The sequence below is a fragment of the Desertivirga brevis genome (genome assembly GCF_017355835.1).
In genome coordinates this window covers 1,613,760-1,671,430 of sequence record NZ_JAFEWF010000001.1, presented here as the reverse complement: position 1 = coordinate 1,671,430, position 57,671 = coordinate 1,613,760, and the positions used below count along the sequence as shown (strand labels likewise).

Genomic DNA, 57,671 nt, shown 5'->3' with positions numbered 1-57,671 from the left:
GATTGAAGGATTCGGCGGGAAACGAATGGGTGCTACGTTCGGTTAACAAGTTTGTTAATGGATTTGCACCTGAAATGCTTAAAGGAAGTGTTTACGAAGATTGGCTGATAGACAATTTCTCCTCTCAGCATCCGTACTCGGCATTAGTGGTGGCTACATTAGCTGAGGCTGTTAATGTTCCTCATGCCAACCCAATCATTGGTTGGGTTGCTCCTGATAAGGCTCTGGGAGAGTTTGAGAAGAAATTTGCGGGTCAGGTGTGCCTTTTAGAAGAACGCAATCCCTATGGAGAGTCTGATAATACAAAGAAGATGCTCGAAAATCTGGAAAAGGATAATAAGTACAGCCTGGATACTGCAACCTTTTTTAGAGCACGATTACTGGATATCCTTTTGGCAGATTGGGACAGGCATCAGGACCAGTGGCGATGGCTTCCTCAAAAAAAGGAGGATGGCGCAGTTGAGTACCTTCCTATTCCCCGCGACAGGGACCAGGTATTTTTTGTAAATGAGGGTAAACTACCCCAGAGGGCTTCAAAAACATCCTTCCTTTCTTTTTTAAAGGGCTTTAGTGCTGAGATTAAGGATCCTAACCACTTCTTCTTTCATGGCGCAAGCTTCAACCAACAATTTCTTAATCAATTCACCTATGAGGAATGGATGCAACAAACGAAGGAATTCGTTGCGGCCCTACCTGATGCTGTATTAATAAAAGCGATAGATCAGCTTCCGGCAAGTGCAAAAGCTTTAAGAAAAGATGTTTTATTAACTAAACTTAAAGGAAGAAGGGACAGTTTGCCTGGTGCTATGGATGAATATTATCGCTTTCTTTATAGTATAGTTGATGTTCGCCTAGCCGATTCTGATGAGGCCTTAAAGATCAGCAGTGCAAACGATCAGGGAATTAAGTTGACAATTCGAAAAAAGGGCAGCAATGCTGTGATCTTTGATAATACCTATGACCCCTTAATCACTAAGGAGATAAGGATCTATACAGGAAAGGGTAGTGATAGTGTTGAAATCAATACACCTGATAGTAAAATTACCTTAAGGATTGTTGGAGATAAGGGAGAAAAGGTCTACTCAACAACTGCTGCAGGTAATAAGATCCATGTTTACGAGGATGGAAAAAATGATCAGTTTGTTGGGGACGGAGGCAGTTTGAGGAAACATATACGCTCGGACTCCTTAAACAGAGCAAAGGTCTTTACTAATTTATATACAAAGTCAGGTTTTGGCCCTGCCGTAGGCTATCGGTCTAATGATGGAGTCTTACTAGGTTTGTCTTATAAATCACAAGGTGAAGGTTTTAGAAGACTTCCATATGGGAATCAACAAAAAATTTCCCTGGTGCATAGTCTCATTACTAAAACAATGCTTGTCAAATATGTTGGAGAGTGGAGGGGTATTTCAGGAAAGACAGACTTCCTGATCAATGCAAGCGCAGATATACCAAATAACCGTTTTTTCTTTTTCGGTTATGGAAACGAAACAGCATTTAATAAGGATGATGACTTCAGGAATTATAACCGGGTGTCGTTTAGTTTGTACCGTATCGAACCGTTCTTTAGGTTCAACTTCAGTAAAAACCTTAGAATTAATTTAGGACCGTCTTTGCAATATACAAACCTGAAAAATAGCGAAAACAGGGAACGTTTTGTGGGGCTTCCTAACTCTCCTTTTGCAAATGCCGAGGAGTTTACTAAAGGTAAAGCACATATAGGTGCCTTTGCTGAGATAGAGTTCGATACCCGTGATAATATTGTTCTTGCTCAGAAAGGGGTAAATTTCCATGTGCGGGTGCAGGGATATGAAGGTGTGAAGCAGTTTTCAAATCAGTTTGCCCAGATCATCCCGGAGCTTTCCGTATACCTTCCATTTAATAAGAGTAAAACGTTTGTATTGGCTAATAGGATAGGGGGAATGTTTACCCGGGGGGAGCAAACCTTTAATCAAACAGCATTTCTCGGATCGCACGATAATTTGTTTGGATATACAAGGTTCAGGTTTGCCGGTGATCATAGTCTTTATAATAATCTTGAAACTCGTATCAATCTTCCAAATTTCTTAAGGTATTTAATCCCGGGGAAAATAGGGCTGGTGGGATTCTATGATGTGGGCCGGGTTTGGCTTGAAGAAAATGACAATTCCTCCAAATGGCACCAAGGTGTTGGAGGCGGAATTTATATTACACCTTTCAATAAGTTTATTTTCCGGGGAGTGGTTGGATTTTCTGAAGAGGGAATGTTTCCGAATGTGTTGATAGGACGAAGATTTTAGCAGAGATTTATTTCTACCACTTTTATTTATCTGCGATGTTTTTTTAAAAAGTCACGGAGGCGCAATGAAGGGTGACAAAAGCCACGAGCACTTGCGCCTCTGTGAACTTTTATTTTAGTTACCTTGCCTCCTTATAGTGCTATCCTCCTGCAACTTCTATATTGAGCTTCGATTGGACCCATTCCTTATGTAGTTTTCAGGTACAGGTCGAGATGTACGGCTTGATCTTTTGTACTGTGGAGATTTTTTCCTTTTCATCAAAAAACACGTACTGACCGTTCTCCCGGTACCATTGTAGCCCAAACATTTTGCTTTTTGAAATTTGAGAAGCCAAATTTTATTACAGTAAGAATTCCAATATTTTGTAAATGCTTAGGGTAAATACCGCACAGTACAAAAGAAATATGCTTCTTTTGTTAATTTAATATGAAGAAATTGTGTTATCCAAGTGTCGCATACCAACGGTTTCAATAGCGTATATATAAAAACAAGATCGGGAACGGCTTGAAATGCAGTTTATTGCATGAAAAATAAAATTTGTTGCAACTCTTAATTCAACCTTTCGTATAAACCCTTACGAAATTCTAAATACGCTTTAAAATGAAACAATTCTACTCCCAATTAAAAGGCATCCTTCTGGCATGTTTTCTAGGTGCTTCTTTTGTGAGTTCAGCTCAAAATGTTGGTATTAATGGTACTGGTGCAGCTCCAGCAGCGTCGGCAGGTTTAGATGTGAATTTTAGTAATAAGGGTGTGCTTATTCCTAATGTTAACCTGCAAAGTTTAACAGATGTTGTGACAATCGCATCACCTGCGACATCCCTTTTAGTTTATAATACAAATCAAACTTTAGGTACTGGCTATTATTACTGGACTGGGACAGCTTGGACTAGACTAGCAAATGGGAACATAAGTGTATCTGGATGGGGTTTGACGGGAACAGCTGGAACTACTCCATCTACTAATTATCTTGGAACATCAGATGCCCAAGATTTGGTCATAAAAACTGGGGCCGCTGAGCGTATGAGAATTGGTGGTTCAAGTGGCAATATTGGAATAGGAACGGAGCCCTACAATGAATCTCTATTAGCATTAGATGCAGGAACTCTGCCTACTACCAGTGGTTATGGAACTGTTGTTACTGTTTCTGCAAACCGTAATCAATTTATCGAATTCAATATAGAAAATACTAGTGCCGGCAACTTAGCAAGTGCTGACATTGTTGCCACTAACGATTCCGGCTCAGATTCTACTCACTATATAGATATGGGGATTAACAGCTCCAAATATAGTAGTAATAAGCAAAATATTCTAAATAAGCCTAATTTGGCTTATTTATACTCAAATTCTCCTGCAAACTTCAAGATAGGGAATGGTGGAATAGGTCAAAATCTAATATTTTTTACAAATCCCTCTACTGGTACTTCAGGAACATTAACGGCCAACGGAGTAGAAAGAATGCGTATAACAGGAGACGGAAATGTAGGTATTGGTGAATTTCTTACGGCTAGTGGAGGTGACGATGTTGTTGCGCAAAAATTAACTGTTGATGGAAATGTTGCTCCTAAAACTACGGGAACTAGGACTCTCGGTACAATCGATTTAAAGTGGAGTAATATTTTTGCTGATGCAGCTACATTTAGTGGAGCGGTAGTTCCTGCAACAAATACTGTAGATTTAGGCACTACAACTTCTAGGTGGAGGAATATTTATTCTCAAAATCCATTAAGTAACTCGTCCGACAGAAGGTTAAAAACAAATATTGCAGAGCTGGCATATGGCCTAAACGAAGTAATGGCAATAAAGCCTGTAAGTTATAATTGGAAATCCACCCCAAATACTGATAAAAAACTCGGATTGATTGCGCAGGACCTCCGTCCAATTGTTCCTGAGGTCGTTCATGGAGATGAGTCTAAAGAAAATCTAAGCGTCAGTTATACAGACCTTATCCCCGTTCTTATCAACGCTATAAAAGAGCAACAAAAACAAATTGAGGAACTGAAACAAAAAGTGACGGTTCTTGAGAAAAAATAATTGTAACTAAAAGGAAAGCAAGTCGTATCCTTAATTCGATTTGGTTGACTTAGAACCTTCTATGAGTAAACAGATAACATCAAAAAGCGTAAATGTATTTATGAGCCTGGATAAGCAGGTCGTAGATAGCTACTTTAACAAGCATGACCCGGCTCCAATCTATAAACGTCAGCTAAGTCATCAGTTTGAGCAGTACATTATGGCTTCGGTATCTAATGCAAAAAGATATGATGCTATTTTTTACAAGTTGAAATGCGTGTCTGACATGGATAAGCAGTATGCGGAGCCTTTGATGTACGCTATCCGCAGACACTTTTCAGAAAAGCATGCGGAGAAGGAAAAGGAGTTTGCGAAGTTTAAAAAACGCAACTGGACCGTACTTGCCGTTGGTATCTTGGTAGTACTGATCTACCAGGGATTCCTTCCTATTGTTCTTGACGAAGAACATAATTTGCACTCTGGCTTAATCAACAGTTTAGACGTATTTGCCTGGGTTTTACTCTGGCACCCGATAGATGAACTAATTTTTCACTGGAATCCTCACCTGAAGGATATATGTCTTTTAAATAAACTTGCAACGGCAGAGTCAATTGTGATAGAAAATGAAAAGAGAAGTACCTCCCATAACACGTCAACTTCATCGGTTGCTGTGGATAATCTCCGTGTTGTGGCTTAATAATGTTGTTGCTCAACCTACGGCGAGCGTTCAGCAATATTATTACTATTACAAGGGTAGTCCTGTCACATTTGCGCCAATTGTAAGTTACCAGTCCGACAATAAGCTATACTTTGAAGGAAGGTTTAATTATGAAGATATCAATACGGCCTCTTTTTATGTGGGAAGAACGTTTGATGCTGGTTCAGACCTTTCTGTATCCTTCACTCCGATTGCCGGGGCTGTTTTTGGCTTCTACAAAGGAGCTTCTTTGGGAGCAAACGTATATGTCAACTATAAACGCTTGAATTTGTACCACCAGCCGCAGTACACGGTTTCGATAGATTCAAGGGAAAATAATTTTTTATATAGTTGGTCTGATCTGTCCATTGACATTACCGACCATTTTGCTGTTGGATTGTCTGCCCAGCACACCAAGATGTATTTTGAGAAAGGAATGCTTGAAAAAGGGGTGATGGTACAGTTTGCTTTTAAAAATTGGAGTTTGCCAATCTACTCGTATAACCCTGCCTCAGCTGACCGGTATTTCCTAATAGGACTTACCTATGAATGGGAAGGGAAAAGGCGTAAGAAGCAAGAGGAGAGCGTTCAATAGGTTGGGCAGTCATGGATTGGAATGAGGTTGGAATTTCTTAAGAGAAGTTTTAGGTAACTTTTCTAGCAGAAGCAGCGTAATTTATGCTGATCGCGCCGGCCTGTTAAGATAGGTTTAGTAGAGAAGCTAAGTAGTTTCAAGAGGCGGTGATCAGAAGCTATAAAAAGGGGGAATATGAGTACGAGTTTTTTAATAGGTATGGATTTAAATAATATTTTGGTAATGTCTGAGCAACCTTTGTGGTTGCAGGGTGCTATCCTTTTGTTTGTTCTAACCGTATCCTATTTTATTCATCGTGCCAAGGTGAATGCCTTATTGCATCAAAAGGCGGAAATGGAACGTCACCTGCTTGAGAAAACGGAGCTGCTGTCGTATTCCCGCCTAAGTGAACAGCGAGCAAGGGAAGAAGCTGAAGATGCATCAAGAAATAAAAGCCAATTATTGACCAGGATCAGTCACGATATTCGTACTCCAATGAATACCATTATTGGTATGGCAAGTTTGCTTAACGAAACTGTTATTAGTCAGGAACAACAGGAGTATGTTTCCACTATCCACTATTCAGGGGAGAAATTGATGTCGCAGATCAACGACATCCTAATGAATGATATTCTTGAGTATTCGAAGGTTGAATCAGGTCGCGACCTCGAATTAAGGGATTTCGATCTAAGAAATAATATAGAGGAAGTGCTCGACATATTTGCAGCGAAATCTGCACAAACTGATGTCGACCTTTTATACAAAATTGATAAAAATGTACCGCTCCAAATTGTAGGGGATAATCTGCGTTTGGGACAGATCATGATGAATATCATCGAGTTTTCGTTCAGCATGATCAAAAAGGGGCAAATTGCTATCGGGGTACATTTATTAGAGACGAACGAAGACAATCAAATCAAGCTGGAATTTGAAGTAAAGGATTCCGGACCGGGATTGTCTCCCAATAAACTAAAAAACCTTTCTTACGAGCTCCTTCCGTCTAATACCTCTGTTGATGCAAATACGGCGACTGATGTTGGTTTAATAATTTGTAAGAAACTAGTTTCCTTAATGGGTGGAAATATCCAGGTGTTTAGCAGGGAAAATGAAGGTATAACCTTTAAGTTCACTGTTCTTACGAGAAGGAGTGCTCAGGCAAGTAAACCTCTTACTGAAGAAGACAAACCTGTATTTGAAAACAAGAAAGTTTTGGTGGTGGATGAAAACCAGGTTGCTTGCGACTTAATCGTGGAGGAAGTTTCAGACCTAGGTACTGGTTTGAGTGCAGAGTCAATTAAATCAGCACGCCAGGCACTGGAGCTTCTTAGACAAGGAGCCAAATTCGATCTTATCCTTTCTGATTCGAAGTTTGGAAGTATGACCGGGGTGGAGTTTGCGCAGGAAGTTAAGAAGATCAATGCCGACCTTCCGTTAATTCTTATGAGCGCTGGAGCAGAGGAAGTTCTTAGGAAAAATCAGGGCTTGTTCTATGCCTCGATCACTAAGCCGTTCAAACAACAGCTATTTGCAGAAACAATAATTTCAGGTGTTAAGCAGAAAGGCGCTGCTTTGGATAAAAACAAGCAAAAGTTATCTACTGATTTTGCGAAGCAATATCCGCTTCGTATTTTGGTTGCAGAGGATGATGCGATGAACCAGAAGGTGGTGACCAGGGTGCTCAATAAGCTTGGTTACGAGCCACACCTGGCTTCAAATGGAAAAGAAGTACTAGACATAGTAAGTCACAAGGACTATGACGTAATACTAATGGATGTTCAGATGCCAGAAATGGATGGTCTGGAAGCTACAAGAATGATTCGCGTGTGTTTAAGCACACAGCCAGTGATCATTGCAATGACAGCCAACACGTTGCAGGGCGATAAAGATGAGTGTTTGAGAGCAGGGATGGATGACTACGCCAGCAAGCCTGTGAGGTTGGAAGAATTAATGAATGTCCTCGAGAAATGGGCATTAAAATCCAGAGAAAAATCTCATTAAAGTTTAATATACGCTTTCAAATATGCTTAAGCACTATAAATTACTTATTGCTCTATTTGTCCCCGGGGTGGGTCTTGCCCAGACAACTCCAACTGGCCCCGTTGGGCTAGTCAACAATGGAGCAAATATCGTTATCGGATCAAGTTCTAATATTTATATAGACGGTACTACTGGTGATTTTACTAACCAGAACGGTGGGGTGATCAAGAATACCTCGACTGGTGGTCAGATAAAGCTTACCGGGAACTGGGCAAATAATGCTGCTAATACTGTATTTAGTGGGGAAGGAGCAACAATTATTTTAGGAGGTTCTGGAGCCCAAACGGTGGGTGGAACTAATGGTACCAGTTTTTACAAGCTCACCGCTAATGGCGGCGGTACAAAAACTGTAAATACTGCGGCAACAATATCAAGGCTTTTAACAATGGAGGGAACTGCCATATTAAACGCAAACGATAATTTAACATTACTTGCCACACCCACTACGAACGCAAATGTTGCTGCTATACCTACAGGGGCTTCTGTTACTGGAAATGTAAAAGTACAAACCTATTTCACTGGTGGAAATCTTACAATGAGGGGTAATAGGCTTGTATCAACTCCCATAAACGATGCGGCCCTGGCAAAGAAAAGTTATGCACAATTGAAAGATTACGTAATTATTTCTGGTCCGGCTGGTGGTGGTTTCGATTTAGGAGGAGCAAGGGCTCCGGAAGCAGTAACACTACAAAAATATTACGAGCCAGGAACTGCTACTTCCTCTTACACTAATATAGCAAATATTAATGAATCTCTATCTCCAGCAAGTGGCGTAATTTTGCATTATAGAGGTGATAGGTCTGGATATACACAGGCTACAGCAAGCACCTCTGCAAAAACAAATGCGCCTTTTGCTATTCCAGAGACTACATTAATGCAATGGAACGGCCCCATTAATCAGGGAAATTATACGGTAAATCTTTCTTTTACCGCGAATCCGGGAGAAACTCTGGTAAACGGTTTAAATCTTGTCGGCAACCCTTATCCTGCTTATATCAATTGGAATTCATTAATAAAGACTAATGTTGCCGACTATGTTCGCTTTATTAAGCCAGGAGGTGGTTTTGCTATATATGATAATCGTAAGTCTCCAACTTTAACGGTTAATGCCCCAGAGGGAACAGATCTTCGTATCATTGCTCCAGGGCAGGGGTTCTATGTTTTTGCAACAGGTACCGGTGCTTCGATAACTTTTACAGAGGGTGCAAAATCTGTAGAATCTACTCCTATAGCTCGTCTTTTGTATAGCCGTAGTCAGGAAAAGCTATCGTTAAACGGAGCAGCAATATCCGCTACATCTGGTTCTTCCAAAGTTTCTGCTGTAGCATATAAGCTTTTAAGAATGAACCTGCAGGATACTTGGAACAAGGAAGAAACCGTTGCAGTTTTTGCAGATGGAGAATCAGCAACAGCAACTACAGACGATGCAACTTTCTTAGGAGGAAGTAGTATTTCATTAGCAAGCTTGTCTTCGGATGATAAAAGATTAACGATTAACCGGATGCCACCGGTAAATGAAGTGGCATCAATGAAGTTGTATGTTTATTCTCCAACAGCCGGACCGGTTAAACTTAACTTTACCGACCTTTCTGCTGTTCAGGGTTACAATCTTTATCTAAAAGATGCCTATACAAATAAAACAATTGATGTAAAAGCCAATCCATCTTACGAGTTTAGTATAGACCCAACTATAGCTGATTCGTATGGTAACAACCGAATGAGTCTGCTATTTAGTCAGGCTACTACATTGCCTGTAGCGCTTGCTGTTTTCAAGGCAGAGAAGGTTGCGAATGGTGCGAAGGTGATATGGAATGTTAAATCAGAAGAGAATGTAGTACGTTACGAGGTTGAGCGTTCAATAGATGGAGTAAGTTTTGCGAAAATCAAAGAGGTGAGTGATCTGGGTAAAGCAACCTATTCTGTGATTGACGAATCTCCAATATTAAGTCAGAATTATTATCGTCTTAAATCCGTTGATGCGGACGGAAGAACTGATTTTAGCAATGTTATCTCTTTAGATTACACGTTGTCAAATGAAGTAAATGTAAACGTGTTCCCTAATCCGGCTTCTGATGTTGTAAAGGTAAAATTACCTTCTTCAAAAGCTGTTAGTCTGTCTATATTCGACCTAAGTGGTAAGAAATTGAAGTCGGCTAAGTTTGCTGCTTCCTCACAAGTTCAGGAAAACATTGCCGATCTACAGGAAGGGGTTTACCTAATAGAGGTGAGAGACAAAGCTACAGATGCAGTGCTTTTATCTTCTAAATTCATCGTGAAGAAGTAGGAAAACTAACTATAAAAAACAAAGGGAGCCTCTTTTACAAGGACTCCCTTTTTCTATTTACCTTACCCTTGGAAAATAAAGAAGGTTTTCTGTTGAGAAAATAGAAGTATTATCTAAGCAATATTAAGATTATATTTTACCTTGTTTCTTTATATTGCATTTATTGTAAAAATCAGTATCTGAGTTGTAACAGGTTGATATTCTGTAGTTTAATTTTTAATATTGTAAAATCAAATTTCAATTGACTTACCAAAGCTATTTTATAAGTGAACAACTTGATGTTCTAATTTCATATAGTTGTAACCTGAAGTTTGCCAAGGCGTATACGATATTAAAACTGATTGTTATGTACATTATATCATCACCTGTGTTAATGTGGCTTCTATTTGCTCTGTTATTAAGCTTAGCCTATATGGCATACACTGTACTAGTTGCAGAGCCTGTAGAAAACGATGACGAGAACTTTTAATAAGCTTCTTTTTCTCCTTTTAACATGTTAAAAATGGTTAAAAAGACTATTTTAACATCAAGCATCGCTGACCAGTTTTCAAGGTACCAGATGTCGTGCTCAACCCTTTTTTCCATTTGTTCCAGGTTAGAAGTTTCACCTCTGAATCCATTAACCTGTGCCCATCCTGTAATACCCGGTTTCAGATAGTGCCTTACCATGTATTTATCGATAATGGCACGGTATTGTTCTGTATGCTTCAGCATGTGTGGACGAGGACCTACAATCGTCATATCACCAAGTAACACGTTGAAGAACTGAGGGAATTCATCCAGACTGCTCTTTCTTAAGAATCTACCAATGGGAGTAACCCGGTCATCATTCTTGGTAGCCTGTTTGTTGTCGCTGTCTTTATTCATTTTCATGCTACGGAATTTGTAGCACCAGAACATTTCGTTATTGCGGCCGCTTCTTAATTGCTTGAAAAGAACCGGGCCCGGACTCTGTATCTTGATAATGATAGCTAAAATGGGATACAGCCAGCTCATTACAAAAAGGATCACAGCAGAACTGAATAGAATGTCTGCAAGACGCTTTCTAAAGCGATTGTGCATTTCTTCCAATGGCTCTTTTCTCAAGCTGATCACAGGAAATTCTCCCATGTAGTTGATTGAGAACGGAGAGGCCAGTGATTGACTGAAGTCAGGTACAAACTTTAAGCGTACACATTGTCTTTCAGCCTCCTGAAGCAGGCTGCCCGCCTCTGACATCTTATCAGCTGTTAAAGAAACATAAACTTCCTTTATACCCTTATCTGCAGCTTTTTTAATTTGAGCACAGGCTGCGGGTAGTAATTCTCCCTGGTCGTCTACGAACATGTAGTCGTCTTGATCAAGGAAGCCTTCAAAGTCGTAGTGATTGTTTTTCTCAAAGAATGCAGCCAGTCTTAGACTCGTTTTGTTTTTTCCCATTACAGCCACTGGCTTTCTGATCTTAAAGTGCTTGATCAGCACATTTTCAATTAGTGCCAGAAAAAAGCGGCTCACGAAAAGTCCACTGAAGAAAAATCCGTAGAACAATCCGAGAAATGCACGGGATATGTTTTGATCTTTAGAAAAGAACAAGTAAAGTGACCAAAACACCAGGTGAGCGAAAAATGCCTTCCAGGTAGCACGGTAAACTTTTTCAACGCTTGTTACCGTATTCTTTGCGTATAGAGTAAGCATGTTTGAGCTAAGTGCCCAAAGAATATTGATGTTAATTAGATATGAACGATATTGATCGAAGTGTAAAGACTTATCCAGATGGTTTCCAAAAAAGAAAGCAGCCAGAAATGCCACGTTAATTAATATCAAGTCACAGCCTGCTAACAGCAGACGTAATGAGTAGAGATATCTGCTTTGCATAGTGTTCCAGATTAAATTATAAATAAAAGACTGATTCTTGGGCCTGTTAAAACCTGAGACCGGCAAGAGAAATATGTCGTTCTAAATCAATTAATCGGGAACCTCCGCAGAGTTTTTGTTGGGTAAAAATTTGTTTTTCATAGTTGTAGTTGTAAATAGATGTACAAAGTAGATAGATAACTAAAGTACAGGTAGATATACTTTTTGTTTTCTGTTATTGCAAATTTATAACTAAAAGTGATACTTTCTTAATTCTTTTGTTAAATTTTAGTGAAATTGTTGAATTTTTTTGTTTATCAGTTCATAAACAAACTTAGGCCCATAGTAAAGATACCTTTTCCACATTCTTTTGGGCTCATTTATCAATCTGATGAACCATTCTAATCCCAGGTTAATCCAGATCTGCTTAGGCCTGTTCACTGTACCTGCATAGAAGTCAAACACCGCACCGATTGAACAGATGGTTTTTGCATTCAACTTTTCTTTATGAGCATGTGCCCATTTTTCCTGCTTTGGTGCAGTCATTCCAACAAAAAGGACATCCGGATTAAAATTGTTCACTGCCTCAATCATCCGCTGGTTGTCTTCCTCATCAAATTCAGGCTTGTATGGTGGAGAGTAAGTCTCAACCTTAACTGAAGGGAATTCCTCACTAAGATGCTCCTTGATCTTACTAAGTGTTGTCTCTGATGATCCCAGGTAAAAGCATTTGCCTCCTTTAGCATCTAGTTTCTCAAGAAGATATTTATGAATATCTGCTCCTGCTATTTTTTTTATTTTTTGTCCTGTAAGGAGCTGTGAAGCAAATACAATTCCTACTCCGTCGGGCAGAAGAACATCCGACTCCATTAAAGCCTTCTTAAATGCGAGATCTTTCTGCGTAACGATGTATGAGTATTGATTGATGGTATTGATGAGCGTTTTCCGGCTCAGATCCAATTGTTCCAGTCCCATGTTGTAGACTGGAAACTCAAGGACTTGAGTATTTCCATAGGTCAAAGTATCATAATTCATAGTTGTAGATGTAGATATTGATGTAGATGTTAAAGCAAACAAGCTATTTTAGTGCCAATTGCTTTATATTATTACAATTATTTAAATTATAGGTTTGATCTATTGTTTTTTTGTAAATAGAAAGTATGGAATTAAGGTTGCGTTCTGGGGTATAATGTTGTTCAAACGTCCTTCTTGCGTTAAGCCTGTAACTTTCTTTCTCACCTTGATCTAGTCGTTGCCATTTTTCTAATGCTAGTTTTAACGAAGGGTCACTTCCTGCATCAAATAGTAGTCCATTGTAGCAATCTGTGATCAGGCTCTTCATTGCTCCAAGGTCACTTGCGATTACAGGAGTTGCGGAAGAGAACGCTTCCAGAATAGTCATGGGCATTCCTTCATACCATACGGAAGGGAAAATAAGGGCCGTCGCTCTTTTCATTTCCACACTGATCTCGGAATGCTTTTTAAGTCCTTCGTACTTTATCCTTGGATTATCCTTTACGGCAGCCAAAACCTTTTCTTTCAAAGGTCCGTCTCCTATGATCTTCAAGTGAGCATCTACTTTAGAAAAAGCTTCAAGGAGTACCTCTATGCCTTTATCCTTCGTCAGACGGCCGACGTATAGAAAATGTTTTTCGCGACCCTCCAGAGCATAGCCATTATCCGAAACAAAGTTTCCCTTTGTAACCACCTGATCCTGGTTAAGCCGCAGTGGAGAGTTCAGGAAAAGACCTTTTCCAAAATCGGTTAGCGCAATATACTGGTCAACCTTTCGCCAGGTGCCAATACTTCTGTGCAGTTGCAGAACAAAGGAAAGCCAAAATGTTTGTACTGCAGAGTTTCTATAAACCTTTTTGAACACTGCTTTCCATGGAAAGCCCTTCTTCAAGCTATCTGTGAAGATTTGTCCGTTGAAAAACAAATTAGCAGATGGACATAGGAGGCGATAGTTATGTAAAGTCATAACCACAGGTATGTTCATTCCCTTAGCTGCCCGGATAATCGCAGGAGATGCTGCGAAATGCCAGTTATGAATATGTATCACATCAGGCTTAAATTCCTTTACCTTCTTTCTAAGTCTTGCGCTTGCCTCGAAATTCCAGGGAGCAAGGAGGAATTTTTTTATAACGTTCAGGGTAGAACCCGTATTAGTGAACGTTAAAGTGTCTACCTCAGCTACTTCAGAGAGTAGGTCCACTTCATTTGAGAAAACAGAATCTTCTCCTCCTCTTTCTGCATATGAGGTGTGTATAAGTAGTATTTTCAATTTTTAATTACAGTTACAGTTAAAAATCCTATTTATAATTATGCACTCATTTCAATTGATTTTAGGGTCTGATTGAAAATGACAGGGCCAGGAGAGAGCAAATTCAATTTTTTGAGAATCCGGTCAGATTGACGTTTCAGGTAGTGATTATAATTTCCTTTGTCGAATTTCCTTATCAATGCCGGTGTGACTTCGCCATCAAAAGGAACGAAGCTGAACGGTGTGAAGATAACCGACTTGCTTGTAAATACCTTTTGCGTTGAAACCTGGAGCTTTCTTTTCTGGAAATGAATATAGGCAAGCTCGCGGTGATGTAACTCTCCATCTTTAAGATAGTACTGTTTTACAAGTCCGTCTTCCCAGATAAAGAGCTGCTTCTTATAATTCTCGATCTTAGTACAAACAAACCTGGCTGCGTTAGCTTCAATATCCGCAATGCATTCATTATGATATTGTTCTATACCGTATTCTTTGAATACTTTGTGAATGCCATGCCATTCATCAAACATGTAATACTCAGGCGACTCGAAGATCATCTTATAATCAATGTTCTTTGATGAACGGTAGAGACTATTTACAGATGCCTCGTTTCGAAAAAGGGTAAGGTGTCCTCTGTTAAACACTTTCCTGTTCAATAGTAATATATCCCTTGTTATAAAGTTCTCGAGCTTGCCGAACATCAAGTCGATATCACAGTGGCCCCAGAATTCGTAGTCTTTTAATTCCTCAGCAAAAATTTCACCGTATGCAGGTCTGAAGTCGCATAGTTTGTAAGGTGCATCAGCTGCTGCCTTCAGGCCTAAAGTTTTCGATATATGGTTCTTGAGTTCAGTGAATGTAATGCTATGTACCTTTAAGTTTGCAGGTAAATTGTTTAAGCTTACAATTTGATCTGTATAGAGGAGGAAGTCAAAATTTTCATTAGCCTTCAATGAGCGTACCCATAAAGGAAAGTAGGCAGGAAGTTTACCAAACCAAATAGTAATGATTGCCGCTTGTTTCATAGGTGTGTGTTATTTAAATATATATCCCATCGCCTTGTATTTAAGGCGAGTTAAAACGCTGTATCTGTTTATGAATTGCTTAATGATGTCGGGCTGTAACGTTACCTTGTCATTAAAGCTGAAATTAGTTTTACCCGAGGTATCCAGCACGGTTGCAAATCTTGATTGCATCACTGCGCTTGTATGAGTAGCGGCAGATCCAAAGCCGATGTTCTGAATTTTAGAAACTGTTGGAAAAACGGTATATGTGCTCGTTTTGAATTGATGGTAACACCATCTGATGGCCCAGGAGCTAATCTTTCCCTCCATCTGTTTAGCCAGCATGCCTGAAAGATCACTACCCATTCTGTTGAATTCCCTTTGTGCTGCTTTGTCGTTAGAAAACTCTTTCCAGTCGCTCACATCCCAGTCGACTGTCTCCCAGCGGTTTTTCCAGGTGCCCCAACCCCATGAGGAGCCACGCAGGGTAAAGTAATTATCGTATTGGAAATCATCAGTTGTGCGGATAGGGAAGGTGTATCCTGCAACCGAAAATACCTTTAAATTATTTTGATAATGAACCAGGCTTTGGTTCATAAAATTCAGGAAGTTTTTGCTTGTTAAAAGATCATCTTCCAAAACGATAGCGGCATCGTGCAGGTTGAGCACTTCTGTAACTCCGCTGATGATTGATTTTGCAAGTCCTTTGTTTTTAGGCGCCTCTTTAATCGTGACGCTTTTAAAACCTGTTACCGATCTTAAATATTTCCGCACGTTATCAACTTCCTGGTATTCTTCGTGATACCGTGCTGCATCCGAAAAAATATATAGATCAGTCTCGGGAGCTAGATAATTCTCCTTTAAACATTCAATTGTTTGTTTAAGATGGTCAAGTCTTTTAAAGCAAAATATTATTACAGGGTAAGTAGAGGTCATATTGCTTTATTTTTTAAAAGTGCTCCATATTAAAGGGAAGAATGTTTTTAACCAAAGCTTGCAGAATGTTCCCGGGTAGGATAAAGGGAAATGATCCTTTATAAAGGCTAAATACTCATGGTAAGCCAATCCTTTAGGACTCATAAGGTACTGTATTCTTTCCTTGAGAGGCACATTCGCAGATTTCCAATTATTTCCATGGTCATGAATGCATACGCCAAGGAATCCGGGAGCAGTAAGGACCTTGAATCCAGCCCTTTTAGCTTTTAACGTATAGTCATAATCGGCTATGCCGTGGGTAAAGGTGTCTGATAGAATGCCAATAGCATTTACCACTTCTTTCGGAACAAGCATGATATTGGCATTACCAAGATCACATTCAACAAATTCATTCTGACTGTGCACTGGCTGGCTTTTCAGAAAAAACTTAGACTTGAGCTTTTTTCCTCCATAGGTAAGTTTACCTTCCTCATTGCAGGTAGCTCCTACGCAAATTGCTTTCGCTTCGCTTTTTGCTTCTGCACTTAAGTTGTATTTTAACAATTGCTCCAAGGCATTGTCTTTAAGTGCAGTATCATCATTTAATAAGAGATAGTAGTCGTAATCTCCTGCCAGCGCCTTTCTCCAGGAGTTACGCATCCCGCCAGCCCAGAAAAGATTTCCCGAGCCATAGTACACGTTTACTTCCGGATAGTAGAACTCAACGGCAGCGCCTGTACGATCTGATGAGCCATCATCAGTAAGATGAACTTCTATAGAAGTATTTTCAGGAAGCTTTTGACTATACAGGCTTTTTAAGCAGTTGAGTGTTTTTTGCTTTCTGTTGAAAGTTGTTAATAGAACAGCAATTCGTTTTTTCATCGTATTGTTTCATTTGGTGGATCAACTCAGGCAGATCCGGTTAACTAATAGCGACGAAACAAACATGTGCGGAATTTCTGCCGCACATGTTGTTCATAGGCAGATATAGGGTGTAGATGGATTATGCCGGATTCGGCAACGTTCGAAGCCTTACGTTCTTAAGGTTAAAATTTCTTACCTTTTTCATGAATGCTTTATAACAGCTGATAGTGTAGTAATTGAATTTACGCACCACCGGCAGGTATGGAACCGTCATTGCCTCCTGCACAATCTCCTGGTACTCGTAATTGAAAATGGAGCGGCCGTAGTTGTCTGATCTTAAAACGAACAGCTCATATAGTTTTGCAAAACCAAAGGTCTTCTCAGCTGGAAGGTGCCAGATCGTTAAGTTAACATCTGTAGTACTTACATTTCGGTAGAACAATGGATTCGTCCAGATCCGTTTAATGAAAATATTGTTTTTGCTTGGATGCAAGTTGTTTTTGTAATAAAGGTAGCTTAAGGTGTGAGCCTCCTCATTCAACTTATCTAAGCCTAAAGCATGTCTTTGTAAAAGTTTTGGCCATAGTTCCAGAAAATCCTGATAAATCTTTTTAATATTTCCAACACTGCACAGCAGGAACTCTCCAAGGTGATATGAAGGTACCTCTGGCACTTCTTCTTCTAAAAGCTCGCTGAATACCTTCTGCATTTGCCTTCTGCTTAATCCGTTGATAACGTAGTCGGCAGGACTATCTATTTCAAATGAGATAAATCCATTTTTTTCTGCTTCCTGGAACAAACGAAAAGCAGGTTTGATAAATAAGCAATCCGAATCCAGTATAAGATATTTGTCCTCAGGATTATTATTAGTTTGAGCAATATGCTCCAAGATAGAAAATTCGTAGAACTGATTCTGGAAACACCCGTGGTACCCCTTAGGAGTTTTATATTTAAAGTCCGTATATACGATTTCGACCTCCAGGTCACGCAATATATCACTAACTTGCTTCCCATCAATTTCAGGGAGATGACTTACGTTAGTAAAGAGAACATGTTTTTCTCTTTTATTAAAACGTTTACTTGTGATAAAAAATACGATCAGGCATCTCCAGTAAATGTTTTGATGGCCTTGACTGGATGATTTTTGACCGGACTGAGGGAATACACTTTCCTCGCCTTTTTTATCCGCACATAGCCAGGTACAGATGTGGTTCATAATTAATAATTTTACAGTTAATATTCTTTTTAATTACAGTCAATAGGAATACTTAATCTTCTTTCAGAATCAATTCATCGCTCTCTTCCACATAATAATATAGCGGTAACTTCTCCAGGTAATACAGGCACATCCCTACATGGCCCCAAAAAACCAGAGGCAATGTGTAGTTGAAGGAGAAAAGAAAACCGCTGATGCAGAAAGGAACCAGAATGATTGATTCTTTATTTAATTTCTTGCTAAATGCCTTATACAAAATGTACACCAAAAACGAGTATTTGAGCAATAGACCCACAATTCCGTGGTAGAACAAGATCTCGATATAGCCATGGTGGAAGTGGTGACCAGTACCGCTTTCCCACCAGTCGACATAAGGGTTATCCAGCTCGAAGCCTTCAAATCCCCATCCGAAAAATGGTTTTTCAAGTATGTAGGCCATATAGATGGCCGCTTGTTCAAGACGGAATCCACCTGTACTTCCCTCTTTTCCAGGATTTAATATTTCGCTAAAACGATCTGCAAAGTTTCCAAGGATCTCGGGAGCAACACTTGATACTATGGTTAGAGAAAATAGTGTCAGAGATATAATGATTGCGAAAAATGTAGTAACTCCACCCATCGAACTCTTACTATTCCTGATCAATACCATAAAGTAAATTAGTACTGCGAAAATTGCTGAGCTCCATACAGAACGGTGGTTGTGTATTAGAATGATGACAAAGCAAAGTAGGAACAGAAAGAAGTCGCCTCCTTTTTTGGTCGTAATAAACTTATTCAGATACCACAGAAAAGGGATGATCATCATATATACCGACTGCGCATGAAGTACACGGGTGTCGCCTGAAAAAGGACCAGTGGTATTCGCTGTTTCATTAAGGCTGAATGAAAAGTCATGCCCAAATAGAGCCATGAATACAAAGTATATCAGGAGGTAAAATCCTGCTGCAAATTCAAGGATGTTTGCCTGCCATTTCCTTAAAATATGTTTGATGAAAATGGTATAAACTACCGGAAAGATCACATAAAAGATCTGGAAGTGTACAAATACAGACCGGTATTGTAAAAGCGACTCTGATATAAGCTTTATGATCAGAACTGTGAATATTCCCACGAATAGTTTCTCACTTGTCTTAAGCTCCTTAATCTGAGTTAAGATATAAGCAAAGATTCCTATGCTGATACCTTTCACTGTAACATTATTAAGCTGAGCATTTTGAGTAAATATCCAGGAAAGGCTTTGCTCAAAGAAAAAGTAACAGAAGAATATCGTTAAAAATTCTTTGAGATATATTTTATAATTAAAAAGTTTTACTGACGCTCTCAAGGGTAAATAGTTTAGAGATATATCTTATAATCAATTAATTAAATCGTTTGTTTTTACCAGTAACACCCGCCTTCAACTTTTTGAATCCCTTCCGGGGTTTCTGAACTGAGTGGACGGATCCAGTGTTCGTTCATCATCTGGGCAACTATTTGATGCTCTTTTTGCTCTTCCCAACGTTTGCCTTTAACGCCGAATAATGTCTGGGTGGCTCCGCCTAAATGCACTGCCTTTTTTCCCATTCTCTTTACATGTGCAGCGAGTGGGAAACCATAGGCTCCACATCCAATTATAGCAACATCGAACTCTGTATTAGAGATCTGATCTTTCATGTAATTCAGCGCTTCGAACCAATCTTTAAAGCCAGTGTAGTTATTGGCAATAGATTGGATAGCTCTTATCGTTTTCAGCTCAAAGTGAGGTAATACTTTAGGATTGGGGAAAAGCAGCTCACGCCTGGTATATTGTTGTCTGATACTGTCTACAAAGGGATGAACCACTAAAACTGTACGTCCTTCAAGAGCATAGCTCCAAGGATTGGTATGATTATATGGTTCAAGATCGAACAGACTTATTTTTTTAGCATGCGACAGATAGTTATCGAAAAGCTTTTCCTGCCATAACCAGGATCCCAGGATATCCAGCTGGGACATATCATCAAGCATCAGTTTCGCAAATTTTTCCAGGTTCTGAGGAGTAGAGGGGAAGAAACCTGCATTATTGCTCATGTTCTGCAAGGTGTTATTATCCCACCAGAAAGCCTCTGAATCGCCTTTTATATAGCCCAGGAAGTTATTCCTGTGGTTCTTTACGCTGTAGTAATTAGCTATGCTTGAAAGTTCTACCGCTCCGAGGCGGCCTACCATAAACGGCTTATCGCCCCGTAAGCCTTCTTCTATAAGAGTACTAGCGTACTGATCAGGTGAAAAACTTTTTACGTTAGTAAATTTTGCGCCATCGAAAAGCTTGCCATAAGCCTTTCTGGCTATTTTTAAAGCATATATTGCTGGTACATTTAATGAGCTCATGTTAATCCTTCTTTCAACGTTATTGCTCTGCCAGTTCAAACTTAAAGCCGTCGGACATCGCTTTGGCGATTGCCGAAACATTTTTAGGGAAATCGGAAAACGTCTTTTTTTTTACAGATAGCTTAACTACGGCCAGAACTCTTTTTACATTACTTACAATTGCTCTTGACACGGTGATGTAAGGTGAACCGTGTTTCCTGTCCAGGATGATCTGGTTGCGGATCTGGTAGTATAGTTTCCAGTCTACATTAATACCCATGGCAGGGTTATTAATCTTTTTGATCATTACGGCATTACGGGCAAATCCGACTTTAAATCCAGCTTTAAAAACCCTTGCCGAATAATCCGTATCGTCGTATAGAATGAAGTAGCGCTTGTCTGCAAAGCCAACTTTTTCAATAACTTGCCTTGAGAACATTGGGCCCTCAAAAGGGAAGGAAACAATTTTTCTAATCCGTTCATTTTTAAAGTCAGACGATTTGATCGGCTTAATTGCTTCTGGCTTGAAAGGATTGCTGAAGTTGAATTCAGAACCATATCTCCACTCTGAATCAGAATTGAAGAATTTTCTGTCGGGTTGCAGAACGTCGTATACATTTCCTGCTTCTGCATTAGCTTCAAGCATTTCTGCAAGACAAGTAGTTAATGGCTCAACGTCATCGTCCATCATCCAGATCCAATCGAAGCCTTTATTGTAGGCTTCCTTCATGCCGCGATAGAACCCTAATGCACCTCCTCCGTTTTCCTGATGTACTACATGAAGATCAGTTTGAGTGTCAAGCCAATCTTTAGTACCGTCAGTACTGCTATTATTTATTACAAAAATGGCGTCTAATTTTTTTGTTTGGCGTCTTAATGATTCAATACAATCTTTAAGTAATGCTAAACGATTATAAGTTACAACAACAGCTGCAATAGTTTTCATAGGTAGTCCGATATAAGTTAAACAGTATCCTTATGTTGTGCCTTTATATACTTTTTGTTTCAGTACGTAATAAAACGGCCTTACTACTTCCATCAGATACTTGTATTTGAAGTAGTTGATATCAATCAGGTAAATTTCTTTAAAGTACAGGTACACCCCCATGGTTGTGGTGATAAAAATCTCTGTGAGCAGCCATGCATAGGAGGTACCTTCAGCTCCCATCTGTTTTGATAGGGAGTAATTCAGGATCAAACCGATCACAGAACCAAAAAGGGTTATCCTAAAGAATGCCTTATCCATCTTCAAATTGATCATCGTTTGGATACCAAACAGATCACCCAAAGCCAGGATCATTGGAACAAAGCAAAGGATACGTAGTACAATTGTAGCCTGCCTGAATTCTGAGCCATAAAGTAATTCAATTAACCATGGTGCCAGTACCCAGATCCCGATTCCTGCAACGGTAGTGAAAATCGTTATGAAAGGTGTTATTTGCTTTACCTTGGCGACTCCTTCTGTTTGGCTGCGACCAAAACTTTCCCCTATAAAGGGAAATAGCGACAGGCGCAAGGGAAGAGATACAAAGGTTTGAATGATCATAATCAACTTCCAGCCCGCGGTATAAAAGGCTACGTCTTTATTAGTTTGAACGAAACCCAGGATGATGGTATTTGTAGTTGTATACAGTGTTACAACGATCATCGAAAAGAAGATCATCTTCTCTTTCCAAAGCAGATCGAAAACTTTGCCTAGACTAACCGGATGTATCTTAATCTGGTATTTTCTTACAGCCCAAATGAATGATCCAACTCCAACCACTATTTGCGACAAGCTGGTAAGCAGTGGCTGAAGAATGTAATCTTCGCGCTGCTTGATAAAAACAAGCAGGGAAATGGTGAATATTAACTTTGAAATAAAGTTGAATATGGCCATTTGATGCAATTCCTGCATCCCCTGGTAGAGCCAGTTAGGCGTGATAACCAGAGAGAAACAAGCGATGTAAGTAAAGATGAACAGCTTTTTATCTGCTGCCATCTGAGGCACCGTATATAGTGTTACAATAAATATAATCAGAGAAAGTCCCAGCAGGAACATCTTTGCAAAGAGGATGTTGCTGAAAATTCGGCTTCTTTCTTCTGCATTATCACGGCTTTGAGCGATAGCGCGGGTTGCGGTAAGGTCGAAGCCGTAGTTGATTAACAAGCTGAAGTATGTTACTATTGCTGCCGAAAAATTTATCACCCCAAACTTATCTGGGCCGATAATCCGGGCAATAACAGGCATTGTTAGTAGCGGAAGGAAGTTGTTAGCAAATTGTACCAGACTTAATGAGAAAAAATTCTTCATCAAGCTCGTTACAGGCTTTGTATTCGTTGAGGACATTGGAAGATGTTTTTAGTAAAGCAAGTGACCAGCTTAAGCAGGCAGATCTTTGAGTATCTGCCTGCCGGTCTCTTACAATTGTAAGGCTGATCTTAAAACTTCAACTAATTAGTTACTTATAGCTAAGCGACGGGACATGTCTTTCATTACAGATTTCAATGAGTTTTTCTGTCCATCTACGTAGTAGCCATAACCATATCTGTGCTCGCCTTTCATCTGAACACCGTTGAATACGATTTTCATCTTAGGCATTTTGTTATCTTTATGCAATTGCTCAATGAATTCCAAATGCACCTTGTAAGTATAATTCTGTCTAACCAGGTAAAGGGCTGCATCGGTCAATCTTGAAAGTACTAAAGCATCTGTTACCAAGTAAATTGGAGGAGTATCTATAAGGATGTCATCATATTCCGTCCTTAACCAGCTAATCAGTTCATCCAGTTCTACTTGTTCTAATAATTCTGATGGATTATCAGGGATGCTACCTGTAGGGATAATTGAAAGACCTGCATGGAACTCAGAGGGCTTAATAATCTCTTGCTTGCTCGCACGACCTTGTAGGAAGTCGCTCAATCCTTTTTGCTGATCCATGCTAAAGTTTTGAGAGATCTTAGGCTTACGCATATCAAGCTCAAGAATTATTGTTTTTCTACCTGAAGCAGCAAGTGTTACACCCAGGTTACTGGTTACAAAGCTTTTTCCTTCGCTTGCGATACTTGAAGTGATCAAGGTAACACGACCGCGGTCTTTCTTATTATGCAGGTACTGGAGATCAGTTCGCAGTGATCTGAATTGTTCTCCTACAATATATCCGCTCTTAGGTTGGATAACGATCGGAGAATCGGATTCTTCGTAGAAGAGTTCTGTTGATACCGGTACATTTGTAAGCATCTCGATATCTTTTACTGAGGTAACACGGTTGTTCAGCAATCTGCGGCCAAATAGTAATCCTGTAGGTACAAGAAGACCTGCAAGAAGAGCGAAGGTATAAGCTAATGGTCTCTCAGTTCCATCTACATACGCTTCGTCAACTGTTTTGCTGAATGCTAGTTTTGAACTTGAACCAAGCGCAGCTTCTTCTCTTTTTTGTAAAAGGTAAACATATAGATTTTCTTTGATACTCTGCTGACGCTTTATGCTAACTAACTGGCGCTCATCACTAGGTAACTCTTTTATGCTCGACATAAATCTACTATTGTTTGCCTGCAATTGATTACGTGTAGAAGCTAATGAGTTTTTCATTGTTCTAACATTTTCTCTGATTGCAGCCTTAGTGCTAGAGATTTGGTTATCAATAGTAGCGAATACAGGGTTTCCTTCAGGCGTGGTAGCAAGTAATTGCTGGCGCTTTAATTGAAGCTCTGCGAGACTATTTATCAATGAAGTTAGATTAGGATCAGAAACACCTATAGTAGAAGGAGCTCCATTAGGATTATTCGTAGCCAAATAACGCTCTATACCGCTGATGATATTCAACTGAACGTTTACCTCACTTAAATTGGCGTCGTTATCTTTAACGCTTTCCAGATATAATTTTGATTCAGAAGAAATATCCGTTAATCCTTTACTGCTTCTAAAGCCTTCTACATCTTTCTCAACAGAGTAGAGTTCCTTCTTTAAGGATGCAAGACGATCGTCAATAAACTTAAGTTCATCAGCAGACATCTGTTTCTTCTCATCCTGAGCAGAGTTGTTATATGCTGTTATTAAGTTATTAAGAATATCTTTTCCTCTCTTCACATCCTTATCTTTCATGCTTAGCTCCACCACGGAAGCTTTTTTATTCATTTGGAATGTAGATACAGCCGCCAGGTATCTGCTGGTTACAATTTCAGGATCTTCAACAGTGATTCTGATCGTTTTACCTATGTAATCATCAAAATCTGGTGTTTTTTGTAGTCTCCATGATCCAAAGTTGTTCCTCAATGTGTTGTTGAAGGAGAAGGTTTTGGAGTTACCGTCATCGCCTACAAGTTCAAACTGGTTCTGATCCTTAATCAAAATCTCGAAAGTTGATTTTGTAAGCAAACCTGTTGGTTTCACGATGTTAAACTTAACTGGCGTAGTAGAATAGATCTCATCGTCGAACAGTTTGCCAGGTACCTGATAATTAGCCCACAGCTGCAATTTGTCAACCACCTGACTCATCAGCTCACGCGACTCTATGATCTCTATTTCATCTTCGACGTTTTTTCCGCTCTGATAAGGCATCAACATATCTTTCAATGCCGTTTGAGAATTGCCGTTCTCTTTTTCGTCTTTAATAAGCAGTTTAGCTTTTACAGTGTACTTTGGCTGGTTGTATTGCAAGTATAAATATGCCGCTGTTATAGACAGCACAAGACATAATAGGAATAACGGCCAATGGTACACGTATTTGGCAACTGCATCTTTTAAACTCCACGAATCATTTTCATCATGGCGACCACTTACAGGAGAAAGTAAGATTTTTTCAGTTTTCATAGGGGTAAGATAAATTTTGTGTTTCGTTAGTTTCGAGTTAATACTATAACTGCGATCGATAACGCTGAAAGCAATAGACTTAATGTCCGGTAACTGTTGTCAACACTCGCGTATTTGTTTTTTCCAGGTTGTACGTAAATTACGTCGTTGCTTTTTAAGTAGTAATATGGTGAATTAAATAAGTCTTTTGAGGTCAAATCAACCGGAAGGAATTCCCGGGTTCCGTTTGTTTCACGGATCAGGGTGATATTGTTCCTAAGAGCAGTGATATTTAAATCTCCTGCCATACTTATTGCTTCGGGAAGGGTAAGGCGTTCATTTTGTACCTGATAAACTCCAGGGCGGGCAACATCACCCATTACTGATACTTTGAAGTTGATAAGCCGGATGTTGACTACTGGTTCCTTTAAGTATTTCAATAGTTCTTTTCGCAGATTATCTCTCACCTGGGAAGTTGTTAGACCAGATACTTTAAAGTTGCCTACCAGTGGCAACTGTATTTCGCCCTTGCGGTCAACCAAATAACCTATTACAGGATTGTTAGGGTTATTTTGATTAGTTCCCGTTACAGTATTTAAATTGTAATTGAAGATTGCAGAAGCTTCAGGATTTAAACTGCTAACATTAATTCCAAGGATGTCTTCTGGTTGAATAATAATAGGAGTGAAATTGGTGATCGATTCCTTGCTGGCTTTGTTCTGCAAATCCTGGAAGTAAGCAGTTTTTCTGTACGAACCGCAAGAGCTCAAGATCATCAATAAAACAATGAAGTTTAATAATAGTACGTTTTTTTTCATTTTCCAATTTGTTTTTCAGGTAAAGCCCGGATAAGCAGGGGTAAGGACTGCGTTACCGAGTTTTTCATAGTAAATAGTGGCCACAAAGCCTGTTTTTTGTTATTATTTATAAAAATTCATTTTAATATTATTTTTTTTGATATTATTAATACTAAAACGAACTCTTGGATATATAATTCCTAATCGAAGGAATTGTTTTATGAAAAAATAAAAAAGCCTTCCAGATCATATTTAACCTATCAATTTTTTAATTTTTCAAATTTTTGATGATGAATAAATGTTCAAACAGGCTTAATTGTTTTCCAATGTTGGTGACTTTTTCTACAGTTTTTCTAAACATCATACAGTGAAAAGGCTTTAAAGGGCTTAAATTAAGGCTTTTGTGTAACCTTTTAAAATTTTGGCACGATATTATTTTCATTTTTAACTGAGTTTAGAAATTATTTCCTCCTTTAACAAAGTTGTAACCTCCACTGAATCAATTCGTAAAGGAGTGCAAGTGTGAATGAGTTTTTATGAAAAGGTTTTATCGCGGGCTTTTAGTCTTTACCGCCCTGAGCTTCTTTGCTTGTAAGAAAGACAATATCAATCCTATTGAGGAACAAGAGTTTGAAATACCAGGAAAAGTAGGTGTTGTTTCTGTGAACGGTATATCATTAGATGGGGATGGCTTAACCGATTCCAGAACGCAACTTCAGAGCCTTGTGAATGCTGCAGCTTCGAAAAATGAAGTGCTGATTTTGCCGCAAGGAAAATTCCGTATCTCAGACGAGATCATTTTACCCTCCAATACCTCTATTGAAGGAGCCGGGGATGGAACAGAGATTGTTCTAACAGGTGGCTCAACTTCAAATAGAAATGTTTTCAGAGTTCCTACCAGAACCTCTAATATTAAGATCAAGAATATTCGCTTAAATGCCAATCAGGGTCAAAATACAGGATCAAGACTAGCGGCACTGTATGTTACAGATAATACAAGCGGAATTTATGCCGAGGGCGTAACTTTTATTGGTAGCCGCGATGGCGGGTCTGCAGAGGTAAAGGGAATGAATGCGTATCCTGTAGTTGGACTTTCTTTTATTAACTGTTGGTTTGCCCAGGGAGGTCGTTCCGATCTTGAGATCCGGGGAGCTAAAGATGTTGTTATTAAAGGTAACTACTTCGAGAACTGGGCGGGACAGGGCGCTTTGTCTCCTGCAATTGCGCTGACAAGTCAGGATAATAGCAATGTTAGTATTTCAGGCAATACATTTATCAACAGCATTGGTAGTCTGGGTGCCATCCAGTCAACAGCTGCGGTAGTGACAGGGGCTAAAATTGAAGGAAATATCTTCAACGACGCTAAAAATATTGGAGGAAATGGTGTTATCGGAGCCTTTAATTCATCAACCGTTATCAACAATAATTTTGGAGGTAGCTTGAATGTTAAAAATGGTGGTATCAATTTAACCGGAACTGATAATATAATTACCCCAAATAATTTTTCTGTAAGTATTTATCCATATACTGAAAAGGTAAGTGCAGGTTCAACAGGAGGCACAACTACCACTCCAGCAACAACTACTCCGATTGTTCCGGCACCTGTAGAGGCGCCTGCACCAGTTGTTCCTGATGCAACTACTGTTACAGGTACGTTAGCACCAAATGCATTTGGTTTGAATGGTGACGGATCAACTAATAATCGTACTGTTCTCCAAAACCTGATCAATTCATTTGCTTCAAAGGGACAAACCTTAGTATTACCTGCAGGTAAATTCCTAATCTCTGATGAGATAATCATTCCTTCAAATGCATCAATAGAAGGACAGGGTGAAAGTACTGAGATCTTTTTAAGTAATGGTACAGCGTCTGGTAGAAGAGTTTTCAGGGTTCCTACTCAGAAGAGTAATATTAAGATTAAGAATATTAAGTTAAACGCAAATTTTGCTGGAAATACTGGTGGGCAGTTAGTTGCAATGTTCGTAACAGACAATGTAAAGACAGTATACTTTGAAAACGTATCTTTCTCAGGAAGCCGTGATGCCGGTACATTAACAGTAAAGGGCTTAAACGCTTACCAGGTAACTAATCTTAGCTTGATCAATTGTAAATTCACTGATGCTGGTCGTAGTGCAGTTGAGTTAAGAGGTACAAAAGAGGTAACTGCTACAGGCAATCAATTTACACGCTGGGGATTGCAAAACAATAATTCTCCCGCCTTCCAGTTACAGAGCCAGGACAATATCAATGTAAACATTTCGGGAAATACGTTCAATAATACGCATGGTATTCAGTTTGCGATTGAATGTGCTGCTGCCTATGTTAGAAATGCAACTATTGCCAATAACACTTTCAATGATCCTAATAACCTTGGAGGAAACGGAATCTCTGGATATTTCAGATATACGACGATCACCAAGAATGTTATGAACGGAGGTGTTGGTAATCACAGAAGTGGATTAGAGATTTTTGGTCCTTATAATACAATGACCTATAATACGATCTCAGCTGGTAGTATTGCCATCTCAGGAGGTATAGGTGAAGATGCAACAATGGTGACAATAGCCAATAACACGGTTAAAACTAAAGGAGCAAATACCGGAGGTATTCAATTGGGCGGCGGAGGCTATAATCTTAACAATGTTAAGATCACTGATAATATAGTGGATACAAGATTGTCTACAGGTAACTCCTCAGCGATCGTTCTTGGTACTTACAATGCAACCCGTGTAGTTTCCGACATTACTGTTTCTGGTAATACAGTTTATACTAATGCTCACTGCGTACGTGCACAAGCTCTGGCAGGTAGTAAGAATATCTATATCAGTAACAATAACTGGAAAGCAGGATATACTTGGTTAGGTATGATCACTAATACCTTCTCAAATATTGTTGTCAATGGAAACATAAATGAGCTTGCAAATAAAATAGTAAGCTACAGTGTTTCAATGACTCCAATTGCAGTAAATTAAGCTATTATCAATTGAAATAAGAAAAGCCGTGCAGAAATTCTGTACGGCTTTTCTTGTGAAATGTAGTTTACGCCTTGAATAATTTAAATAGCAAACCTTAAAAAGGCAGCAAGAGGGCTTTGAGCCGGCATTTTTTCTCTGTCGAGCATATGTACCTCTCCGCCATTGATGATCGTTTTGAAAATTGCCTTATTAATCAAACATTCATCATTCTCCTGTTTCTGGGGATGGATAACAAGTTTGTTGTCTTTTTCATCAAAAGTACCCCAGATGTGTTGGCCTTTCTCCACAAACAGATCGGATATCTGCGCGTAAAATGCTGCTGGTATGATATCTTCAGGTGTTGTGAAAGAAAGCCGGGTAGTAGTATTATCGTAAAAGTTTTTCAGCGCCTTATTACAGTACTCTCTGAAATAGGGAGCCATTTTTTCTCTTACTTTTAAATACAGGCTATGACGTTCTTCGTGCTGGTAGTTGCCCTGCATGGCCACATCCGAAATATGTTTGTAATTAGTAATTTGTTTATACAGCCCGATTTCGTAATCGACTGCAGCAATAACCAAAGGAACATGTTGGTTGTGCAGCACTTCTGTCCAAAGCGTGTTATCGACCTCTTTCAAGTATTGGATCAAGTATTCGTCTTCATCGGAAAGGCCGGTACCGTGACCATGAAAATTTGCTCCAACAACGGCACGTTCTCCCGCTCCTGCTCCCGCCCTGCGATGGGTTTGTCGTCTCTCTTTTAGTTCAAAGGGTACAACATCGTCCATGCCATAGGGCAGTCCTTCTACTTCCAGCTTTTTCATTTCAAACTGGTCGGCTTCGTAAAACTTACAGTCCTGTTTGCTTAATACAAGCAGATAGAAACGATGTCTGCGTTCCATCACCGGCAGTAACTGGTTTAATAGGAATGAGCTGTTTACCAATAGTTCTTCCTTCACCGACAGAGGTAACTGGTAGACTTTAAAATATCCATCGGCTAAAAAGACCGCTAAACCTTCTGACTGGAAATTCCAGAACTCTTCGTTCTTCAGAAGTTCAAATCCAGGGGTAAGGATGGCATCAACCTGCCTGTTGTCAAGTCCTTTAGCTGTGAGCTCTACTTTAGCTCGCTGTAAGTTATTTTTAAAAACGATCTGGTCGTATCGTTCGTTCACTGCAATTCCGGAACTGTGTGTCGGAATGTATATGCTTACACAATTATCAGCCTGATAATTGCCGAGCGTCGTAAATTCCTCTTTAGTTATTATCTCCATAAATTGACTTCTAATCTTGTCTGTTCACATCATTATCTTCGCCTTTATCCGTATGTCTGTTAATATGACGGACATTTACATTTGCAGCCGGCTCGTCTGGACCATCAAGGTACTTTTCAGCCAGTTCATTGTCTTTCTCTAAATCAGTAACAGCAAATGCATCTCTTAAACCTGTGCTTTCTTTCGGAGAACCAGTTGGCCTGCCTTTGGCCGGATGGAATGATCCGTTCTTATCTTTTCCCATAATATTAGATGTGATTTGTTTAATTATTTTGATTTATCTTCTTCCATATATTTTCGTGCCATTTTTGTAACAGCCTCATTGGGCATTACAGTACTCATGGCAGCCTGAACACCTACCATAGCTGTTGCAGCTACATGGTGTTCACCTTTTAAAAAGCCTTCGTATCCTTCTTTTGCTACTTTGGCCGCATCGTCTGCGTTGTGAGCGGCAACAGTATGTTCTGCGTCGGCTTTGTTGAAGAAATCTGTTTCTGTAGGTCCTGGTATTAAGGATGTTACAGTGATGTTTGTGTCTTTTAGTTCGTTGATCAGCGCATCGCCGAAAGAAAGCACAAAGGCCTTGCTAGCTGCGTATACCGCTAACAGGGGAGTAGGTTGATAGGCAGCAATCGAGGCAAGCTGAAGGATCTTTCCTTCGTTTCTCGCTACCATATCTTTTAAATATAGTTTTGTAAGGTGTACTAAAGAAATAATGTTGAGATGAATAATTTCTTTGTCTTTTTCAAAATCTGTTTCCCAGAATAACCCACGCTGTCCTATTCCTGCGTCATTCACCAGATAATTGACTTCTATGCCTAAATTCCGGGTTTCATTATATACGTCCTCAGCAGCTCCATCGATAGACAGGTCTTTCGCAATAACATGCACCTTTAAGCTGGCATACTTGTTTTGGATCTCACGTGCTACCTCATTTAGCCTTGCTTCATTGCGCGCAACCAGAACCAGGTTGTTCCCATCTCCTGCAAAAAGCTTTGTCAACTCATAACCAATACCATTAGAAGCGCCGGTTATAAGAGCTGTTTTGTTGGTTGATTTCATAGATAGTAATTATAAAAAATTAATTCAGGTAGAAATCTTACTTCATAAGTAGCTTGAATAAGAGGTCGTTATTATTTTTTTAACTCGGGAATTATTAAAGAGTTTTTTAAAATGTGAGATAATTGAAGCCCCTTGACTTTAAAGAAAAGCGCATTCATTAGGTTAAAGAGTGAGGGGGATGGTTTTAAAAGCCTTCAGGAACAATTACGGGTAGAGCATTAGGCTGAATCTCAATATCAAAATCCTTCAGTTTGCCTATAACTTCACCATCGATTTGAAGGGTCGTGCGCTTTGCGGTTCGGATTTTTGCTTTTTTACAGGTTAATACTTCTGCATACTCTGAGGTGTTCAGTTTGCCGCTGAACATCTTCCATGCTATAGAAAGTAATTTTATACGCGGGAAGGGTTTTATTATGACAAGTTCAAATTGTCCGTCATCAACTTTGCCTAAAGGGTTAATCACTGCCCCGGTACCATATTTAGAGGCATTAGCAAAAGTTACGGAGACGGCTTTCCTTATTATATCCTTTTCATCATCCAAAGAGATATAAAACCGGTATTTTTTAATCAGGAAGATTTCATTGAAAAGATGGCGTGCATAAGTCATGATCCCCCGTCGGCTATCATTCTCAAAACGTTTTACTACCCGCGCATTTAAACCCACGTCTGCCAGATGAATGCAAAGTTTCTGGTTGATACTCAGGATATCTATACTTCGCTTGATTCCTTTATTTATAAGGTTTAATGAAAAATCAACGTTTGGTATCCCAAGCTCTTTAGCCATTCCATTTGCAGAGCCAAGGGGAACAATCAAAAGTGGAATGGGCTGATTTATCAGGAGCTTAGCCAAGAAGTTCACTGTACCATCCCCTCCAGCTGCAGCTATAATATCCGGTTGATATTCATTTACTTCGTCTAATATCTCTTGCTCATTAATATCCTGATGTAGGCGATGGATAAGAAATTGAAAGTTCATTTGCCGTGATTTTTCTGAAATTACAGCCTCAAAACTTCCCCCTTCTTTTTTCCCTGATTTCGGATTAATGACAAAGAGTACTTTCACTTTTGATTGATTACAGCTGTTCCTTCACCTCAAGAAGGAACTGTTTCAGGCGTTCCAACGAATCAATGATCTTTTGGTTTTCTTTTACTTCAGATTTATTATTTTTCAAATAGTCTTTGGCCCCCTGCAATGTAAACCCCCTATCTTTTACAAGGTTGAAGATTATTTTAAGATTCTCTACGTCTTCTGGTGAAAAAAGCCGGTTGCCTTTTTTGTTTTTCTTAGGTTGAATGATGTCGAACTCCCGTTCGTAAAAACGTATTTGTGAAGCGTTTACATTAAACATTTCAGTTACTTCACCCATGGTGTAGTAGAGCTTGTTGATTTCACGTTCTTTATACGGCATATGCAAAGATAATCAGTTTTAGCTTATTCAGATTAGTTGTGTTGCAGCTTCTGAATTTTGGCCATGTTTAGGTTCTTAACTGGCAGGTATTATAAAGTTTGCTAGCTTTACCATTTGTCAGCTTCTGCATAAAATGAACCGTATTGACCGTATTTCTGCAATTTTAATCCAACTTCAAACCCGCCGAGTAGTGAAAGCTCAGGATATAGCCGATCGCTTCAGCATTAGTCTTCGTACAGTGTACAGGGATATAAAAACCCTTGAAGAGGCAGGTATTCCAATAATCGGGGAGGCTGGTGTGGGATATTCTTTGGTAGATGGATTCAGGTTGCCTCCAGTAATGTTTACGCGAGAGGAAGCAACGGCATTTCTTACTGCAGAGAAGTTGGTTGAGCAATTAACAGATTCTTCTTTAAAAGCTGATTTTACCTCTGCCATGTACAAAGTCAGAGCGGTGTTAAAGTCGACAGAAAAAGATCTTCTTGAGGAGATCGACTCAAGCATCACAGTACTAAACTCAAGAAGAAAGCCTGATAATCCTCTCGAACTCAACTTGCTTCAAAATACCTTGAAAAGTATTGCCGAGAAAAAAGCGTTACATATTCACTATTTTACTGCTTACCGTCAAGAGGCAACAGAGCGTATTGTAGAACCGGTTGGCGTGTTTTTTCTGGATAACTACTGGCATTTGATCGCTTGGTGCAGGATGAGACAGGATTACCGTGACTTCAGGCTTGACCGTGTATCTGATATATGTCTTACGGGATCTGCTTTTGAGAAGGAACATATGTCGCTACAGGAATATCTGAGTTGCAGGCCAAGGGAGGAAAACGTAAGAGAAGTTGTGGTTTTAGTAAATAAACGGGTATATCACTTTTTGGAAGGTCAGAAATATTATAGCGGATTTATTTCAGAAGTTGAGAAAGGCGATAAGGTGGAGATGCATTTCCTTACTTCGCACCTTACAGGTTTTGCCAGATGGTTCCTTATGTTTGCTGATGAGGCAATTATAATCGGACCCGAAGAATTGAAAGAGCAGGTAAAAAGAATAGCGACTGGTGTACTAACAGCTTTATGAGATGATGAAGTTTGGATCCAATCTGTCTTTCTATGTAAACTATCATTTTGGTTTACCATTCAGCCGAGGCGGAAGATGGAAACTTCATTGTGAACCAGAGTTCTAAATTTCTTTCTTATTCAGATTGAGGTACTACCTTTGCCCTATGTATCTTTTCAATGTTCGTGTTTATGGATTGCTGATTAATGAGGATGGAAAAATTCTCATTAGTGATGAGGAAGAGTATGGAGTCCGTTTTAGCAAATTTCCAGGTGGAGGCCTGGAATATGGCGAGGGCCTTATCGACGGACTTAAAAGAGAGTTTATGGAGGAGTGTGAAGCGGAGGTGGAGGTACTCGAACACTTCTACACGACTGATTTTTTCTGCAAATCGGCATTTAATGATAGCCAAATCATTAGCGTCTATTACCTCGTCAGACCTGTATATCCATTGCTGCTGCGGTTTAAAGAGGTTATTTTTGACTTTGATTCTGATGGAGATATTAAGCAAGCTTTTCGTTGGAAGTCTGTTACGGACCTAGATTTGGATGATGTTACCTTTCCCACAGACAAGCGCGTTGTTGAGCTTTTGAAAGAAAGATTAGAGAAAAGTGATAATTAATGTTGCTAACTGAGGTTGCTTTTCGTTATAATAGCAGCGCTACAAAAAAATTATGGGTGCTGCATCAGCTACCGCGCTCTTCAAAGGCCGCTCTTAAGAAACTCTTTTATTAGCGGAACCGTCAAATAGAGGAAGAATAGCCTGAAGGTTGTTTTTGGCTATTGAAGAACGAGTTATACTTTCAGAAAATTGTCAACAAAAAATACACCTGCCCCCATCTCACTAGTCGTACTTGCTTTTGCCATAGTATATATAGTCTGGGGTTCTACCTATTTCTTCATTCAAAAAGCAATCCATGGCTTTCCTCCTTTTATCCTTGGTGCATTGCGTTTTGCTGTAGCTGCCTTGATCATGCTACTTTGGTGTTTGTATAAAGGAGAGAAGGTGTTTAACTGGCAGCAGGTAAAGCACGCGCTGGTAAGCGGGTTGTTATTACTTTTTGTAGGTAACGGGGCTGTAATTTGGGTGGAGCAATTTCTGCCCAGTGCCCTTGTGGCTATTTTAGTATCATCTGCTCCGCTATGGTTCGTTTTACTCGATAGGCCTATGTGGAAGAGTAATTTAAACAGCAAGGCGACGATTCTTGGTTTGTTTATCGGATTTATTGGTGTTATTATACTGTTTTATAAAAATGTGATCAGCGCTTTTTCTGATGAAGATAGTATGTTGGAAATGGGTGGGATGTTTTTACTTGTATTGGGAGCAATGTCATGGGCAGGAGGTTCCCTGTATTCCAAATACTATTCTTCAGGTACAGCAATTGTGAATTCCACCTGGCAAATGTTTATAGCGAGTGTCGCTTTTACTACTTGTAGTTTTTTAAAAAATGAACCTGCCGGTTTCGATTGGACTACCGTTCCAACTGATGCATGGCTTTCTTTAGGGTATCTTATTGTTTTTGGTTCCATTGCCGGTTTCAGTGCTTACGTATGGCTGCTTGAGGTAAGGCCCGCGACACAGGTTAGTACATATGCTTATGTCAATCCCGTTGTGGCCGTGCTCTTAGGAGTATTTTTTGCTAATGAAACAATTACCGTATTGCAGGTGGTGGGACTTGGTGTAATTCTTGCCAGTGTGCTGATGATCAACCTTGCAAAATATCGTAAACAAGTTGCTGCAGGTTAATTAGCAGCTTTATATTTTCCTTATTTATTCTATGCCTTCTGAAAAGCCTTCTATATATACGCTTCAATTTGCTCTTCTTTGCCTAAGTTCACTGCTTTTCTCAGCCAGTTTTAATATGCTCATCCCTGAGCTACCGGCTTACTTGAGCAGTTTAGGAGGTGCAGAGCACAAAGGTTTGATTATTGCGCTTTTTACTATCACTGCTGGAATTTCCAGGCCTTTTAGTGGTAGGTTAACCGACACTATTGGGCGAGTACCAGTAATGGCTGTTGGTTCTATTGTTTGTTTCATTTGCGGCTTTCTTTACCCGGTTTTGAGTTCTGTTGCTGGTTTTCTTTTCCTGAGATTAATGCATGGATTCTCTACGGGCTTCAAGCCCACCGCAACCGCTGCTTATGTTGCAGATGTGGTGCCTGTAAATAGAAGGGGAGAAGCTCTCGGAATACACGGCCTGTGCTTTTCTACAGGGATGGCTCTTGGTCCGGCCATAGGTGGGGCAATCTCTCTTTACTTTTCCATTAATGTCCTTTTTTATTGTTCCTCTGCTTTTGCCTTGCTATCTATTCTAATTATAATGAATATGCAGGAGACCGTGAAAGATAAGCAGGCCTTCAGATTTGGGCTACTGCGGATGCAGAGGAATGAGATAGTGGAATGGAAAGTTTTTCCTGCCGCATTTGTTACTTTTCTTTCCTACCTGAGTTATGGAGCTATGTTAACTGTAGTGCCTGACTGGAGTCAGCACCTAGGTATAGCAAATAAAGGTTTATTTTTCATGACCTTTACTATTTCCTCGGTACTTATACGATTTGTGTCAGGAAAAGCATCTGATAGGTACGGAAGGGTTCGTGTTCTTAAGATTGCATCAATAGTACTAATAGTGTCCTTGGTTATGATCGGAATTGCTGATTCAACTTCGTCATTACTCATTGCCTCGGCAATATATGGAGTTGCGACTGGTGTCCTTTCCCCTGCCTATAATGCCTGGACTATTGACTTAAGTCACCCTGAACGAAGAGGGATGGCTGTAGCGACGATGTATATTGCCCTTGAAGCCGGAATTGGTTTAGGAGCTTTCCTTGCCGGATTGTTTTACCAGGATTCCATTGAACGGATTCCTTTGGTCTTTTATGCTTCGGCTGGTTTTGTATTGGTTAGTTTGGTTTATCTGTTGTTTTATAAGAAAGAGAGTTGAGTGGGGAAAGATTAGGCACAATAAAAAAACCGGCGAAGTTTTTAATCCTCTACCGGTCTTTGTTAAATATCGATTTAGATAAAATTATCTAAAAAAATTGAAATGTAAAATATTTACAGCGCTTCTGATACAACTTCCTGAACTTCTGGTACCATTCTTTTCAGAAGGTTTTCGATACCAGCTTTTAAAGTAAATGTAGAGGAAGGACACCCACTGCATGATCCTCTAAGTTCTACTGTTACAACTCCATTTTCAAATGATTTGTAAGAGATAGCTCCACCGTCTTGCTCGACTGCCGGACGTACGTAATCATGCAGGATCTGCTGGATCTTAATTTCTTGTTCTGTGCCTTCAAATGCAGGAGCTTCCTCCTGAGGGTTTTCCTGAACTTTCAGTTCAGATTCTACCGCACCTTTCACAAATTCCTTTAATATCTGTTCAATATCTGCCCAGTCAGCATCCTCCGCTTTGGTAATTGTAACGAAGTTACTCGCGAAGAATACACCATTCACGAAATTGAATTTGAAAAGTTCTTTTGCAAACGGAGATGTTTCAGCACTTTCTTTTGTGGCAAAATCCACACTTCCGTTAATAAGAAGCTTGTTTACCAAAAACTTCCTCGTAGCTGGATTAGGAGTAGATTCTGTATATACATTAATATTGATAGCCATAATTCCTTTTTCTTGACATAACAAAATTACCAGTTAAGAGGTTTCGAATTGCCGGATGAGGAAGTTTTGACAGGTTTGTGATAATGTTGCCTGATTAACCTCTCGAAGGGCGGTGCAGTAAGGAGCTTAGCACCTGAGCGCTTCTATGCTCAATGACAGGAGAAGTTGTGGAAAGTCAAACTTCAGTAAATTGATCAGGACCTAGTGGAGGTTTGTGGTTAGGAGTAGATATGGACCTAAGTGTTCTGCTTGGAAGCTAATAAATAAAAAACGTTCAGAGCTGTCTCCTCTGAACGTTTTATGACTAATGCTCAAAAACTCCGCAGTTATAGAGCAAGGCTTAAATACCTGTATATGTTTGAGGACTAATTTTTCTGATCTCTTCTTTTACAGCTTCGCTTATGTTTAAGGTTTGCACAAATTCGGCGATTGTTTGTGCGTTTACCTTAGTATTTGTGCGCGTAAGTTCTTTCAACGCTTCGTATGGGTTCGGGTATGCTTCTCTTCTAAGAATGGTTTGGATCGCTTCGGCAACAACTGCCCAATTGTCTTCAAGATCTTGCTGGATAGCACTTTCATTAAGAAGAAGTTTGTTTAAACCTCTGATGGTGGATTTGATAGCAATAAGAGTGTGAGCAACAGGAACGCCAATGTTCCTTAGAACAGTTGAGTCTGTTAAATCACGCTGCAGTCTTGATATCGGAAGCTTAGCTGCAAGATGTTCAAACAGAGCGTTAGCGATTCCAAGGTTTCCTTCAGAATTCTCGAAATCAATAGGATTCACCTTATGTGGCATTGCCGATGAGCCTACTTCTCCAGCTTTGATTTTTTGCTTGAAATAGTTCATGGAGATATAGGTCCACATATCTCTGTCGAGGTCCATAATGATATTGTTTATTCGCTTAAGGGCATCACAATGAGCAGCGAAATTATCATAATGCTCTATTTGTGTGGTATGTTGAGACCGGGATAAGCCTAGTCGCACATTTACGAAATCATTACCAAAGCCTCTCCAGTCAATTTCAGGATAAGCAATGAAATGAGCGTTAAAGTTTCCGGTAGCCCCACCAAATTTAGCTGAGTAAGGAACTTGTAACAATAGCTCAAGCTGTTTCTCCAGGCGTTCTACAAATACCATGATCTCTTTTCCAAGGCGGGTAGGAGAAGCTGGCTGGCCATGGGTATGAGCTAGAAGGGGAATGTTCTTCCACTCTTCAGCCAGTTTCTTTAAATGGTTGATCAATTCATTAATTGCAGGGAGATAAGATTTTTCTACCGCCAACTTAAATGAATGGGGAATGGATGTATTGTTAATATCCTGCGATGTCAAACCAAAGTGAATAAATTCTTTGTGCTCGCTTAATCCCAGAGCGTCGAATTGCTCTTTTATAAAGTACTCTACTGCTTTGACGTCGTGATTGGTAACACTTTCAATCTCTTTAATCCTTTGAGCGTCATCTTCTTTAAAATTCCTGTAGATATCTCTTAAAGCTTCAAATTTTCCAGCTGGGAAATTCTTTAACTGAGGAAGAGGTAATTCTACAAGAGCAATAAAGTATTCAATCTCTACATAAACTCTGAATTCGATTAAGGCAGCTTCGGAAAAAAAGGAAGCCAAATCCTGTGTAGTTTTTCTATAACGGCCGTCAACGGGCGAAATAGCATATAAAGGCGACAAACTCATACAAAAAATTAATTTCCAAAGTTACATTTTTCAGGCAGAAGGCGTAGTATAATTAAATGCCCCTAATCTATTCCCGTAATTTTCCTGCTTGTAAAAAGATTTACTAAAAAAGTGAGATTTTTTACAAGGAAACTTTGGATAAGAAAAAAGTTTCCATAGTTTTGACGAGTGATTGGGAAAAAGGAAGTATGGATCTTAAACAAAGAATTTTAAGCGAGGCAGAGATTTTGTTCTGCCAATATGGAATAAAGCGGATAACCATGGATGATATTGCGAAGCATCTGGGGATGTCCAAGAAGACTATTTATCAGCATTTCAGGGATAAGGATGAATTGGTGCATGTGCTTATTACCGAGATGCTTAACAGACAAACCTGCACCATGGATGTTAGTTCGGAGCAAGCACCAGATGCTGTGAAAGAGATTCTAATGGTTGTAACACATTTACAGGAGTTGTTGTCTAAGATCAACCCTATGATCTTTTATGATATGCAAAAATATCACCCCGAAACCTGGAAAGTATTTACAACACACAGGAATGAGTATATGCAAACCTGTATAGTTAAAAATATAGAAAGGGGAATCAAGGAGGGTTTGTTCAGGAAAGAAATTAACTCGGAGATAATTTCGATCATGAGAATGGATCAGGTGGATGCTGTTTTTAATCAGGTTTCTTATGCACCAGGCAAATTCAACTTGTCTGAGGTGATGACAGAGATAACAGAACATTTTTTATATGGCTTATGTACGCTGGAAGGTCATAAACAAGTGGAACATTACAAACAATTACAAAGCGAACAATTATAGGATTATGAGAAATACCCTACTTATCACCCTCATTTTTCTGAGTAGTATTGCGATACGTGCTCAGGAAAACCCGCAGGGTAGAACATTTAATTTCAATTTGCAGGAGTGTCTGCAATATGCTTATGAGAATCAGGATTCGCTAAAGAATGCGCGACTTGATATAGAGAGCGCTAAGTATAAGGTTAAGGAGACAATAGGGATCGGGCTACCACAGGTGAGTGGAAGTGCACAGTTCCAAGACTATTTAAAGATTCCAACCACATTAATTCCTGCGGAATTTTTTGGAGGAGCTCCTGGAACTTTTGCACCTGTACAGTTTGGGGTGAAGTACCAGGGAAACGCAGGTCTTTCCGCTAGCCAGCTAATATTCAACGGTACTTACCTGGTGGGATTACAGGCTTCCAAAACTTATAAGGAGCTAAGTGAGAGAAATTACAATAGAACGAAAGTTGCAACAACAGTAGCTGTAACAAAAGCGTATTACCAGGTTTTGGTGAGCAATGAGCAGATCAGGCTTTTAGACGCGAATGTTGCTCAATTGTCGCAGCAGCTTAAAGAGACAACGGAGTTGAACAAGCAAGGCTTTGTTGAGAAAATCGACTTAGACAGGTTAAGTGTTATATACAATAATTTGTTAACAGCAAGAGATAATACCATAAGGTATTTAGAGCTTTCTAAGCAGCTTCTGAAGTTTCAAATAGGAATGCCAGTAATCGAGAACCTCGAGGTTAAAGAAAAAATCGTCAACATCAATCTGGATGTCAATTCATCTTTGGCTGTTGATACCACAGCTTATAGGAGTAGAATAGAGTACGGGTTGTTAGAAACCCAACAGAAACTTAATGATCTGAATATCCGCAGGCTGAAGTCGGAGTATTTGCCTTCTCTCGCAGCATTTGGAAGCACTTCTTATTTATTTCAAAGTAACCGTTTCTCTGATTTATTTGATGCTAAATACCCCACCACTGTTGTAGGCTTACAATTAAATGTTCCACTATTCAGTGGCTTTCAAAAGAAGTACCAAATTAAGCAAGCTCAAATTGAGTATAAAAAGACTTCGAACTTTTTGAATGTGGCTAAAAATGGTATTCTTTTACAACAGCAAAATGCTCGAATTACTTATCAAAATAGCATTCAGTCTTTGAATAACCAAAAGGCGAACATGAACCTGGCTCAAGAAGTACTTCGAGTGTCAAAGATCAAATACCAGGAAGGTGTAGGCTCAAGTATTGAAGTTACTCAAGCTCAAACAGAGTTGGAAACTGCTGAGAATAATTACATCCAGGCTTTATATAATGCCTTAGTAAGTAAGGTAGACCTGGATAACGCTTACGGACGAATTCAATAACCATTACAATTAATATAACTCATGAAAAGATTTACATATTTAATAGCAATAGCAATATTCGCAGCTTGCGGACAATCAAAAGATCCGAAGGCGGAATTAGCGGAACTTAAAAAAGAGCGAGCATCATTAGATAGCAAAATAGCAAGCCTGGAAAAAGAAGTTGGAGGAGGTAAACCAGCGCTACAGGTTACTGAAGTTTCTGTTGTAGAAGTTCAACCAGTGATCTTCAAAAGCTTTGTAGAGGTTCAGGGCAAAGTTGATGCACAGGAGAATGTTCAGGTGAGTGCCGAAGCTCCGGGAGTTATCACTGCTATCAACGTTAGACCAGGACAACAAGTTAGCAGGGGGCAAGTCTTGGTTCAGTTGGATGATAAAGTGATACGCCAAAATATTTCGCAGTTACAAACTCAGTTGGAGCTTCAAACCAGCTTATTTAATCGTCAGAAAAAGCTTTGGGACCAGAAAATTGGAACTGAAGTACAGTATATTACTGCGAAAACTCAAAAAGAGGCGGTGGAGAAACAGATAGCCGTTTTACGCTCTCAATTGGCCATGTATCGTGTTAAATCTCCAATCTCGGGTACTGTCGACCAGATGGATTGGAAATTAGGCCAGGCTTTAAATCCTGGTATGCCTGGTCTGACTGTGGTTAATGCAAATAATCTCAAGGTAAAAGCTGAGGTTGCAGAATCGTATGCAGGAAGGGTTAATACAGGTGACGAAGTAATGGTAATCCTTCCCGATGCTCAAGACAGTCTAAGTACTAGGGTGACATTTGCTTCCAGGGTGATCGATCCTGCTTCAAGAAGCTTTGAAGTGAATGTAAAACTACCAGCAAAAGGGAAATACAGACCGAATATGTTAGCGATATTGAAAATCGTTGACTTCAGATCTAATGGCGCACTTACAGTACCTATCAACGCTGTACAGAAATCTGAGAGTGGAGAATTTGTTTATGTTGCTGAAGGCGGAAAGGCAAAGCGTGTAATCATTACCACTGATAAAGTTTCAGAAGGTCAGGCTTTAGTAGCGAGCGGCTTAAAAGCTGGCGATAAAGTAATCACCCTTGGGTTTCAAAATTTGAACGAAGGGGATCCTGTTAAAATATAAGGCAGAATTAGTATAAAACTAATATCTCATCTCTCAAATCTCTTATAAGATGAAAGACGTATTTAAAGAATTTAAGCCCTCAAGTTGGGCGATTGATAACAAGATGGCTATCTACGTCATCACTGTTATCATCTCCATAATGGGTATAATCGCATATAATAATATGCCGAAGGAGAACTTTCCGGAGGTTATTATTCCGAAAATATTTGTAACGACGATCTACCCGGGAACCTCTCCAGGCAATATGGAGAGCCTTGTTACTAAACAGATCGAGAAGGAGTTACGGGGACTGAAAGGATTGAAGAAAATTACTTCAAACTCTTACCAGGACTTCTCTATGATCACCGCGGAGTTTAATGCCGATGTTGAAACGAAGGAAGCAAAGCAGCTGGTAAAGGATGCGGTGGATAAGGTAAAAGGTGATTTGCCGAACGATTTACCAAATGATCCTTCTGTTTCTGATATTAACCTCGCAGATCTTCCAATTGTTTATGTGAACATTTCTGGTGACTATGACTTAAAGACGCTGAAAAAGTATGCAGATGACCTTGAAGATCAAATTGAAGGGTTAAAAGAAATTTCTGGGGTAGATATCGTAGGAGCGCTTGAACCCGAAATTCAGGTGAATGTAGACATGAATAAAATGGCTGCAGCCCAGGTTTCTTTTACAGATATTGAAAACGCGATCAGATACGAGAATATGACCATCTCAGGAGGAACGGTTCCGATGGATGGTGTAAGACGTACCTTAAATGTTAAAAAGGACTTTAAATCTGCTGAGGAAATTGGTGACATGATTATTAAAGGTCCTACCGGTGCCTCTATTTATCTCAAAGATATCGCAGAGGTAAAGGATTCCTTCAAGGAGCAGAAAAGTTATGCAAGATTATACGGTAAGAACGTAATCACACTAAACGTTAAAAAACGCAGTGGGGAAAACCTTATCGAGGCATCTGATAAGATCAATGCTCTTATTAAAGAAATGAAGGAAACTTCCCTTCCCAAGAATCTTCAGATTACTTTGACAGGGGACCAATCCGATCAGACTCGGGTTACCTTGCATGACTTGATCAATACAATCATCATTGGTTTTATACTGGTAACCGTGATCCTAATGTTCTTTATGGGAGTGACCAATGCCCTGTTCGTTGCACTTTCAGTCCCATTGTCGATGTTCGTAGCATTTTTGACCATGCCAGCCTTGGGTTCTATTGCAGGATTTAGTTTCACTATGAACATGGTGGTATTATTCTCCTTCCTGCTTGGTTTAGGTATTGTTGTGGACGACGCCATTGTGGTAATTGAGAATACCCACCGTATTTTTGATAATGGAAAAGTTCCTATTGTTAAAGCGGCAAAGATGGCTGCTGGTGAAGTTTTCTTACCAGTACTTTCAGGTACACTTACCACATTAGCTCCCTTTGTTCCTCTATTATTCTGGCCGGGTATTATCGGGAAGTTTATGTTCTTCCTACCCACAACCTTGATCATAACCTTGCTGGCCTCGTTAGTGGTAGCATATATAATAAACCCTGTCTTTGCAGTCGACTTTATGCAACCGCACCATGAAGGGGAACATAAAAAACCGACTTTCGACAAAACCGTTAAGAAAGTTCTTATTATCCTGGGTGTTATTGCTATTATCGGATATGTAATCTCCTTCGGACTTGGAAACTTTGTAGTGTTCCTTGCATTACTGTATCTATTGAATCATTTTTATTTGACTGGATTAGTTAAACGTTTCCAGGAAAATGCATGGCCAAGGTTTCAGGATCGATACGCAAACTTACTGGTATGGGCTGTTGCGCGTCCAAGGACAATGATCTTCGGTACATTGGGCTTATTTGTTTTCACTATTGTACTTATTGGAATTTTTCCACCTAAAGTTGTATTCTTCCCCGAATCTGATCCTAACTTCATCTATGCCTATGTTCAACTTCCTGTCGGAACCGACCAGGCTTATACCAATGAGGTAGTTAAAAAGGTAGAAGACAGAGTAACTAAAGTGGTTGGCCGTGATAATAAAATTGTCTCCTCTATTATTTCTAATGTTACCGTAGGTGTAACGGACCCCCAGGATGAGGATCAGGGTGAATACACTAACAAAGGGAAGGTGACAGTTGCCTTTGTTGAGTTCGGAAAGCGCGATGGCGAAAGTACCGCAATCTATCTGGATAAGATTAGAAATGCAGTGAAAGGTATTCCTGGTGCCCAGATTTCGGTAACAAAAGAGCAGTCCGGGCCTCCAACAGCAAAACCAATTTCAATAGAAATCACTAGTGATAATCTGGACTCGATTGTAAAAACTGCAGATCGCTTAAAGAAGTATCTTGATGCGAAGCAGATAGCGGGAGTGGAGGAATTAAGATCTGACTTCCAGAATAACAAGCCAGAGATCTTGTTTGATATTAACCGTGAAAGAGCTAACAGAGAAGGGATTTCTACGGGACAGATCGGTAAAGATCTTCGTACTGCAATTTATGGAATGGAAGCTTCTAAATTCCGTGATGATGACGAAGATTATGAGATCAATGTTCGAGCGCAGGAAGATCAGCGTAATAACCTTCAGGCTATTCGCAATATGAAAGTCACTTACCGGGATATGGCAATGGGAGGAATGATCCGTCAGGTGCCGATGTCGTCATTTGCAGATATTGATTATGTAAATACTTATGGTGGTATTAAACGCAAGCAACAAAAAAGGATAATTATCCTTTCCTCCAACGTATTGGGTGACTATAACCCTAATGAAGTTGTAGCATCTGTTCAATCGGAGATAGATCAGTTCAAGGCTCCTGATGGAGTAATGATCAAGATGGCCGGAGAACAGGAAGAGCAAATGGAGACCGCTAATTTCCTTGGTGGAGCGTTAATGACAGCCTTCGGGTTGATCCTTGTTATCCTTGTGCTCCAATTTAACTCAATCAGTAAACCGCTTATTATTCTGAGTGAGGTATTATTCAGTGTTATTGGGGTATTTCTTGGTATTATTATTTTCCGGATGGAAATGTCGATCGTAATGTCGGGAGTTGGTATTATAGCCCTTGCTGGTATCGTTGTCCGTAATGGTATCTTGTTGGTAGAATTTACGGATCTGATGGTCCAACAGGGAATGTCTGTAAAGGATGCGGTGATTGAAGCTGGACGAACACGTATGACACCAGTGTTGCTGACAGCAACTGCGACAATACTTGGTTTGATTCCTTTGGCTGTAGGGCTAAATATGGACTTCGCGAAGCTCTTCAGCGAGTTTAATCCGCACCTGTATTTTGGGGGCGACAACGTGGCCTTCTGGGGACCGCTATCCTGGACAATGATATTTGGTCTAGTGTTTGGTACATTCCTAACCTTAGTGTTAGTTCCATGTATGTACCTTATTGCGGATACGAATTCAAAAAGGGTTAAAAGGTTCTTTGGCAAGAAACCAGTTATCGAGCATCATAAAGAAGTGATGGTAGTAGAAAAACATTAATCCATTACCGAAATAAAAGAAGAGGGCCTGCAAATTTTATTGCAGGCCCTCTTCTTTTATTTCGGTGTAAAATAAAAAAGCTGCCCGAGATCCTCGGACAGCTTTTTTATTTTCCTTTTAATCTCGGATTAGTGAGCAGGAGCAGCAGTAGCTGAATCAGTAGCTGTACCAGCAGCAGCTGAATCTGTAGTAAGACCAGCACCAGCAGCAGCAGTATCAGTAGTTAATGAAGTATCAACTGCAGCTGAATCAACAGTAGTTGAATCACCTTCGCCACCTGATTTGTTAGAAGAACAAGCAGCAACTGATAAAGAGATAGCTAAAGCAAGGAATCCGAATTTGAATAAATTTTTCATTTTTTTGAGGTTAAGCTTAACGATTAAACAAATAATATTTAACCTTAATACCGGAATCTTAAAAAGGTAACCTGGTGGATTTAAAAATTTTTAAAAAATATTTACAGGACATGAATTAGCTGCTTTAAGGCCTTACTGCAGGTTGAAGTATATGAACGAAGACAATTTATTGATAACAATTGAAATGGCGTGGGTTTGAAGAGGATAACAATTAAGGGGGAAGCTATTATTCTTACCGAAGATAGGTTTGGGAATGACAATTAATGTAGGATAGATTCTTTGAAAAACCAGGGCACAAAAAAAGGCTGCCGATACAATCTGGCAGCCTTTATTCCTTTTATCGGATCTTAGTGAGCAGCTGGAGCAGCAGCAGTAGTGTCAGCAGCAGCAGCAGTAGTGTCAGCAGCAGTATCAGCAGATGCAGTGTCAGTAGCTAGTGAAGTATCAACAGCAGCAGAATCAACAGCAGTTGAATCAGAAGCACCTTCTGACTTGTTAGAAGAACAAGCAGCAACTGATAAAGAGATAGCTAAAGCAACAAATCCGAATTTGAATAAATTTTTCATTTTTTGGGGTCAAGTATAATAATTAAACAACTAATATTTAACGTTAATACCAGGTCGGCAAAAAAGTAACCCAACTTTTAATAAATTAATTATTTTTTTTTTTACTTATCATTGGGTTACAATTAACACAATAGCGTATTAAATAGTGAGCAAAGAGATAAAAAGGTCAGTACCAACGGATAGTGAAGTAATATTGGGTATCCTTAATGGCTCAAAAGATGTTCTTGAAAAAGTTTATAAGGCATATTTCCCGATGATATTGCAGATGATTGTAATGAATAACGGAAATGAAGATGATGCTAAAGACATATTTCAGGAATCAGTATTAGTTCTTTATGATAAGGTAAAAAGCGGAAACTTTGAACTGAACAGCAAGCTTAAAACGTTTATCTATTCAGTATGCCGCAGATTATGGTTGAAGCGTCTGAGTCAGCTTAGTCGCAATGCTGGAAACGTTAGGGATTTTGAAGACGTTTTGCCAGTTGAGCATGATCTCGAAAGGCATGAAGAAAAGGATAAACAGTTCAAACAAATGGAAAAAGCGCTCGTTCATCTCGGGGAACCGTGTAAGACGATCATTGAAGACTTCTACATTCATAATAAATCAATGCAGGAGATTTGTGAGAAGTTTGGTTACACAAACGCAGATAATGCAAAGAACCAAAAATACAAGTGTCTGCAACGTTTGAAGAAGATATTCTTTCAAGCATGATTAACGCTATTTAAAGATGAAAATGACAGAACAAATTGAGGCTTACTTAAGGGGAGAGATGACGGAGAGTGAGAAAGCCGAGTTTGAAAAGCTAAGAGCAAGAGATCCGTTAGTGGACCAGCAAGTAGTGGCCCATCAAACATTTATTGAACAGCTGAAGGATTACGGCAATAAGCATACGCTGATCTCGGAGATGAATGCGATACATGAGACCCTGGATATGCACGCTATTAAAGGTGAAGTTCTTCCAAAATCTCTTATTGTTCGAAAGCTATGGGATAAATACAGGATGAACGCGGCAGTAGCAGCATCGGTTGCTTTGCTTGCAGTTTTTGGTACTTTGTTCTCTACCGGATATTTTTCTAAACGTAATGCGCTGGTTTCGGGCTACAATGCTCTTCGCAGAGAGATGAGTAAGGAGGTTGACAGAAAGATCCAGCGTTCTAAGAAGGAGCTTATGCAAAATATTAAAGCTCATTCTATGCAGGGGCCTGTTAATCCCGGTGAGTACAGCGGAACTGGTTTCGCTTTAACTGCCAGTGGTTATATTGTAACAAATAATCATGTGATCGAAGGCGCTGATTCTATCTATATACAGGACAATAGTGGCAATTCTTATAAGGCAAGGAAAGTTTATGCCCAGCCCCAGTATGATATTGCCGTTCTGCAGATCATCGATAAGAATTTCTCATCTTTAAAGGCTCTTCCTTATACTTTCAAAAAGTCTACAGCTGATTTAGGAGAAAATGTATATACTCTCGGCTTTCCAAGAGAGGATTATGTTCTTGGAACCGGATACGTAAGTTCAAGGAATGGTTATAAAGGCGATACAGTGCAGTACCAAATAGACATACCTGTAAATAGCGGTAACAGCGGAAGCCCCGTATTGGATACAAAAGGAAATATCTTAGGTATAGTAAGTGGAAAAGAAAATAATGTCGATGGAGCTTCTTTCGCTGTGAAATCCAAGTATTTGATAGAGGCACTGGATGCGGCACCAGAAGATGTTAGAAACAATCTGGTGTTGAACAAAAAGAATGCTCTTTCCGGATTAAGTCGTAAGGATCAGATCAAGAAAATCCAGGACTATGTTTTTATGGTGAAAGTATATTAATAGAAATACAAGGTGGTTATATATCTGAAAGCCTTTCTGTGATTACAGAAAGGCTTTCTCTATTTTAAATTCATTGTTATAAGCACACTGTGTTAAACTGTTTATCTGTCAAGTTCCCCTAACACAATATCGATAGAGCCGATAATGGCAATTAAATCGGCAATAAGAATACCTCTTGAAATTTCAGAAATAACATGAAGGTTGTTGAAGCTTGGTGCTCTCGCTTTAACCCTTTTGGGGATCTCTGATTTACCATCCGTAATGAAATAATAACCCAGCTCGCCTCGTGGGCTTTCGGCACGCAGGTAGTAATCCTGAGCTTTAGGGATTATCTTTTTAGGAAGCTTAGCCCTTGGATCAAAATCAGAAGTCCTTTTAAGGTCTTTCATTAAGCGTTCAAGGCACTGTTCAATCATCTTAACAGACTCTTCAATCTCATCTACCCTTACTTTAAACCTGTCCCAGCAGTCGCCGGTTGTGCCCATTTCTCCTTTTCCGATAGGAATATCAAACTCCAGTTCCGGGTAGGCGGAGTATTCGTCAACCCTTCTTAAATCCCATTTTAAGCCGGAAGCTCTAAGCATAGGACCAGAACAACCATAGTTGATAGCAACGTCGAGAGGAAGTATACCTACATTTGCCGTACGTGAAATAAATATCTGATTGTCGGTAAGAAGTTCATTCAACTCTTTCATTTTCGGCTTAAAGTAATCGACGAACTCTTTACAGCGTTCCTCAAAACCTACAGGCAGATCATAATACAATCCGCCTACCCAAATATAGTTGTACAGCATCCGGGACCCTGAAGCCCATTCAAGCATATTCATGATGTGCTCGCGATCGCGGAAACACCATAGAAAGGGAGTGAAAGCGCCTATGTCAATGCCGTAAGTTCCTAATGCTATCAAGTGGGAGCCGATCCTGTTTAGTTCACATACAAGGACACGGATATATTCAATTCGCTTTGGTATCTCCTTGTCTATTCCCAACATACGTTCAACACCCATCACCCATGCATGACTATTGTTCATCGATGCCAGGTAATCCATTCGATCGGCAAAAGGGATTGTTTGCTGGTAGGTCAGGTTTTCTGCATGCTTTTCGAAGCAGCGGTGCAAATAGCCCACATGAGGAATAACCTCTTTAACAATTTCTCCGTCAGTGATCAGCTCTAATCGTAGTACCCCATGTGTAGAAGGGTGCTGGGGTCCCATATTTAAGATCATTTCGGTCGACTGTGCTTCCGCGATCAGCTTCTCGTAGTGAGTTCTATAAGGAGTGTTTGATTTCGTTTCCAATAGATTTCCCTCTTTATCAGACTTTAATTCCATGATAATATTCCTGCGCCTTGTAGTCCTTTCTTAAAGGATAACCTTCCCAGTCATCCGGCAAGAGGATACGACGAAGATCGGGGTGGTTTTCAAAATGAATCCCTACAAGATCATAAGCTTCCCGCTCATGCCAGTCGGCCGTTCTCCACACATGATTTACAGATGGAAAGGAGGGAAGCTCCTCGCGGCTGCGATCGTGGTATTTCTTTACCTTAAGGGTGAGCTGAGTTTTATAAGGAAAAGAGCTAAGATTATAAACAACGCCAAACATATTCTCTTCAACTCCATAATCTACCCCTGAAAGACATGCAAGAAAGTCGAAATAAGTGTTTTCGTTGTCGCGTAGCTCAAGACAAACTTCGGCAATGCGGTCATGATGAATGATTAAAGCCGGTTGTAATCCGGTTCGTTCTTCTCCCACAATAACCTCTTCTCCGAACTTACTAACGAGAAGTGCTTTTATTTCATCAAACTGCATAAATTAAGGTGCTAGTCGTACGATCTTCCAGTTATTTTTATCTGATTTTTTGTAAACGATCCTATCATGTAAGCGGGCCGCTCCACCTTGCCAGAATTCAACTATTTGAGGTTTCAGGATATAGCCTCCCCAGTGAGATGGTTTGGGAACTTCCTTGCCTTCATACTCTTTCTCGAGTTTCTGAAGTTTTTCCAGTAAGAGTTGCTTGCTTTGTATCTCCTGACTTTGTTGCGAAACAATAGCTCCGAGCTGACTTTGTTTAGGACGAACATGGAAATACTGTTCAGATTCTTCTTTACTTACCTTTTCCAGTACTCCTTCAATGCGCACCTGTCTTTCCAGTTCTCCCCAGAAGAATAGTATAGATGCATTAGGATTTTTGGCGATTTCTTTCCCCTTACGACTTAGGTAATTGGTGTAGAAGGTAAAGCCGTTAGCGTCGAAACCTTTCAGCAACATTATCCGGATTGATGGTTTTCCATCAGGAGAGGCCGTAGCCAGGGTCATTGCATTTGGTTCAAAAATTCCTGCGTCCATTGCTTCCGCAAACCAGTTGGAAAACTGACTAATAGGATCGGGTGCGACTGATTTTTCAGACAGGGTAGCAGCCTTGTATTCCTGCCGCAAATTCTGGATAGTTTCTTTACTTAAAGCCATGTTATTGCAAACTTACACAATGCAAATTTTTTAACACTATATCCGTCTCAAATCATTGTAAAAACATATATTGGAAAGGCATTGTTATCTAAATATGATAAACTCAGTAGCACCACAATCAGGCAGTTTGCTGCTTTCTGAACCCTTTATGTTAGATCCCAACTTCAAAAGATCTGTAGTTTTAATTGCAGAGCATAACGATGATGGGACTGTTGGCTATGTGATGAATCAGAAAAGTGGGTATTACCTTCAGGATCTAATTCCCGAGCTTCCAAATGCCTCATTTCCTGTTTATGTTGGCGGTCCAGTGGGCAACGATACGCTTCATTTTATTCACCGCTGTAATGACAGGATGCTTAGCGGCGCTGAAATTGCAAAGGGAATATTCTGGGGTGGGAATTTTGAAACCTTGAAGCTTCTTATCCAAAACAATGAAGTTGACGAGGCGGAAGTGAGATTCTTCCTGGGTTATTCAGGATGGGACCTGGGGCAGCTGGATAAGGAACTTCAGCAGAATTCCTGGCTGGTTACCAATAATTATGACTCAGGATTTTTATTTGATGACGAGCATGACAACCTATGGAGAAACGTAATTCTTGGTTTAGGCCCAAAGTACGCCCATATTGTTAACTTTCCTGAAAATCCGCAATGGAATTAGGAGAAGATATGTGAATTGCTTGTACAATTCACATATCGAACGGTCTTTTTATCCTTCGAGATCTTTCTTGTTAAATTCCGAAGTTTTATGGAATTCAACGTCAGGAAAATCCCGTATAGCAGTATTGATAGCCCAATCGTTATCTGCCAGGAACACTGTATTGCCGTCTTTATCATAAGCGATATTCGATGCCCGTCTATAGACGATCTCCTCCAACTGCTTCTTATTTGTGGAAGTGATCCAGCTCGAACGCTTGTAGTTAAGCGGTCTAAATGCACACTTTGCACCGTACTCGTGTTCTAACCTGAAGCTGATCACCTCGAATTGAAGTTCACCCACAGTTCCGATGATCTTCCTGTTGCCAGGCTGTTGAATAAATAACTGGGCTACGCCCTCCTCGGTAAGTTGCTGTATACCTTTTTCCAATTGTTTAGTCTTCATTGGATCCCGGTTTTCCACTTCTTTAAAGATTTCTGGTGAGAAGCTCGGAATTCCTTTGAACTGAAGTTTTTCACCTTCCGTTAAGGTATCTCCAATTTTAAAGTTTCCGCTATCATAAAGACCTACAACGTCTCCGGGCCATGCCTGTTCAACTAGGCTTTTTTCGTTCGCCATGAAGTCCATCGGATTGGCAAATTTCAATTTCTTATCAAGGCGGGTATGGTAGTAGAATTTGTTACGCTCAAATTTGCCTGAAGATATTCTTAAAAAAGCAATCCTATCGCGGTGGTTAGGATCAAGGTTTGCGTGTATTTTAAAGATAAAACCACTAAAATTCTTTTCGGTAGCCGTTACCACTCTTTGCTCAGCTTCACGGCTGGTAGGACTAGGGGCTATATCTATAAAGGTATCAAGGATCTCACGAATACCGAAATTATTGATAGCACTACCAAAGAAAACCGGGGCCAATAATCCGTCCAGGTAAAGACTTTTTTCCAGAGGTCCATAAATGCCTTCTACAAGTTCAAGGTCTTCTTTAAGCTTAGCCAATGCTTTTTCCTGTAAATGTTCTTTCAGTACTTCGTCTTCAAGATCCCTGACCTGAATTACAGGCTCGGTAACCTTGCTTTTATCCAGCTCAAAAAGGTTTAGTTGATTGTCGAAAATATTGTATACACCCTTAAATGTATACCCCTGACCAATAGGCCATGATTGAGGACAAACACTAATTTTCAGGGTGCTTTCGAGTTCATCCAGAAGATCGAAGGGATCTTTACCCTCACGGTCTAATTTATTAATGAATATAATTACGGGAGTACTTCGCATGCGGCAAACCTCCATTAACTTTTTGGTTTGCTCCTCAACCCCTTTTACACTATCCACAACGAGAATAACACTGTCAACAGCAGAAAGCGTACGGTAAGTATCTTCTGCAAAGTCTTTGTGCCCCGGGGTGTCAAGGATATTAATGCGTTTCCCTTTGTACTCGAAACCCATAACAGAGGTTGCAACCGAGATACCTCTCTGCTTCTCGATCTCCATAAAGTCGGAAGTAGTATTTTGGTTAGCCTTGTTCCTTTTAATTGCGCCCGCAGTATTGATGGCGCCACCAAATAACAGGAATTTTTCTGTCAGGGTAGTTTTGCCGGCATCGGGGTGACTGATGATCGCAAAGGTTTTTCTTTTTTCTATTTCGGGATGAGTACTCATAATATTTCTTAATACGCCAAAAGCGCAATGGTATTATCAATAAAATTTAAGGCTTTAGAAGAAAAGTATTGAAATTAGGTATGTAAGCGGACATTTCTTCATCGTGACTGCAAATGTAAGAATAAAGTGGAATTTGGAGACTTTATCTTTTTAATCTCTTGTGTTGGAGATGTATAGGGCTACGAATGAAGTGTCGTCAGACATAGAATAACAGTCTTAGTTAATGCAGTATTGCGCGTAAATACTATTTTTTAAAATCGTAGAAGCCGATCAATTCATCCCATCTGCCGCCCGGTCTGCGATAGTAAAAGAAGAACTGGTAGCTATTTCCTGTTTGAAAATAGGACCCTTCGAAAATGGTGTGATCAATGCTTGCTTGCGCGCCTGAGCGTTCTACCCAGACGTATTGATAGTCATAAACGCCTTGCTTTAAATACATTTCTCCGTAAAAGAGCTCCTTTGCAGGATCGTAGGTCAGACGATTTTCTTCTTTAAAACTATAATCGTTAAACTTACCTATTACATAGGCTTCGCCCGATGAGGATGGGGCGGGTGATGCCAGGGTAAAGCCAACTCGCGCGTAATCAGCGTCAGTGCGGTTATCCCGGCCATCGGTATTACGAATGAAGAAATTGCCGTTGGAGTCGAACAGGAAAGCATAGCTAGAATTGCCCAAGTTGGGGTCCGGCAGAAGCTGCACCACATTCACTGAATCTCTTATAATTCTTGCCACACGTTCTGTTTTAAACCTCAGGCTCCTGATGTCAAACCGCCTGAATTCACCTCCTCCAGCGAAGTCGAACGACCGCACATCGTTGTAGATCAGCTGACCTGGGCGTACAAATGTTGGTTTATCAGCGAGGATGGAAATATCGAATCTTCCGTTCTGCATGACCAGGGTCTTTACATCAAGGTAAGGATTTTGGATATTGAGAGCACCGTGATTGACAATGAAGTTTATCTTTTGGTTCCTCTGTCGCGCTTCGATCTGGTTGGACGCCAGTAGCTCTGCACTAATACTAACTATAGGGTTGACTACAAAAAAACGGCGTGTGATGATCAGCTTTCTTTGATCTCCGTTCTCATATATCTTCAGCAGGTAGTTGCCCGATATTTTCGGCTTAATAGTGTAGGTGGGGAAAATTAGTTCGTAATGGGTGTACTTCTGATAGGTATTGAAGGAATAGCGATAATCGTTGATCCTGTCTTCCGTAAAGTTTTCAAGGTAGTCGATGGGAGAGAGGCGGCTACTGTTCCAATTGACATCGCAGTGTTCAATAGTGTAATTGAAGTTTCTGGTACCTCCCCTTAAGTCATCAAATGCTAATAGCAGTTCATCAGATGAACCTAAAGTCAGTACGGGCAACGATTGCTCTTTGTTCCTGTTGTAAAACTCTATTGTTTTTATCTGCGGGATGTACACCCAGTCCCGGTAAAGTAATTTCTGGTCGGGTATATCCTCATTGACAGACCTTTGCTTATTCTTCTTCTGAGCGAAACAAGCCAGGTTAATCAGCAGGATAAAAACAATAGAGAAATATTTCATTCAATTATAACGATCTGGAGATCTAAGCGTTTTCCAGCTCTAAAATTTGTTCAGCGAGGCTCTCCCAATCCGCCTGGACGGTTTGCAACTCAGTTTTAGATTTTTGATAACGTTCGTTCACTTCATCAAGCTTGGGTTTGTTGGCATAAATGCTTTGATCCCCAAGTTCTAATTCTGCGCGCTGCACTTCTTTTTCCAGGATTCCCATTTTTTCTTCCAGTTGCTGAAGGGTCTGATTCAGCTTTTTGAGCTGTTTACCTTTATCTTCAGAAACCGGAGGCTTTTGCTTAGGTTTTTCCTCTTTTTTAGGTGCAGGAGCAGGAGTTGCTTTTGCCGTAGTAACCGGGCGTTTTGCTGCCCACTCTTCGTATTCCTGATAAGTTCCCGGATATTCTTTGATCTGTTGATCTTCAATGTACCAGATCTTGTTTGCAACATTATCCAGGAAATACCTGTCGTGGGATACTACAATAAAGGTACCTTCAAACTGTTGTAATGCTTGGATAAGGATGTTAACCGACTGGATGTCCAAGTGGTTGGTAGGCTCATCCAGGATCAGGAAGTTAGCGTCAGCTGTTAGTGCTTTTGCAAGGGCTACACGCGATTTCTCGCCTCCGGATAGAACTTTGATCTTTTTGAAAGCATCGTCTCCTGTAAAAAGAAAACAACCTAGAATTGAACGCAGTTCAGTCTCGGTATGTTTAGGAGCGAATGCTTGTAATTCCCTTAAAATTTCATTTTCCAGATGAAGAGATTCTAATTGATGCTGTGCAAAAAAGGTAACGCTAACGTTATGCCCCATTTCAGCTAGTCCCGTATACTCTTTATCGGTTTTAGCAATAATTCTTAAGAGTGTTGATTTTCCCCGGCCATTAGCTCCTATCAACGCGATCTTGTCGCCTTTTTCTATAACTGCGTTTGCATGATTTAAAATTTGAAGTCCCGGATATTCTTTAGAGACATCTTCAATTCGCATTACATGCCTTCCGGACTGCTTGCTGAATTTAAAGCTAAAGTTAACCTCGGGGTTATCATCATCCACGTCATCCACGCGCTCCATTCTTTCCAGTGCTTTTATTCGCGACTGGGCCATTTTAGCTTTACTCGCTTTGGCGCGGAAACGCTCGATAAGGCGCTCTTCCTGGCGTATCTTAGCCTGCTGGTTTTTAAACTGATTACCTTGAATTTCTTCCCTTAAGGATTTTTCCTCCAGATAGAAACTATAGTTCCCGGCATAAGGAATGAGTTTGCCTTTACGGGATTCAACGATCCGGTTAACAACGCGATCAAGGAAATATCTATCGTGAGAGACAATTACAATCGCACCTTCAAAAGCCTGGAGATAAGACTCGAGCCATTTGATAGAGGGTAAGTCAAGGTGGTTGGTAGGCTCATCAAGCAGAAGGATATCCGGAGCCTGAAGCAGTATTCTTGCCAGCATAACTCGCATTCTCCATCCTCCGGAAAACGTTGCTAATGGACGATTTTGATCCTCTTCGCTAAATCCAAGTCCCGCAAGAATTTCGTGCGCTCTAAACTCAATACTATAGCCATCAAGAGCTTCAAACTCATGCTGCTTGTCACTTAGCTTATTCAGTATTTCTTCTGAGTAGTCGGTCTCTAATTTCTTAAGGAGGCTTTCGATCTCGGTGTGAAGCTGATTCTGTCGTTCAAAGGCTTCCATGGCAACATGCAAGATGCTTTTTTCCGAATGATAAGAAAGCAGGTCCTGATTGAGATACCCGATCTTCAAATCTTTGGCCATTGAAATGGTACCGCTTGTAGGGCTGTAAGCGCCAACGATAAGCTTTAATAAAGTAGTTTTGCCGGTACCATTAGCACCGATCAATCCAGTTTTGTCTCCTGGTTTAATATGCCAGTTAGCTTCATCATACAGAGCCCTTGCACCAATCTCGAACGTAAGGTTATTAATTGCAATCACTTTGCGAAATTACGATTTTAAAAAATAAGATTAATACGCTGATTTTAAGGGTTAGAAAAAGGAACGGAGAAAAATGTTAGTTATTATTGACTAACTTTATATGAATGTCGATGTTAAGTACGAAACACTAGTACCTATGAGAAACGTCAAAGTTTTAGCTATAGCTAACACAGTTTTTTATGTTATTGCGAATGTGATTTCTTATTTGTCAAATACTGGCATCTTCGGTGGTAGAACTATAGGTGACGTTTCTAATAAGTACGAAGCTCTATTTGTTCCGGCGGGATTCACTTTTGCCATTTGGGGAGTGATCTACGCTTCACTTTATGCTTTTGTTATTTATCACCTGGTTAAGGCCTTTAAGGAGGATGAACTACATGAAGCTAATAAGGATTTGAAAAAACTTGGCTGGTTATTTACCATTAACAATATTGCCACGGCTGGGTGGGTGATAGTGTGGGTATATGAGGGATTGATTTTCTCTGTGATACTTATGCTTATTCAACTGGTCACTCTCATCATGATGAATGTAAGGCTTCACATCTATAATCCGCATCGCTCTGTTGCTTCCAGGATCTTTACACAATTTCCTCTCGCAATTTATTTTGCATGGATCTGCATCGCCACCATCGCGAATATCAGCTCCTCCTTATTAGGGTTGGGCTTCGATGGGGGAGTGCTTTCCCCGCAGACCTGGACTGTTATCCTGATTGCTGTTGCAACCCTGATCTCAATTTTTATTATTCTTGGCTGTAAAGATATCTTCTTTGGTATGGTGGTTATTTGGGCTCTATACGGAATAATAAGTAAGAGAAAACTAGACGGAGCGGAAAGCTATCCTGTCATTGTATTCTCAGCACAGGTTGCTATTGCTCTCATTGGCCTGGCTGTTGTGTTTCAACTAGCCAGGAATGTTAAGGCGGGAAAGTACATGCTAAACGGTAATGTTTAATTCCTTACCGGTTAAGAATAGGTACCCGTTTTGAAGATCATGCAC

Annotated in this window: 49 protein-coding genes (2 of these 49 cut by a window edge); 20 read left to right on the top strand and 29 right to left on the bottom strand. The window is 39.9% G+C overall.

Features of this window, described 5'->3' with window-relative positions:
* The 7 genes from J4N25_RS07360 to J4N25_RS26910 form a co-directional block, all read left to right on the top strand.
* Positions 1-2,279 carry the 3' portion of a BamA/TamA family outer membrane protein gene (locus J4N25_RS07360; RefSeq protein WP_207421492.1) on the top strand. It extends 262 nt beyond the left edge of the window, so only the last 2,279 of its 2,541 coding nucleotides appear in the window; its start codon lies off the left edge, out of view; its stop codon occupies positions 2,277-2,279.
* 600 nt (positions 2,280-2,879) lie between these two features.
* On the top strand, positions 2,880-4,313 hold the full coding sequence (locus tag J4N25_RS07355; protein ID WP_207421491.1) for a tail fiber domain-containing protein: 1,434 nt from the start codon (positions 2,880-2,882) through the stop codon (positions 4,311-4,313).
* A 61-nt stretch (positions 4,314-4,374) separates the two neighbouring features.
* Positions 4,375-4,989: a hypothetical protein gene (locus J4N25_RS07350; protein WP_207421490.1), complete on the top strand. Its 615-nt coding sequence runs from the start codon at positions 4,375-4,377 to the stop codon at positions 4,987-4,989.
* A complete protein-coding gene (locus J4N25_RS07345) occupies positions 4,916-5,584 on the top strand; it encodes a hypothetical protein (protein ID WP_207421489.1) in 669 nt (222 codons plus the stop codon). Before J4N25_RS07350 ends, J4N25_RS07345 begins: the two co-directional genes overlap by 74 nt.
* A 174-nt stretch (positions 5,585-5,758) precedes the next feature.
* Positions 5,759-7,561: a response regulator gene (locus tag J4N25_RS07340; RefSeq protein ID WP_207421488.1), complete on the top strand. Its 1,803-nt coding sequence runs from the start codon at positions 5,759-5,761 to the stop codon at positions 7,559-7,561.
* Positions 7,562-7,583: 22 nt separating this feature from the next.
* Complete coding sequence (locus tag J4N25_RS07335) at positions 7,584-9,884, top strand: T9SS type A sorting domain-containing protein (RefSeq protein WP_207421487.1); 2,301 nt, start codon at positions 7,584-7,586, stop codon at positions 9,882-9,884.
* 346 nt (positions 9,885-10,230) lie between these two features.
* The gene (locus J4N25_RS26910; protein ID WP_255537083.1) at positions 10,231-10,353 is read left to right on the top strand and encodes a hypothetical protein; all 123 of its coding nucleotides are present in this window, start codon (positions 10,231-10,233) and stop codon (positions 10,351-10,353) included.
* Here J4N25_RS26910 and J4N25_RS07330 read toward each other — a convergent pair.
* The 13 genes from J4N25_RS07330 to J4N25_RS07270 form a co-directional block, all read right to left on the bottom strand.
* Positions 10,350-11,738, bottom strand: coding sequence for an undecaprenyl-phosphate glucose phosphotransferase (locus J4N25_RS07330; RefSeq protein ID WP_207421486.1), 1,389 nt, complete (start codon positions 11,736-11,738; stop codon positions 10,350-10,352). The genes J4N25_RS26910 and J4N25_RS07330 overlap by 4 nt on opposite strands.
* Before the next feature lie 267 nt (positions 11,739-12,005).
* On the bottom strand, positions 12,006-12,752 hold the full coding sequence (locus J4N25_RS07325) for a WecB/TagA/CpsF family glycosyltransferase (protein ID WP_242695795.1): 747 nt from the start codon (positions 12,750-12,752) through the stop codon (positions 12,006-12,008).
* A 43-nt stretch (positions 12,753-12,795) separates the two neighbouring features.
* Positions 12,796-14,001 (bottom strand): glycosyltransferase, encoded by a 1,206-nt coding sequence (locus tag J4N25_RS07320; RefSeq protein ID WP_207421485.1) that lies wholly within the window; start codon positions 13,999-14,001, stop codon positions 12,796-12,798.
* Positions 14,002-14,039: 38 nt separating this feature from the next.
* The gene (locus tag J4N25_RS07315) at positions 14,040-15,005 is read right to left on the bottom strand and encodes a DUF6625 family protein (protein WP_207421484.1); all 966 of its coding nucleotides are present in this window, start codon (positions 15,003-15,005) and stop codon (positions 14,040-14,042) included.
* Positions 15,006-15,014: 9 nt separating this feature from the next.
* Complete coding sequence (locus tag J4N25_RS07310; protein ID WP_207421483.1) at positions 15,015-15,920, bottom strand: glycosyltransferase family protein; 906 nt, start codon at positions 15,918-15,920, stop codon at positions 15,015-15,017.
* Positions 15,921-15,926: 6 nt separating this feature from the next.
* Complete coding sequence (locus J4N25_RS07305; RefSeq protein WP_207421482.1) at positions 15,927-16,781, bottom strand: glycosyltransferase family 2 protein; 855 nt, start codon at positions 16,779-16,781, stop codon at positions 15,927-15,929.
* Between the two features lie 121 nt (positions 16,782-16,902).
* Complete coding sequence (locus tag J4N25_RS07300; protein ID WP_207421481.1) at positions 16,903-17,979, bottom strand: hypothetical protein; 1,077 nt, start codon at positions 17,977-17,979, stop codon at positions 16,903-16,905.
* A gap of 52 nt (positions 17,980-18,031) precedes the next feature.
* A complete protein-coding gene (locus J4N25_RS07295) occupies positions 18,032-19,303 on the bottom strand; it encodes an O-antigen ligase family protein (protein ID WP_207421480.1) in 1,272 nt (423 codons plus the stop codon).
* A 53-nt stretch (positions 19,304-19,356) separates the two neighbouring features.
* Positions 19,357-20,328: a hypothetical protein gene (locus J4N25_RS07290; protein WP_207421479.1), complete on the bottom strand. Its 972-nt coding sequence runs from the start codon at positions 20,326-20,328 to the stop codon at positions 19,357-19,359.
* A gap of 19 nt (positions 20,329-20,347) precedes the next feature.
* Positions 20,348-21,253, bottom strand: coding sequence for a glycosyltransferase family 2 protein (locus J4N25_RS07285; protein WP_207421478.1), 906 nt, complete (start codon positions 21,251-21,253; stop codon positions 20,348-20,350).
* A gap of 30 nt (positions 21,254-21,283) precedes the next feature.
* The gene (locus tag J4N25_RS07280; protein WP_207421477.1) at positions 21,284-22,636 is read right to left on the bottom strand and encodes a flippase; all 1,353 of its coding nucleotides are present in this window, start codon (positions 22,634-22,636) and stop codon (positions 21,284-21,286) included.
* Positions 22,637-22,744: 108 nt separating this feature from the next.
* Positions 22,745-25,099, bottom strand: coding sequence for a GumC family protein (locus J4N25_RS07275; RefSeq protein WP_207421476.1), 2,355 nt, complete (start codon positions 25,097-25,099; stop codon positions 22,745-22,747).
* Positions 25,100-25,125: 26 nt separating this feature from the next.
* Positions 25,126-25,896, bottom strand: coding sequence for a polysaccharide biosynthesis/export family protein (locus J4N25_RS07270; protein ID WP_207421475.1), 771 nt, complete (start codon positions 25,894-25,896; stop codon positions 25,126-25,128).
* Between the two features lie 515 nt (positions 25,897-26,411).
* On the opposite strand from J4N25_RS07270, the gene J4N25_RS07265 reads away from it, so the two are divergent.
* A complete protein-coding gene (locus J4N25_RS07265) occupies positions 26,412-28,847 on the top strand; it encodes a glycosyl hydrolase family 28-related protein (protein ID WP_207421474.1) in 2,436 nt (811 codons plus the stop codon).
* Between the two features lie 83 nt (positions 28,848-28,930).
* On the opposite strand, the gene J4N25_RS07260 is transcribed toward J4N25_RS07265, so the two are convergent.
* From J4N25_RS07260 to J4N25_RS07240, 5 genes are all read right to left on the bottom strand, one after another.
* On the bottom strand, positions 28,931-30,103 hold the full coding sequence (locus J4N25_RS07260) for a baeRF7 domain-containing protein (RefSeq protein WP_207421473.1): 1,173 nt from the start codon (positions 30,101-30,103) through the stop codon (positions 28,931-28,933).
* Between the two features lie 10 nt (positions 30,104-30,113).
* Positions 30,114-30,347 (bottom strand): hypothetical protein, encoded by a 234-nt coding sequence (locus J4N25_RS07255; RefSeq protein ID WP_207421472.1) that lies wholly within the window; start codon positions 30,345-30,347, stop codon positions 30,114-30,116.
* Positions 30,348-30,370: 23 nt separating this feature from the next.
* A complete protein-coding gene (locus J4N25_RS07250) occupies positions 30,371-31,165 on the bottom strand; it encodes an SDR family NAD(P)-dependent oxidoreductase (protein ID WP_207421471.1) in 795 nt (264 codons plus the stop codon).
* A gap of 184 nt (positions 31,166-31,349) precedes the next feature.
* Positions 31,350-32,228, bottom strand: a complete 879-nt coding sequence (locus J4N25_RS27110; RefSeq protein WP_207421470.1) for a diacylglycerol/lipid kinase family protein — start codon at positions 32,226-32,228, stop codon at positions 31,350-31,352.
* Positions 32,229-32,238: 10 nt separating this feature from the next.
* Positions 32,239-32,574, bottom strand: coding sequence for a MerR family transcriptional regulator (locus tag J4N25_RS07240; protein WP_207421469.1), 336 nt, complete (start codon positions 32,572-32,574; stop codon positions 32,239-32,241).
* Between the two features lie 133 nt (positions 32,575-32,707).
* On the opposite strand from J4N25_RS07240, the gene J4N25_RS07235 reads away from it, so the two are divergent.
* From J4N25_RS07235 to J4N25_RS07220, 4 genes are all read left to right on the top strand, one after another.
* The gene (locus J4N25_RS07235) at positions 32,708-33,652 is read left to right on the top strand and encodes a helix-turn-helix transcriptional regulator (protein WP_207421468.1); all 945 of its coding nucleotides are present in this window, start codon (positions 32,708-32,710) and stop codon (positions 33,650-33,652) included.
* Between the two features lie 145 nt (positions 33,653-33,797).
* On the top strand, positions 33,798-34,253 hold the full coding sequence (locus J4N25_RS07230) for an NUDIX domain-containing protein (protein WP_207421467.1): 456 nt from the start codon (positions 33,798-33,800) through the stop codon (positions 34,251-34,253).
* A 189-nt stretch (positions 34,254-34,442) separates the two neighbouring features.
* Positions 34,443-35,378: an EamA family transporter gene (locus tag J4N25_RS07225; RefSeq protein ID WP_207421466.1), complete on the top strand. Its 936-nt coding sequence runs from the start codon at positions 34,443-34,445 to the stop codon at positions 35,376-35,378.
* 31 nt (positions 35,379-35,409) lie between these two features.
* Positions 35,410-36,573 (top strand): MFS transporter, encoded by a 1,164-nt coding sequence (locus tag J4N25_RS07220; RefSeq protein WP_207421465.1) that lies wholly within the window; start codon positions 35,410-35,412, stop codon positions 36,571-36,573.
* Between the two features lie 113 nt (positions 36,574-36,686).
* On the opposite strand, the gene J4N25_RS07215 is transcribed toward J4N25_RS07220, so the two are convergent.
* Both J4N25_RS07215 and purB read right to left on the bottom strand, forming a co-directional pair.
* Positions 36,687-37,238 (bottom strand): NifU family protein, encoded by a 552-nt coding sequence (locus J4N25_RS07215; protein ID WP_207421643.1) that lies wholly within the window; start codon positions 37,236-37,238, stop codon positions 36,687-36,689.
* A 346-nt stretch (positions 37,239-37,584) separates the two neighbouring features.
* Positions 37,585-38,928: an adenylosuccinate lyase gene (gene purB / locus J4N25_RS07210; RefSeq protein WP_207421464.1), complete on the bottom strand. Its 1,344-nt coding sequence runs from the start codon at positions 38,926-38,928 to the stop codon at positions 37,585-37,587.
* Positions 38,929-39,062: 134 nt separating this feature from the next.
* Here purB and J4N25_RS07205 point away from each other — a divergent pair, with 134 nt between their 5' ends.
* From J4N25_RS07205 to J4N25_RS07190, 4 genes are read left to right on the top strand one after another with little or no spacing between them, the layout of a single operon-like run.
* Complete coding sequence (locus J4N25_RS07205) at positions 39,063-39,734, top strand: TetR/AcrR family transcriptional regulator (protein ID WP_207421463.1); 672 nt, start codon at positions 39,063-39,065, stop codon at positions 39,732-39,734.
* Positions 39,735-39,738: 4 nt separating this feature from the next.
* Entirely contained in the window at positions 39,739-41,082 is a 1,344-nt protein-coding gene (locus tag J4N25_RS07200; RefSeq protein WP_207421462.1) for a TolC family protein, read from the top strand.
* Positions 41,083-41,103: 21 nt separating this feature from the next.
* Positions 41,104-42,192, top strand: a complete 1,089-nt coding sequence (locus tag J4N25_RS07195; RefSeq protein ID WP_207421461.1) for an efflux RND transporter periplasmic adaptor subunit — start codon at positions 41,104-41,106, stop codon at positions 42,190-42,192.
* 49 nt (positions 42,193-42,241) lie between these two features.
* A complete protein-coding gene (locus J4N25_RS07190) occupies positions 42,242-45,664 on the top strand; it encodes an efflux RND transporter permease subunit (protein ID WP_207421460.1) in 3,423 nt (1,140 codons plus the stop codon).
* 128 nt (positions 45,665-45,792) lie between these two features.
* Here J4N25_RS07190 and J4N25_RS07185 read toward each other — a convergent pair whose 3' ends face one another.
* Both J4N25_RS07185 and J4N25_RS07180 read right to left on the bottom strand, forming a co-directional pair.
* Positions 45,793-46,020, bottom strand: a complete 228-nt coding sequence (locus J4N25_RS07185; RefSeq protein ID WP_207421650.1) for a hypothetical protein — start codon at positions 46,018-46,020, stop codon at positions 45,793-45,795.
* 347 nt (positions 46,021-46,367) lie between these two features.
* Positions 46,368-46,586 (bottom strand): hypothetical protein, encoded by a 219-nt coding sequence (locus J4N25_RS07180; protein ID WP_207421459.1) that lies wholly within the window; start codon positions 46,584-46,586, stop codon positions 46,368-46,370.
* A gap of 145 nt (positions 46,587-46,731) precedes the next feature.
* Between J4N25_RS07180 and J4N25_RS07175 the strand changes: the two genes are divergently transcribed.
* Positions 46,732-47,298 (top strand): RNA polymerase sigma factor, encoded by a 567-nt coding sequence (locus J4N25_RS07175; RefSeq protein WP_207421458.1) that lies wholly within the window; start codon positions 46,732-46,734, stop codon positions 47,296-47,298.
* Positions 47,299-47,320: 22 nt separating this feature from the next.
* A complete protein-coding gene (locus J4N25_RS07170; protein WP_242695793.1) occupies positions 47,321-48,412 on the top strand; it encodes a S1C family serine protease in 1,092 nt (363 codons plus the stop codon).
* A gap of 101 nt (positions 48,413-48,513) precedes the next feature.
* Here the strand turns inward: J4N25_RS07170 and J4N25_RS07165 are convergent, their stop codons facing one another.
* From J4N25_RS07165 to pdxH, 3 genes are all read right to left on the bottom strand, one after another.
* Complete coding sequence (locus tag J4N25_RS07165; protein ID WP_242695829.1) at positions 48,514-49,638, bottom strand: NADH-quinone oxidoreductase subunit D; 1,125 nt, start codon at positions 49,636-49,638, stop codon at positions 48,514-48,516.
* A gap of 88 nt (positions 49,639-49,726) precedes the next feature.
* Positions 49,727-50,221, bottom strand: coding sequence for an NADH-quinone oxidoreductase subunit C (locus J4N25_RS07160; protein ID WP_207421455.1), 495 nt, complete (start codon positions 50,219-50,221; stop codon positions 49,727-49,729).
* 3 nt (positions 50,222-50,224) lie between these two features.
* Positions 50,225-50,878, bottom strand: coding sequence for a pyridoxamine 5'-phosphate oxidase (pdxH, locus tag J4N25_RS07155; RefSeq protein WP_207421454.1), 654 nt, complete (start codon positions 50,876-50,878; stop codon positions 50,225-50,227).
* Positions 50,879-50,972: 94 nt separating this feature from the next.
* On the opposite strand from pdxH, the gene J4N25_RS07150 reads away from it, so the two are divergent.
* Positions 50,973-51,536: a YqgE/AlgH family protein gene (locus J4N25_RS07150; RefSeq protein WP_207421453.1), complete on the top strand. Its 564-nt coding sequence runs from the start codon at positions 50,973-50,975 to the stop codon at positions 51,534-51,536.
* A 48-nt stretch (positions 51,537-51,584) separates the two neighbouring features.
* On the opposite strand, the gene J4N25_RS07145 is transcribed toward J4N25_RS07150, so the two are convergent.
* The 3 genes from J4N25_RS07145 to J4N25_RS07135 all read right to left on the bottom strand — a co-directional run bounded on the left by J4N25_RS07145 (position 51,585) and on the right by J4N25_RS07135 (position 56,674).
* Entirely contained in the window at positions 51,585-53,186 is a 1,602-nt protein-coding gene (locus J4N25_RS07145) for a peptide chain release factor 3 (RefSeq protein WP_207421452.1), read from the bottom strand.
* A 244-nt stretch (positions 53,187-53,430) separates the two neighbouring features.
* On the bottom strand, positions 53,431-54,732 hold the full coding sequence (locus tag J4N25_RS07140; RefSeq protein WP_207421451.1) for a type IX secretion system plug protein: 1,302 nt from the start codon (positions 54,730-54,732) through the stop codon (positions 53,431-53,433).
* Positions 54,733-54,754: 22 nt separating this feature from the next.
* Complete coding sequence (locus tag J4N25_RS07135; RefSeq protein ID WP_207421450.1) at positions 54,755-56,674, bottom strand: ABC-F family ATP-binding cassette domain-containing protein; 1,920 nt, start codon at positions 56,672-56,674, stop codon at positions 54,755-54,757.
* Positions 56,675-56,810: 136 nt separating this feature from the next.
* On the opposite strand from J4N25_RS07135, the gene J4N25_RS07130 reads away from it, so the two are divergent.
* A complete protein-coding gene (locus J4N25_RS07130; RefSeq protein WP_207421449.1) occupies positions 56,811-57,626 on the top strand; it encodes a TspO-related membrane protein in 816 nt (271 codons plus the stop codon).
* Here J4N25_RS07130 and J4N25_RS07125 read toward each other — a convergent pair.
* On the bottom strand, positions 57,609-57,671 hold the final stretch of the coding sequence (locus J4N25_RS07125; RefSeq protein ID WP_207421448.1) for a hypothetical protein. The gene runs 333 nt beyond the window's last position; the window shows 63 of its 396 coding nt (coding positions 334-396); the start codon falls outside the window, past its right edge; it ends in the stop codon at positions 57,609-57,611. The genes J4N25_RS07130 and J4N25_RS07125 overlap by 18 nt on opposite strands.

Coding starts and splice junctions, on each gene's coding strand:
- J4N25_RS26910 (WP_255537083.1), top strand. CDS start 10,231: ATGTACATTATATCATCACCTGTGTTAATGTGGCTTCTATTTGCTCTG.
- J4N25_RS07165 (WP_242695829.1), bottom strand. CDS start 49,638: ATGATCTTAAATATGGGACCCCAGCACCCTTCTACACATGGGGTACTA.
- J4N25_RS07220 (WP_207421465.1), top strand. CDS start 35,410: ATGCCTTCTGAAAAGCCTTCTATATATACGCTTCAATTTGCTCTTCTT.
- J4N25_RS07340 (WP_207421488.1), top strand. CDS start 5,759: ATGAGTACGAGTTTTTTAATAGGTATGGATTTAAATAATATTTTGGTA.
- J4N25_RS07200 (WP_207421462.1), top strand. CDS start 39,739: ATGAGAAATACCCTACTTATCACCCTCATTTTTCTGAGTAGTATTGCG.
- J4N25_RS07255 (WP_207421472.1), bottom strand. CDS start 30,347: ATGGGAAAAGATAAGAACGGATCATTCCATCCGGCCAAAGGCAGGCCA.
- J4N25_RS07235 (WP_207421468.1), top strand. CDS start 32,708: ATGAACCGTATTGACCGTATTTCTGCAATTTTAATCCAACTTCAAACC.
- J4N25_RS07185 (WP_207421650.1), bottom strand. CDS start 46,020: ATGAAAAATTTATTCAAATTCGGATTCCTTGCTTTAGCTATCTCTTTA.
- J4N25_RS07265 (WP_207421474.1), top strand. CDS start 26,412: ATGAAAAGGTTTTATCGCGGGCTTTTAGTCTTTACCGCCCTGAGCTTC.
- J4N25_RS07230 (WP_207421467.1), top strand. CDS start 33,798: ATGTATCTTTTCAATGTTCGTGTTTATGGATTGCTGATTAATGAGGAT.
- J4N25_RS07325 (WP_242695795.1), bottom strand. CDS start 12,752: ATGAATTATGATACTTTGACCTATGGAAATACTCAAGTCCTTGAGTTT.
- J4N25_RS07315 (WP_207421484.1), bottom strand. CDS start 15,005: ATGAAACAAGCGGCAATCATTACTATTTGGTTTGGTAAACTTCCTGCC.
- J4N25_RS07150 (WP_207421453.1), top strand. CDS start 50,973: ATGATAAACTCAGTAGCACCACAATCAGGCAGTTTGCTGCTTTCTGAA.
- J4N25_RS07290 (WP_207421479.1), bottom strand. CDS start 20,328: ATGAGCTCATTAAATGTACCAGCAATATATGCTTTAAAAATAGCCAGA.
- J4N25_RS07240 (WP_207421469.1), bottom strand. CDS start 32,574: ATGCCGTATAAAGAACGTGAAATCAACAAGCTCTACTACACCATGGGT.
- pdxH (WP_207421454.1), bottom strand. CDS start 50,878: ATGGCTTTAAGTAAAGAAACTATCCAGAATTTGCGGCAGGAATACAAG.
- J4N25_RS07260 (WP_207421473.1), bottom strand. CDS start 30,103: ATGGAGATAATAACTAAAGAGGAATTTACGACGCTCGGCAATTATCAG.
- J4N25_RS07330 (WP_207421486.1), bottom strand. CDS start 11,738: ATGCAAAGCAGATATCTCTACTCATTACGTCTGCTGTTAGCAGGCTGT.
- J4N25_RS07345 (WP_207421489.1), top strand. CDS start 4,916: ATGAAAAGAGAAGTACCTCCCATAACACGTCAACTTCATCGGTTGCTG.
- purB (WP_207421464.1), bottom strand. CDS start 38,928: ATGAGTTTGTCGCCTTTATATGCTATTTCGCCCGTTGACGGCCGTTAT.
- J4N25_RS07190 (WP_207421460.1), top strand. CDS start 42,242: ATGAAAGACGTATTTAAAGAATTTAAGCCCTCAAGTTGGGCGATTGAT.
- J4N25_RS07350 (WP_207421490.1), top strand. CDS start 4,375: ATGAGTAAACAGATAACATCAAAAAGCGTAAATGTATTTATGAGCCTG.
- J4N25_RS07275 (WP_207421476.1), bottom strand. CDS start 25,099: ATGAAAACTGAAAAAATCTTACTTTCTCCTGTAAGTGGTCGCCATGAT.
- J4N25_RS07300 (WP_207421481.1), bottom strand. CDS start 17,979: ATGAACCACATCTGTACCTGGCTATGTGCGGATAAAAAAGGCGAGGAA.
- J4N25_RS07335 (WP_207421487.1), top strand. CDS start 7,584: ATGCTTAAGCACTATAAATTACTTATTGCTCTATTTGTCCCCGGGGTG.
- J4N25_RS07145 (WP_207421452.1), bottom strand. CDS start 53,186: ATGAGTACTCATCCCGAAATAGAAAAAAGAAAAACCTTTGCGATCATC.
- J4N25_RS07250 (WP_207421471.1), bottom strand. CDS start 31,165: ATGAAATCAACCAACAAAACAGCTCTTATAACCGGCGCTTCTAATGGT.
- J4N25_RS07305 (WP_207421482.1), bottom strand. CDS start 16,781: ATGAAAAAACGAATTGCTGTTCTATTAACAACTTTCAACAGAAAGCAA.
- J4N25_RS07180 (WP_207421459.1), bottom strand. CDS start 46,586: ATGAAAAATTTATTCAAATTCGGATTTGTTGCTTTAGCTATCTCTTTA.
- J4N25_RS07195 (WP_207421461.1), top strand. CDS start 41,104: ATGAAAAGATTTACATATTTAATAGCAATAGCAATATTCGCAGCTTGC.
- J4N25_RS07355 (WP_207421491.1), top strand. CDS start 2,880: ATGAAACAATTCTACTCCCAATTAAAAGGCATCCTTCTGGCATGTTTT.
- J4N25_RS07285 (WP_207421478.1), bottom strand. CDS start 21,253: ATGAAAACTATTGCAGCTGTTGTTGTAACTTATAATCGTTTAGCATTA.
- J4N25_RS07280 (WP_207421477.1), bottom strand. CDS start 22,636: ATGTCCTCAACGAATACAAAGCCTGTAACGAGCTTGATGAAGAATTTT.
- J4N25_RS07270 (WP_207421475.1), bottom strand. CDS start 25,896: ATGAAAAAAAACGTACTATTATTAAACTTCATTGTTTTATTGATGATC.
- J4N25_RS07160 (WP_207421455.1), bottom strand. CDS start 50,221: ATGCAGTTTGATGAAATAAAAGCACTTCTCGTTAGTAAGTTCGGAGAA.
- J4N25_RS07130 (WP_207421449.1), top strand. CDS start 56,811: ATGAGAAACGTCAAAGTTTTAGCTATAGCTAACACAGTTTTTTATGTT.
- J4N25_RS07310 (WP_207421483.1), bottom strand. CDS start 15,920: ATGACCTCTACTTACCCTGTAATAATATTTTGCTTTAAAAGACTTGAC.
- J4N25_RS07140 (WP_207421451.1), bottom strand. CDS start 54,732: ATGAAATATTTCTCTATTGTTTTTATCCTGCTGATTAACCTGGCTTGT.
- J4N25_RS07170 (WP_242695793.1), top strand. CDS start 47,321: ATGACAGAACAAATTGAGGCTTACTTAAGGGGAGAGATGACGGAGAGT.